At 68.3% G+C, this 51,991-nt stretch carries 63 protein-coding genes, 1 tRNA gene and 2 pseudogenes (2 of these 66 only partly in view); 34 read left to right on the forward strand and 32 right to left on the reverse strand.

What is annotated here, in order from left to right:
* The 3 genes in view from acsF to ACWJI7_RS00550 are tightly spaced (at most 31 nt apart) and all read left to right on the forward strand, a layout consistent with a single transcriptional unit that may run on beyond the window.
* On the forward strand, positions 1 to 1,011 hold the 3' portion of the coding sequence (gene acsF / locus ACWJI7_RS00540) for a magnesium-protoporphyrin IX monomethyl ester (oxidative) cyclase (RefSeq protein ID WP_479935107.1). Its footprint begins 45 nt before the window's first position; 1,011 of the gene's 1,056 nt are visible here — the last part of the coding sequence; the start codon falls outside the window, past its left edge; its stop codon occupies positions 1,009 to 1,011.
* Positions 1,008 to 1,703, forward strand: coding sequence for a hypothetical protein (locus ACWJI7_RS00545; protein ID WP_479934411.1), 696 nt, complete (start codon positions 1,008 to 1,010; stop codon positions 1,701 to 1,703). The genes acsF and ACWJI7_RS00545 overlap by 4 nt, the downstream gene beginning before the upstream one ends.
* A gap of 31 nt (positions 1,704 to 1,734) precedes the next feature.
* Positions 1,735 to 2,034, forward strand: a complete 300-nt coding sequence (locus ACWJI7_RS00550) for a SemiSWEET family sugar transporter (protein ID WP_479934413.1) — start codon at positions 1,735 to 1,737, stop codon at positions 2,032 to 2,034.
* Between the two features lie 30 nt (positions 2,035 to 2,064).
* Here ACWJI7_RS00550 and ACWJI7_RS00555 read toward each other — a convergent pair whose 3' ends face one another.
* Positions 2,065 to 3,624: a phytoene desaturase family protein gene (locus tag ACWJI7_RS00555; protein ID WP_479934415.1), complete on the reverse strand. Its 1,560-nt coding sequence runs from the start codon at positions 3,622 to 3,624 to the stop codon at positions 2,065 to 2,067.
* 127 nt (positions 3,625 to 3,751) lie between these two features.
* Between ACWJI7_RS00555 and ACWJI7_RS00560 the strand changes: the two genes are divergently transcribed.
* Together ACWJI7_RS00560 and ACWJI7_RS00565 are read left to right on the forward strand one after the other, a co-directional pair.
* Positions 3,752 to 4,024, forward strand: a complete 273-nt coding sequence (locus ACWJI7_RS00560) for a high light inducible protein (RefSeq protein WP_479934417.1) — start codon at positions 3,752 to 3,754, stop codon at positions 4,022 to 4,024.
* A gap of 148 nt (positions 4,025 to 4,172) precedes the next feature.
* Positions 4,173 to 4,553 carry a hypothetical protein gene (locus ACWJI7_RS00565; RefSeq protein WP_479934418.1) on the forward strand — a complete coding sequence of 127 codons (381 nt, stop codon included), beginning with the start codon at positions 4,173 to 4,175 and terminating at the stop codon, positions 4,551 to 4,553.
* A gap of 32 nt (positions 4,554 to 4,585) precedes the next feature.
* On the opposite strand, the gene ACWJI7_RS00570 is transcribed toward ACWJI7_RS00565, so the two are convergent.
* Positions 4,586 to 7,495, reverse strand: coding sequence for a hypothetical protein (locus ACWJI7_RS00570; protein ID WP_479934419.1), 2,910 nt, complete (start codon positions 7,493 to 7,495; stop codon positions 4,586 to 4,588).
* A 72-nt stretch (positions 7,496 to 7,567) separates the two neighbouring features.
* Between ACWJI7_RS00570 and ACWJI7_RS00575 the strand changes: the two genes are divergently transcribed.
* Genes ACWJI7_RS00575 through rdgB form a run of 5 tightly spaced genes read left to right on the forward strand, consistent with a single transcriptional unit; the run spans position 7,568 to position 11,122 of the window.
* Positions 7,568 to 9,190 (forward strand): NCS2 family permease, encoded by a 1,623-nt coding sequence (locus ACWJI7_RS00575; RefSeq protein ID WP_479934421.1) that lies wholly within the window; start codon positions 7,568 to 7,570, stop codon positions 9,188 to 9,190.
* Between the two features lie 55 nt (positions 9,191 to 9,245).
* On the forward strand, positions 9,246 to 9,377 hold the full coding sequence (locus tag ACWJI7_RS00580; RefSeq protein WP_479934423.1) for a hypothetical protein: 132 nt from the start codon (positions 9,246 to 9,248) through the stop codon (positions 9,375 to 9,377).
* Complete coding sequence (locus tag ACWJI7_RS00585) at positions 9,374 to 10,087, forward strand: SDR family NAD(P)-dependent oxidoreductase (protein ID WP_479934425.1); 714 nt, start codon at positions 9,374 to 9,376, stop codon at positions 10,085 to 10,087. The genes ACWJI7_RS00580 and ACWJI7_RS00585 overlap by 4 nt, the downstream gene beginning before the upstream one ends.
* 48 nt (positions 10,088 to 10,135) lie before the next feature.
* On the forward strand, positions 10,136 to 10,525 hold the full coding sequence (locus ACWJI7_RS00590; protein WP_479934426.1) for a hypothetical protein: 390 nt from the start codon (positions 10,136 to 10,138) through the stop codon (positions 10,523 to 10,525).
* Positions 10,526 to 10,531: 6 nt separating this feature from the next.
* Positions 10,532 to 11,122, forward strand: coding sequence for an RdgB/HAM1 family non-canonical purine NTP pyrophosphatase (gene rdgB, locus ACWJI7_RS00595; protein ID WP_479934428.1), 591 nt, complete (start codon positions 10,532 to 10,534; stop codon positions 11,120 to 11,122).
* Here rdgB and ACWJI7_RS00600 read toward each other — a convergent pair.
* Complete coding sequence (locus ACWJI7_RS00600) at positions 11,112 to 11,828, reverse strand: BMC domain-containing protein (RefSeq protein WP_479934429.1); 717 nt, start codon at positions 11,826 to 11,828, stop codon at positions 11,112 to 11,114. The genes rdgB and ACWJI7_RS00600 overlap by 11 nt on opposite strands.
* Before the next feature lie 214 nt (positions 11,829 to 12,042).
* Here ACWJI7_RS00600 and ACWJI7_RS00605 point away from each other — a divergent pair, with 214 nt between their 5' ends.
* The 3 genes from ACWJI7_RS00605 (at position 12,043) to ACWJI7_RS00615 (ending at position 13,540) form a co-directional block, all read left to right on the forward strand.
* On the forward strand, positions 12,043 to 12,345 hold the full coding sequence (locus ACWJI7_RS00605) for a hypothetical protein (RefSeq protein ID WP_479935109.1): 303 nt from the start codon (positions 12,043 to 12,045) through the stop codon (positions 12,343 to 12,345).
* Positions 12,346 to 12,408: 63 nt separating this feature from the next.
* On the forward strand, positions 12,409 to 12,849 hold the full coding sequence (locus ACWJI7_RS00610; RefSeq protein WP_479934430.1) for a hypothetical protein: 441 nt from the start codon (positions 12,409 to 12,411) through the stop codon (positions 12,847 to 12,849).
* 238 nt (positions 12,850 to 13,087) lie between these two features.
* Positions 13,088 to 13,540, forward strand: a complete 453-nt coding sequence (locus ACWJI7_RS00615) for a VOC family protein (protein WP_479934432.1) — start codon at positions 13,088 to 13,090, stop codon at positions 13,538 to 13,540.
* Here the strand turns inward: ACWJI7_RS00615 and ACWJI7_RS00620 are convergent.
* The 6 genes from ACWJI7_RS00620 to ACWJI7_RS00645 all read right to left on the reverse strand — a co-directional run bounded on the left by ACWJI7_RS00620 (position 13,534) and on the right by ACWJI7_RS00645 (position 19,132).
* On the reverse strand, positions 13,534 to 14,100 hold the full coding sequence (locus tag ACWJI7_RS00620; protein WP_479934434.1) for a DUF2808 domain-containing protein: 567 nt from the start codon (positions 14,098 to 14,100) through the stop codon (positions 13,534 to 13,536). The two genes, ACWJI7_RS00615 and ACWJI7_RS00620, sit on opposite strands and share 7 nt — an antisense overlap.
* Entirely contained in the window at positions 14,097 to 14,747 is a 651-nt protein-coding gene (locus ACWJI7_RS00625; RefSeq protein ID WP_479934435.1) for a DedA family protein, read from the reverse strand. The genes ACWJI7_RS00620 and ACWJI7_RS00625 overlap by 4 nt, the downstream gene beginning before the upstream one ends.
* A 5-nt stretch (positions 14,748 to 14,752) precedes the next feature.
* On the reverse strand, positions 14,753 to 16,003 hold the full coding sequence (locus tag ACWJI7_RS00630) for a glutathione S-transferase family protein (RefSeq protein ID WP_479934437.1): 1,251 nt from the start codon (positions 16,001 to 16,003) through the stop codon (positions 14,753 to 14,755).
* Between the two features lie 24 nt (positions 16,004 to 16,027).
* Positions 16,028 to 16,723, reverse strand: coding sequence for a phosphoribosyltransferase (locus tag ACWJI7_RS00635; RefSeq protein ID WP_479934439.1), 696 nt, complete (start codon positions 16,721 to 16,723; stop codon positions 16,028 to 16,030).
* A gap of 220 nt (positions 16,724 to 16,943) precedes the next feature.
* Positions 16,944 to 18,371 carry an oxygen-independent coproporphyrinogen III oxidase gene (gene hemN, locus ACWJI7_RS00640; RefSeq protein ID WP_479934440.1) on the reverse strand — a complete coding sequence of 476 codons (1,428 nt, stop codon included), beginning with the start codon at positions 18,369 to 18,371 and terminating at the stop codon, positions 16,944 to 16,946.
* 59 nt (positions 18,372 to 18,430) lie between these two features.
* Positions 18,431 to 19,132, reverse strand: coding sequence for a biliverdin-producing heme oxygenase (locus ACWJI7_RS00645; RefSeq protein ID WP_479934442.1), 702 nt, complete (start codon positions 19,130 to 19,132; stop codon positions 18,431 to 18,433).
* 109 nt (positions 19,133 to 19,241) lie between these two features.
* Here ACWJI7_RS00645 and ACWJI7_RS00650 point away from each other — a divergent pair, with 109 nt between their 5' ends.
* The 3 genes from ACWJI7_RS00650 (at position 19,242) to ACWJI7_RS00660 (ending at position 21,213) form a co-directional block, all read left to right on the forward strand.
* Positions 19,242 to 19,613, forward strand: a complete 372-nt coding sequence (locus ACWJI7_RS00650) for a hypothetical protein (protein WP_479934444.1) — start codon at positions 19,242 to 19,244, stop codon at positions 19,611 to 19,613.
* Between the two features lie 42 nt (positions 19,614 to 19,655).
* The gene (locus tag ACWJI7_RS00655) at positions 19,656 to 20,102 is read left to right on the forward strand and encodes a hypothetical protein (RefSeq protein WP_479934446.1); all 447 of its coding nucleotides are present in this window, start codon (positions 19,656 to 19,658) and stop codon (positions 20,100 to 20,102) included.
* A 379-nt stretch (positions 20,103 to 20,481) separates the two neighbouring features.
* Complete coding sequence (locus ACWJI7_RS00660; protein ID WP_479935111.1) at positions 20,482 to 21,213, forward strand: putative 2OG-Fe(II) oxygenase; 732 nt, start codon at positions 20,482 to 20,484, stop codon at positions 21,211 to 21,213.
* Positions 21,214 to 21,246: 33 nt separating this feature from the next.
* On the opposite strand, the gene ACWJI7_RS00665 is transcribed toward ACWJI7_RS00660, so the two are convergent.
* The gene (locus ACWJI7_RS00665) at positions 21,247 to 21,438 is read right to left on the reverse strand and encodes a Nif11-like leader peptide family natural product precursor (protein ID WP_479934448.1); all 192 of its coding nucleotides are present in this window, start codon (positions 21,436 to 21,438) and stop codon (positions 21,247 to 21,249) included.
* A 142-nt stretch (positions 21,439 to 21,580) separates the two neighbouring features.
* On the reverse strand, positions 21,581 to 21,808 hold the full coding sequence (locus ACWJI7_RS00670; RefSeq protein ID WP_479934450.1) for a hypothetical protein: 228 nt from the start codon (positions 21,806 to 21,808) through the stop codon (positions 21,581 to 21,583).
* Positions 21,809 to 22,440: 632 nt separating this feature from the next.
* Here ACWJI7_RS00670 and ACWJI7_RS00675 point away from each other — a divergent pair.
* Complete coding sequence (locus ACWJI7_RS00675) at positions 22,441 to 22,884, forward strand: hypothetical protein (RefSeq protein ID WP_479934451.1); 444 nt, start codon at positions 22,441 to 22,443, stop codon at positions 22,882 to 22,884.
* Between the two features lie 452 nt (positions 22,885 to 23,336).
* Here the strand turns inward: ACWJI7_RS00675 and ACWJI7_RS00680 are convergent, their stop codons facing one another.
* The 5 genes and pseudogenes from ACWJI7_RS00680 to ACWJI7_RS00700 all read right to left on the reverse strand — a co-directional run bounded on the left by ACWJI7_RS00680 (position 23,337) and on the right by ACWJI7_RS00700 (position 27,246).
* Entirely contained in the window at positions 23,337 to 23,528 is a 192-nt protein-coding gene (locus tag ACWJI7_RS00680) for an anthrone oxygenase family protein (protein WP_479934453.1), read from the reverse strand.
* A 470-nt stretch (positions 23,529 to 23,998) separates the two neighbouring features.
* Positions 23,999 to 24,454: a hypothetical protein gene (locus ACWJI7_RS00685; RefSeq protein WP_479934455.1), complete on the reverse strand. Its 456-nt coding sequence runs from the start codon at positions 24,452 to 24,454 to the stop codon at positions 23,999 to 24,001.
* Between the two features lie 923 nt (positions 24,455 to 25,377).
* Positions 25,378 to 25,595 (reverse strand): annotated as a pseudogene (locus ACWJI7_RS00690) (transposase); the annotation flags it as partial.
* A 185-nt stretch (positions 25,596 to 25,780) separates the two neighbouring features.
* Entirely contained in the window at positions 25,781 to 26,248 is a 468-nt protein-coding gene (locus ACWJI7_RS00695) for an anthrone oxygenase family protein (RefSeq protein WP_479934456.1), read from the reverse strand.
* A complete protein-coding gene (locus tag ACWJI7_RS00700) occupies positions 26,245 to 27,246 on the reverse strand; it encodes an NAD(P)H-binding protein (protein ID WP_479934458.1) in 1,002 nt (333 codons plus the stop codon). Before ACWJI7_RS00700 ends, ACWJI7_RS00695 begins: the two co-directional genes overlap by 4 nt.
* On the opposite strand from ACWJI7_RS00700, the gene ACWJI7_RS00705 reads away from it, so the two are divergent.
* On the forward strand, positions 27,245 to 28,189 hold the full coding sequence (locus ACWJI7_RS00705; RefSeq protein ID WP_479934459.1) for an AraC family transcriptional regulator: 945 nt from the start codon (positions 27,245 to 27,247) through the stop codon (positions 28,187 to 28,189). The genes ACWJI7_RS00700 and ACWJI7_RS00705 overlap by 2 nt on opposite strands.
* Before the next feature lie 113 nt (positions 28,190 to 28,302).
* Here ACWJI7_RS00705 and ACWJI7_RS00710 read toward each other — a convergent pair.
* Positions 28,303 to 28,431: pseudogene (locus tag ACWJI7_RS00710) on the reverse strand (IS3 family transposase); the annotation flags it as partial.
* Between the two features lie 276 nt (positions 28,432 to 28,707).
* Here ACWJI7_RS00710 and ACWJI7_RS00715 point away from each other — a divergent pair.
* Entirely contained in the window at positions 28,708 to 29,466 is a 759-nt protein-coding gene (locus ACWJI7_RS00715) for a DDE-type integrase/transposase/recombinase (RefSeq protein ID WP_479934461.1), read from the forward strand.
* Positions 29,467 to 29,555: 89 nt separating this feature from the next.
* Here the strand turns inward: ACWJI7_RS00715 and ACWJI7_RS00720 are convergent, their stop codons facing one another.
* The 3 genes from ACWJI7_RS00720 to ACWJI7_RS00730 form a co-directional block, all read right to left on the reverse strand.
* Positions 29,556 to 29,771, reverse strand: coding sequence for a hypothetical protein (locus tag ACWJI7_RS00720; RefSeq protein ID WP_479934462.1), 216 nt, complete (start codon positions 29,769 to 29,771; stop codon positions 29,556 to 29,558).
* 99 nt (positions 29,772 to 29,870) lie between these two features.
* Positions 29,871 to 31,766: an NAD-binding protein gene (locus ACWJI7_RS00725; protein ID WP_479934464.1), complete on the reverse strand. Its 1,896-nt coding sequence runs from the start codon at positions 31,764 to 31,766 to the stop codon at positions 29,871 to 29,873.
* 574 nt (positions 31,767 to 32,340) lie between these two features.
* The gene (locus ACWJI7_RS00730; RefSeq protein ID WP_479934466.1) at positions 32,341 to 34,875 is read right to left on the reverse strand and encodes a glycogen/starch/alpha-glucan phosphorylase; all 2,535 of its coding nucleotides are present in this window, start codon (positions 34,873 to 34,875) and stop codon (positions 32,341 to 32,343) included.
* Positions 34,876 to 35,311: 436 nt separating this feature from the next.
* Here ACWJI7_RS00730 and ACWJI7_RS00735 point away from each other — a divergent pair, with 436 nt between their 5' ends.
* Positions 35,312 to 35,476, forward strand: coding sequence for a hypothetical protein (locus tag ACWJI7_RS00735; RefSeq protein WP_479934468.1), 165 nt, complete (start codon positions 35,312 to 35,314; stop codon positions 35,474 to 35,476).
* Between the two features lie 184 nt (positions 35,477 to 35,660).
* Positions 35,661 to 36,041: a transposase gene (locus tag ACWJI7_RS00740; protein ID WP_479934469.1), complete on the forward strand. Its 381-nt coding sequence runs from the start codon at positions 35,661 to 35,663 to the stop codon at positions 36,039 to 36,041.
* A 248-nt stretch (positions 36,042 to 36,289) separates the two neighbouring features.
* Here the strand turns inward: ACWJI7_RS00740 and ACWJI7_RS00745 are convergent, their stop codons facing one another.
* Positions 36,290 to 37,279, reverse strand: a complete 990-nt coding sequence (locus ACWJI7_RS00745) for a site-specific integrase (RefSeq protein WP_479934471.1) — start codon at positions 37,277 to 37,279, stop codon at positions 36,290 to 36,292.
* A 558-nt stretch (positions 37,280 to 37,837) separates the two neighbouring features.
* Positions 37,838 to 37,921 (reverse strand) — tRNA-Leu (locus tag ACWJI7_RS00750).
* 42 nt (positions 37,922 to 37,963) lie between these two features.
* Here ACWJI7_RS00750 and ACWJI7_RS00755 point away from each other — a divergent pair.
* From ACWJI7_RS00755 to ACWJI7_RS00775, 5 genes are all read left to right on the forward strand, one after another.
* Positions 37,964 to 38,212, forward strand: coding sequence for an NAD(P)H-quinone oxidoreductase subunit L (locus tag ACWJI7_RS00755; RefSeq protein WP_479934473.1), 249 nt, complete (start codon positions 37,964 to 37,966; stop codon positions 38,210 to 38,212).
* A complete protein-coding gene (locus ACWJI7_RS00760; protein WP_479934475.1) occupies positions 38,209 to 38,544 on the forward strand; it encodes a DUF3007 family protein in 336 nt (111 codons plus the stop codon). Before ACWJI7_RS00755 ends, ACWJI7_RS00760 begins: the two co-directional genes overlap by 4 nt.
* 68 nt (positions 38,545 to 38,612) lie before the next feature.
* Positions 38,613 to 39,455: a tryptophan synthase subunit alpha gene (gene trpA / locus ACWJI7_RS00765; RefSeq protein WP_479934477.1), complete on the forward strand. Its 843-nt coding sequence runs from the start codon at positions 38,613 to 38,615 to the stop codon at positions 39,453 to 39,455.
* A gap of 5 nt (positions 39,456 to 39,460) precedes the next feature.
* The gene (locus ACWJI7_RS00770; protein WP_479934479.1) at positions 39,461 to 40,150 is read left to right on the forward strand and encodes a DUF938 domain-containing protein; all 690 of its coding nucleotides are present in this window, start codon (positions 39,461 to 39,463) and stop codon (positions 40,148 to 40,150) included.
* Positions 40,151 to 40,216: 66 nt separating this feature from the next.
* Complete coding sequence (locus ACWJI7_RS00775; RefSeq protein WP_479934481.1) at positions 40,217 to 40,486, forward strand: YciI family protein; 270 nt, start codon at positions 40,217 to 40,219, stop codon at positions 40,484 to 40,486.
* Here ACWJI7_RS00775 and ACWJI7_RS00780 read toward each other — a convergent pair.
* From ACWJI7_RS00780 to ACWJI7_RS00790, 3 genes are all read right to left on the reverse strand, one after another.
* Positions 40,483 to 40,869 carry a c-type cytochrome gene (locus ACWJI7_RS00780; RefSeq protein WP_479934483.1) on the reverse strand — a complete coding sequence of 129 codons (387 nt, stop codon included), beginning with the start codon at positions 40,867 to 40,869 and terminating at the stop codon, positions 40,483 to 40,485. The two genes, ACWJI7_RS00775 and ACWJI7_RS00780, sit on opposite strands and share 4 nt — an antisense overlap.
* 49 nt (positions 40,870 to 40,918) lie before the next feature.
* The gene (locus ACWJI7_RS00785) at positions 40,919 to 41,281 is read right to left on the reverse strand and encodes an AbrB family transcriptional regulator (protein ID WP_479934484.1); all 363 of its coding nucleotides are present in this window, start codon (positions 41,279 to 41,281) and stop codon (positions 40,919 to 40,921) included.
* 177 nt (positions 41,282 to 41,458) lie between these two features.
* Entirely contained in the window at positions 41,459 to 41,695 is a 237-nt protein-coding gene (locus ACWJI7_RS00790; RefSeq protein ID WP_479934486.1) for a DUF3136 domain-containing protein, read from the reverse strand.
* Between the two features lie 134 nt (positions 41,696 to 41,829).
* On the opposite strand from ACWJI7_RS00790, the gene ACWJI7_RS00795 reads away from it, so the two are divergent.
* Together ACWJI7_RS00795 and ACWJI7_RS00800 are read left to right on the forward strand one after the other, a co-directional pair.
* Positions 41,830 to 42,348, forward strand: coding sequence for a GNAT family protein (locus ACWJI7_RS00795; RefSeq protein ID WP_479934487.1), 519 nt, complete (start codon positions 41,830 to 41,832; stop codon positions 42,346 to 42,348).
* Between the two features lie 42 nt (positions 42,349 to 42,390).
* Positions 42,391 to 42,912 (forward strand): Nif11 domain/cupin domain-containing protein, encoded by a 522-nt coding sequence (locus tag ACWJI7_RS00800; RefSeq protein WP_479934489.1) that lies wholly within the window; start codon positions 42,391 to 42,393, stop codon positions 42,910 to 42,912.
* On the opposite strand, the gene ACWJI7_RS00805 is transcribed toward ACWJI7_RS00800, so the two are convergent.
* The 5 genes from ACWJI7_RS00805 to ACWJI7_RS00825 form a co-directional block, all read right to left on the reverse strand.
* Positions 42,860 to 43,351 (reverse strand): phosphate-starvation-inducible PsiE family protein, encoded by a 492-nt coding sequence (locus ACWJI7_RS00805; protein ID WP_479934491.1) that lies wholly within the window; start codon positions 43,349 to 43,351, stop codon positions 42,860 to 42,862. The genes ACWJI7_RS00800 and ACWJI7_RS00805 overlap by 53 nt on opposite strands.
* Positions 43,351 to 43,641, reverse strand: coding sequence for a hypothetical protein (locus ACWJI7_RS00810; RefSeq protein WP_479934493.1), 291 nt, complete (start codon positions 43,639 to 43,641; stop codon positions 43,351 to 43,353). The genes ACWJI7_RS00805 and ACWJI7_RS00810 overlap by 1 nt, the downstream gene beginning before the upstream one ends.
* An 85-nt stretch (positions 43,642 to 43,726) precedes the next feature.
* Positions 43,727 to 44,038 (reverse strand): hypothetical protein, encoded by a 312-nt coding sequence (locus ACWJI7_RS00815; RefSeq protein WP_479934495.1) that lies wholly within the window; start codon positions 44,036 to 44,038, stop codon positions 43,727 to 43,729.
* Positions 44,038 to 44,445, reverse strand: coding sequence for a DUF1232 domain-containing protein (locus ACWJI7_RS00820; protein ID WP_479934497.1), 408 nt, complete (start codon positions 44,443 to 44,445; stop codon positions 44,038 to 44,040). The genes ACWJI7_RS00815 and ACWJI7_RS00820 overlap by 1 nt, the downstream gene beginning before the upstream one ends.
* Before the next feature lie 119 nt (positions 44,446 to 44,564).
* A complete protein-coding gene (locus tag ACWJI7_RS00825; protein WP_479934499.1) occupies positions 44,565 to 45,488 on the reverse strand; it encodes a sigma-70 family RNA polymerase sigma factor in 924 nt (307 codons plus the stop codon).
* A gap of 197 nt (positions 45,489 to 45,685) precedes the next feature.
* Between ACWJI7_RS00825 and ACWJI7_RS00830 the strand changes: the two genes are divergently transcribed.
* Together ACWJI7_RS00830 and ACWJI7_RS00835 are read left to right on the forward strand one after the other, a co-directional pair.
* Positions 45,686 to 46,192 carry a DUF2214 family protein gene (locus ACWJI7_RS00830; protein ID WP_479934500.1) on the forward strand — a complete coding sequence of 169 codons (507 nt, stop codon included), beginning with the start codon at positions 45,686 to 45,688 and terminating at the stop codon, positions 46,190 to 46,192.
* A 24-nt stretch (positions 46,193 to 46,216) separates the two neighbouring features.
* A complete protein-coding gene (locus ACWJI7_RS00835) occupies positions 46,217 to 47,053 on the forward strand; it encodes a peptidase (RefSeq protein ID WP_479934502.1) in 837 nt (278 codons plus the stop codon).
* Here ACWJI7_RS00835 and hisIE read toward each other — a convergent pair.
* A complete protein-coding gene (hisIE, locus tag ACWJI7_RS00840) occupies positions 47,050 to 47,721 on the reverse strand; it encodes a bifunctional phosphoribosyl-AMP cyclohydrolase/phosphoribosyl-ATP diphosphatase HisIE (protein WP_479934504.1) in 672 nt (223 codons plus the stop codon). The two genes, ACWJI7_RS00835 and hisIE, sit on opposite strands and share 4 nt — an antisense overlap.
* Positions 47,722 to 47,762: 41 nt before the next feature.
* Between hisIE and ACWJI7_RS00845 the strand changes: the two genes are divergently transcribed.
* The 4 genes from ACWJI7_RS00845 to ACWJI7_RS00860 are packed head-to-tail and all read left to right on the forward strand — an operon-like array spanning position 47,763 to position 51,341.
* Entirely contained in the window at positions 47,763 to 48,272 is a 510-nt protein-coding gene (locus tag ACWJI7_RS00845; protein ID WP_479934505.1) for a 6-carboxytetrahydropterin synthase, read from the forward strand.
* A 2-nt stretch (positions 48,273 to 48,274) separates the two neighbouring features.
* Positions 48,275 to 49,258 (forward strand): permease, encoded by a 984-nt coding sequence (locus ACWJI7_RS00850; protein ID WP_479935113.1) that lies wholly within the window; start codon positions 48,275 to 48,277, stop codon positions 49,256 to 49,258.
* Between the two features lie 38 nt (positions 49,259 to 49,296).
* Positions 49,297 to 49,974 carry a TIGR03943 family putative permease subunit gene (locus ACWJI7_RS00855; protein ID WP_479934507.1) on the forward strand — a complete coding sequence of 226 codons (678 nt, stop codon included), beginning with the start codon at positions 49,297 to 49,299 and terminating at the stop codon, positions 49,972 to 49,974.
* Positions 49,971 to 51,341, forward strand: coding sequence for a hypothetical protein (locus ACWJI7_RS00860; RefSeq protein ID WP_479934509.1), 1,371 nt, complete (start codon positions 49,971 to 49,973; stop codon positions 51,339 to 51,341). Before ACWJI7_RS00855 ends, ACWJI7_RS00860 begins: the two co-directional genes overlap by 4 nt.
* A 17-nt stretch (positions 51,342 to 51,358) precedes the next feature.
* On the opposite strand, the gene ACWJI7_RS00865 is transcribed toward ACWJI7_RS00860, so the two are convergent.
* Positions 51,359 to 51,991 carry the 3' portion of a metal ABC transporter permease gene (locus ACWJI7_RS00865; protein WP_479934511.1) on the reverse strand. The gene runs 165 nt beyond the window's last position, so 633 of the gene's 798 nt are visible here — the last part of the coding sequence; the start codon falls outside the window, past its right edge; the stop codon is at positions 51,359 to 51,361.

Raw genomic sequence — 51,991 nt, forward strand, 5'->3', positions numbered from 1 at the left:
GCGCCCCCCACCGCGCCCCAGGGGCGTGAGGGCCTGCTGGAGCCGCGCTTCTACACCACCGAGATTGACAAGGCGGCCCGCACCGAGCTGATCCGAGAGGGTCCGCTGTTCGAGGCGCTGCTCGCCGAAATGGAGGCCGACCACAACCGGGAGCACTTCGACCGGAAGGTTCCCCTCGATCGCCTACGGAATCTGGACCCTGGGCAGAAGGCCGCCTATGAGAGCTACCTGGTGCGCTCCTGCGTGTCGGAGTTCTCGGGATTCCTGCTGTTCAAGGAGCTGTCCCGGCGGCTGCTCCAGGCCGGGCGACCCGACCTGGGACGACTGTTCCAGCTGATGGCCCGCGACGAAGCCCGCCATGCCGGGTTCCTGAACCGGGCGCTGGTGGCGGAGGGCATCACGATCGATCTGCCGAAGCTGAGCGCCAACCGGCCGATCACCTGGTTCCCGCTCAGCTGGGTGCTCTACAGCGTGTTCCTCTCGGAGAAGATCGGCTACTGGAGGTACATCCTGATCGACCGTCACCTCAAGGCCCACCCCGACCACCGCATCGCGCCGCTGTTCGATTTCTTCGAGCCCTGGTGCCAGGACGAGAACCGCCACGGCGACATCTTCAACCTGCTGATCCGCTGCTGGCCGGGCCTGCGCCGGGGGGTCCGCGGTCAGCTGCTGAGCCGGTTCTTCCTGTGGTCGGTGTTTCTCACCCACAGCCTCACGGTGTGCGAGCGGGGTGACTTCTACCGGATCCTGGGCATGGACCCCCGGCGCTTCGACCGGGAGGTGATGACCCAGACCAACCGCGCCGCCCGCCGGGCCTTTCCCTGGGTGTTCGACCTGGAGAACAGCCGCTACCTGGAGCTGCGCGACCAGCTGGTGCACCGCTTCCAGGAGCTGCAGGCCGGCCGCGCCGCCGGGGAGGGGCCCCTGCCGCAGCTGGGGCGGCGGCTGCGCTTCGGAGCCCTGCTGCTGCGCCAGGTAATGCAGCCGATGGTGCGGGTGGAGGCGGCATGAGCACCCTCCCCCTGGAGCGCCCCCGGGTCTTCATCGGCTACGACCACCGCGAACGGGTGGCCATCAACGTGCTGGCCGATTCGATTCAGGCCCACTCCAGTGTCCCGGTGCTGATCGGCCAGGTGCGGCTCGATCAGCTGCGGGGGGTGTACAGCCGGGCGCGCGATCCCAGGCAGAGCACCGACTTCTCCTTCAGCCGCTTCCTGGTGCCCTGGCTGGCCGACTATCGGGGCTGGGCCCTGTTCGTCGACGCCGACATGGTCTGTCTCGGCGACATCGCCGAACTCTGGGCCCAGCGCGAGGAGCGCTACGCGGTTCAGGTGGTCAAGCACGAGCACATCTGCGAGGCGGGGCTGAAGTTCCAGGGGATGCCGCAGACCCCCTACGGCCGCAAGAACTGGTCGTCGGTGATGCTGTTCAACTGCGCCCGCTGCAGGGCCCTCACCCCCGAACGGGTGAACACGGCCAGCGGCCTGGAGCTGCACCAGTTCCACTGGCTGCCCGATGGGGCGATCGGCGGATTGCCGGCAGCCTGGAACGTGCTGGTGGGCGTCCAGCCCCTGCCCCCGGAGCCGAAGATCCTCCACTACACCCTGGGCGGTCCCTGGTTCGACGACTGCCGTGCCATGGCCGAATCCGACCGCTGGCTGCAGGCCCGCGCGGCGATGAACCAGCCCCTGAGCCCGACATGATGCGGGGGCAGACCCTGCCCCGACCCGTCCCATGGCCCCGCTCCTGCCGGTGACGCTGCTGGGATACGCCGCGGCGAGCCTCACCACCTTGAGCTTCTTCCCCCAGGCCATCAAGACGGTGCGCAGCGGTGACACCCGTGGCATCTCGCTGGGTATGTACGCCCTGTTCACCGCCGGGGTCAGCCTCTGGGCGATCTACGGGCTGGCCATCGGCGACGGCCCCCTGGTGGCCGCCAATGGACTCACGCTGGTGCCGGCGCTGGTGGTGCTGGAGCGGAAGCTGCGGGCGCTGCGTCGCAGCGAGGGGGCCCGCCTCTGGCGCGGCTGGTGAGGGGGGACCTGCGGGCCCGGCGAACGGGCTTCAGACCTCCAGCAGGCCGATCGATTCGAGCAGCGCCCGCTGCCGGGCCGCCGGCACGAAGCTGTGGGCCGCCATGGCGCCGCTCACCGCCACGGGTGGCACGCCGATGCCCGGGAAGACCCCGGCACCGCAGAGCATCAGGTTCGGGATCGGGGTTGTCCCACCCGGGAACGGTCCCCGTTCGGCGCCCAGGGCGGGCCCGTAGCTGCCCCGCTGGACTCTGAGGTAACGCCGGTGGGTCTGCGGAGTGCCGTGCAGCTCCAGCACGACCCGATCGGCCAGGTTCGGCACGATCTGCCCCAGCACCTCGCGGAAGATGGCGCAGCGCTCCTGCCTGAGCCGCGCGTAGGCGGCGCTGCCGGGCTCCAGATCGCTCCAGAGCCCCCAGGGTTCATTGGCGGGGGTGTAACCGTGCAGCACCTGGTGGCCGGCGGGGGCCAGGGAGGGATCGAGCAGGGAAGGCATCGAGAGCACCACCATGTTGCGCTCGGCGCCGATGCCCCGCTCCCAGTCCCCGACCCAGACGTGGTGCATGGGGAGATCGAGGGGTCCGTCGTCCCGGAGCCCCATGTGGACATGGAGAAAGCTGGCGCAGGCGGGCGTGGCGGCGCGCTGGCGGCGCCAGCGGACCGGCAGGGCGTGCTCGGGCAGCAGGTCCAGGGTGTCCCAGGGACTGGCGTCACTCACCACACCGCGGCGGGCCGTGATCGTGCCGCCATCACCGAGACGCACGCCGATGGCCCGGCCGTCGGCGACCAGGATGCCGCTGACGGGTGCGCTGGTGCGGAGGGCTCCGCCCTGGCGCTCCAGGGCCCGCACCAGGGCCGCCACGACCGCCGGGCTGCCGCCGAGGGGGTACTCAAGGCAAGCGCCGGGCTCGAACCACTCGCCGAACAGGGTGGTCATCGCTGCGGCGCTGGTCTGATCCATGGGCAAGCCCGAGATCAGAAAACTGAGCATCTCCACCCAGCGGAGCAGGAAGGGATCCCGCAGATGACGTCGCGCCATCGGGCCGAAGGCGCCCCCGAGTGCCGCCAGCCGCGGGCCCTGGAGCATGAGCCGAGCGGAGGCGCGGGCTCCGAGCACCCCCGCCAGGCCCAGTCCAGGGCGCAGCGCCAGCAGGGGCAGGGAGGCCGTGGCCCGGCAGTAGGGCTGCAACCAGGTCATGAAGGCCGCCCATTCCGAGGCGGCAGCCTGGCCCCGCAGGCACCGCACCGTGTCCAGGAAGGGCTCGGGACCGACGCCGATGCGCAGCTGACCCTCGGGGAGCAGCAGCCCCCATTCCCGGTAGCTGGCCACCGGGACGGATTCACCCAGGGCGCGCAGCACCTGGGCGAGCGGGTTGGGGCTGGGCCAGCGGCCGAGGCCACTCCAGAGGGAGGGACCCGACTCGAAGCGAAAGCCCCGCCGCTCGAAGCCGTGGGCCGCGCCCCCGGGACGGTCGTGGGCCTCGAGCACCAGCACGTCGAGGCCGTGCAGGGCGGCCAGGGCGCCGCAGCACAGTCCGCCCAGGCCGCTGCCGATCACGACCAGGTCACAGGCGACGGCGGGCGGGGGCAACCGGGTCCAGGCGCAGCGGGGACTCCGATGATGCCCGACTCGCCGGGGGACAGCCCCACCCGGATCCGGGGGGCTTTTACATTCCGCAACAATGCGTTACAGTCTGTTCACACCCCGCGAGATCCCCATGGCCCAGGCCACCGCCACCGCTCCCGTCACCGCCGCTGAGCGCGCCGCCATCCGGGGCGCCACCGTCACCACCGAGGACGGGGGGCGTCTCAACGCCTTCGCCACCGAGCCCCGCATGGAAGTGGTGAGCCCCGAGAACGGCTGGGGATTCCATGAGCGCGCCGAGCGGCTCAACGGCCGCATGGCCATGCTCGGATTCATCGCCCTGCTCGCCACCGAAGTCGCCCTCGGCGGCGAGGCCTTCACCCGCGGCCTGCTCGGCATCGGTTGAGCAGGCCCACACCGCCCTCGGCATGATCGGAACACGCCCATCCCGTGTCTCCCCCATGCCAGGGTCCCCACCACCTCTGGCGACAGCCGAGCGATCCAGGCCCGCCCCGTTTCAGCCGCCCGTCTGGCTGCCATGCCTTCTACTGCTGGTGGGGCTGTTGATCGCCAGACCCAGCGCTGCCTGGTCGTCCCTTCCCCAGCACTACAGCTGCGGCGGAGACCCGCTGCTGGCCCGGGTGGAGACCCGTTTCGACCTGTTCGGTGAGCTGGATCCACTCCCGGCATCCGGCCCTCCGGACTCCCTGGTGGTGTTGCAGTGGCGCAATCTCACCCTGCAGCTGCCCCGCAGCCAGGACCCGGGGCCCGCCAGCTACACCAACGGCACCTGGACCTGGGATGGAACCGATTCCCGCCATCCCCGTCTCTCCCTGTTGCGCGAGGAGCGACAGGACTTTCCTTGTACCCGTACGGGCACTGCCAACCTCCGCGCGGTCAGGCGGGCCTGGGATCGGGCCCATCGCATGATCTGAGTCTCTTGCTCCTGGACGGGGCCGCGGAATGCCTACCCCTCAAACCGTCCGGGGAAACGGTTGTAGAGGGCGTTCATCCCCAGCATCAGCACCCCCACCCCCACAAAGATCGCCCCTTTCAGGCCCAGGTCGGCGCTGGCCAGGTCCACGCTGAGCAGCCGCAGCAGACAGAACGCCAGACCGGCCAGCGCCGCGTAGCGCAGCTGGTTCCTGCGCAGCACGGCGCTCAGGGCGAACACCAGGAACGCCTGCGCCGACCAGAGCAGGGTCAGCAGCGGCCCCTCGAAGCGCCACAGAATCGCCAGGGCCAGGGCCAGCAGGATTGGAACGTCCACCGCGGCCAGCCGCTGGCGGTTGACCCGGAGCCCCAGCTGGCCCAGGCCGGCCAGCCCCGCCGGAACGACCCCGTGGTCGACGGGAAGGGTGCTGCGGTGATGGACCAGCAGCACACCCAACTGCAGGAGCAACGCCGTCGCGGTGAGCGGATCCGACCAGGCCGAGCCGTCCTGGCGCCCGAGCCGGATGGCCTCGATGGCCCCGAGCACCTGCAGCAGGCCGACCCAGGAGAAGGGCAGGGCATAGAGAGGGACGCGGGCATCGAACAGCCGCACACCCCAGCGGCTGAGCAGACCGAGGGCCAGCAGCGGCCAGGCCACCGCCCCGGCCAGGGGGCTCAGCTCGGTGCGCACGATCACGACCACCACCAGCAGGATCAGCTCGACCAGATAGGGGTGACACCGCTGCCAGGTCATGCTCCCCAGCAGCCGGCCCCGGGCCCGCAGCCGCCACCAGCGCAGCAGCACCCCCAGGGAGAGCAGCTCCACCCCCAGCCGGGCCGGCAGCGGTGTGCTCCAGCCGGGGAGCAGCAGGTTGGCCGCCGGCAGGATCTGCAGGGGCCAGGCCAGGGCCAGCGCCGCCACCGCCAGCAGGGCCAGCCACAGCACGGCCCGGGAGCTGGCCGGTGGCAGCCGATCGGCGGCGGCGGGCAGCGGCAGCACCAGCAGCAGCCAGGCCACCGCCGGCAACAGCGGGGAGAGTGGGGCGAGCAGGAGCTGACCGCCCAGCAACAGATCCAGACCAGCCAGCAGGATCCCCAGCTGGCGCAGCCTGCCCTCGCCGCCGGCGGCCACCAGCGCCAGGGCCAGCCCCAGCAGCGGCAGCCAGCGCAGGGCCAGGGGGGCCGCCGCCCAGGGGGCGCCCAGCGCCAGGCTCAACCAGGACAGCCCATGCACGGCGAGGCTGGCGCCGGCCACTCCACGGGGCAGTCCAGGGGAACGCCAGCGCCGGCTCAGCAGCAGCAGCGCTCCCACCGCCGGCAGGGCCACCGCCTCCAGCCGCCCCAGGGCCAGGCCCTGCACCGAGGCACTCAGGCTGAGCCCGCCGGCCAGCCAGCCCAGGGCAGGCATCGGACGCACCCCTGGCGGTTCCGAGCCGTTCTCCCGATCGGCGCGGGTCACGGAGCTGGCCGCCGCCGCCGCGGCTCCCACCAGCAGGACGGCCGTGTTCTGGGAGACGCTCGGCGCGATTGCCGGGATCAGCCCCACCAGGATCAAGAGCAGGCCGGAGGCGACCACCAGCGCCTGACCCACCCGCCGCAGCAGCGGGTCGGCCTCCTCACCGGGCACGCGCAGCACCAGCAGGCAGAACAGGAACAGGGCCAGCAGCAGCAGCAGGCCATCGGCCAGCAGGGGCGCCAGGCTGAGCAGAACGCAGACCCCCAGCAGCTGGGCCAGCAGGGCATCGCAGCGCTGGAGCCAGCGGCAGCCACGCCTGGCGGCGGCCCCGGCCAGGTGCAGGGCGGCCAGGGCTCCCAGGGCGCAGCCCAGGGCCCGGGCGGTCGGCTCGTCGGGATAGGTCACCAGAGCCAGGGTCAATCCCGTCCAGCCGGTGAGATGGACGAGCAGGGACATCGGGGCGAAGCCCGGCCGCGGCGGTCGCCGCAGCTGCTCGAGCAGGGCGATGCCGCCGAACAGGGCCACGGCGGCCACCAGACCATCGGAGCGGAGCCCGACATTGCGGAAGGGGAGATCGGTGCGCACATACCAGAGCAGGTGCTGCAGCGCCGCGGCCAGGCTCACCGCCAGCAGCTGGAGATCCCAGCGGCGCAGGAGCCCCAGGGCCAGCCCCAGCAGGGCGATCAGGGTGGCCAGGCCCAGGGCCATGGCCGAGGGGGGCACGATCGCCAGCGGCAGCAGACAGATCACCACGTGGAAAGCCGCCAGCCCCTGGGCGCGAGCCCGCCAGGCCAGGGCGAGATTGACGCCGATGCCGAGCAGCAGCAGCCCCAGCGCCAGGGCTGGATCCTCCACCCAGCGCAGTCCGACGCCCGGCAGCCCGCTCGAGGCCGCGCCGGCGAGCAGGGCGATCGCGCCGGCGGCGCCACGGATCCACTGGCCCAACTCCTTCCAGCCCCGCTGCCGCTCCACCCAGACCGACAGGCCCGCCAGGGCGGTCGCCAGGGCCACTGCCAGCAGAAAGCGATGGAAGGGCCCGAAGCGGATGGCGGTGTGGATGAACAGGAACGTGAGACCGGCCACCACGGCGGCGGCGCCAAGCCGTCCGGTCCAGTTCTCGATGCCCCGCTCCAGTCCCCGCCAGGCCGAGGGGCCGGCCGCCGACGGACGCTGACGGTTCGGCTGCCGCGGGTCCGGGCTGGGCGGGACGGGACGCGCCGGCTCGGGGGGGGGCGGCACCACCGGGGTTCGGCTCTCGCCGACGGTCCCCTCCGGCTCCGGGCAGGCCAGTTGTTCCTCCAGCCGCCGCAGGCGCTGCTCGAGCCGGTTCAGTCGCTCCCTCTCCTCCGACAGCGCACCCCCCGGCGGCGGGGTCGGGCCGAGCCAGCGGTGCAGCACCGCCACGATTCCCACCAGGGCGAGAACCAGCACGGCCAGCGCCCCGGCGGCCAGGGCCAGGAGCACAACGAACAGGAGGACGACCTCCATCACGACACCGCGACGGTCAGAGGCCCCGAAGGGGAACCGGCATCATCGGGGAGGACACGGGAAAGAGACCGCATGGGCGACCGGGGACCCCGCTGGCTGGTGGCGGGTGACATCGACGGGCTGCTGGGCCTCGGCCTCGACAATCTGATCCAGATTCTCCTGATCCTCGGCCTCTGTCGGGGCGTGCTGGGGTATCCCGATCCGCTGATCTTCGGGGTGATCCTGCCTGCCACAGGCCTGAGCCTGGTGGTGGGGAACGGGGCCTATGCCTGGCAGGCCTACCGGCTGGCCCGCTCGGAGGGACGCAGCGACCGGACGGCGCTCCCCTACGGCATCAACACGGTGAGTCTGTTCGCCTATGTGTTCCTGGTGATGCTGCCGGTGAAGCTCACGGCCCTGGGCCAGGGGCTGGACGCCGCGTCCGCGGTGCGACTCTCCTGGCAGGCGGGGCTGGTGGCCTGCCTCGGATCCGGTCTGATCGAAACCGGCGGCGCCTTCTGTGGGGCGGCGGTGCGGCGCTGGGTGCCGCGGGCGGCCCTGCTGGCCACCCTCGCCGGCATCGCCCTGGGCTACATCGGCCTGGGGTTCCTGCTGCGCACCTACGCCGAACCGGTGGTCGGGTTGGCCGTGCTGGCCGTGATCCTGCTCACCTACTACGGCGGCGTGACCCTGCCCCTGCCCGGAGGGTTGGTGGCGGTGCTGCTGGGAATCGTGCTGGCCGCGGCCACCGGCCTGCTGCGCATCGATGCGGCCAGCTGGCAGGCGAACCTCGCCCAGGTGGGCTGGCACACCCCCGCGCCCCAGCTGGGCGCCCTCTGGCAGGCCCGCGGCCAGCTGCTGCCCTGGCTCGGCGTGATCGTGCCGATGGGGCTGTTCAACATCCTCGGCTCCCTGCAGAACCTGGAGAGCGCCGACGCAGCCGGGGACCGCTATCCGGTGCGCAGTTCGCTGCTGATCAACGGTATGGGCACGATCGTGGCGGCCGGCCTCGGCTCCTGCTTTCCCACCACGATCTACATCGGCCATCCGGGTTGGAAAGGGATGGGCGCCCGGATCGGCTACTCCTGGCTGAATGGCCTGCTGATGGGGCTGGGCTGCCTGCTGGGGGTGTTCGGGCTGGTGGGGCAGCTGGTGCCGATCGAGGCGGGAATGGCCATCGTGCTGTACATCGCCCTGGTGATCGCCGCCCAGAGCTTTCAGGCCAGCCCCGCCGCCCATGCCCCGGCCGTGGTGCTGGGCCTGCTGCCGGGGCTGGCGGGCTGGGGGGCGCTGCTGATCAAGGCCTCACTTCGGGCCGGAGGGGCCGGAAGTGCGGATCGGCCCTTCGGGGCCGACCTGCTGGAGCCGCTGCGGCAGGTGGACGTCTGGGCGGCAGGGGCCTTTGCCCTGGAGCAGGGCCAGATCGTGGCGGCCATGCTGCTGGCGGCCCTGCTGGTGTATGTGATCGAGCAGCGCTTCCTGGCGGCCGCCACCTGCGCAACCCTGGCGGCCGCCGCCTCCTGGTTCGGCCTGATCCACGCCTGGCGCTTCACGGCCACCGACACCGTCCTGCAGCTGGGCTGGGGCAGCGGCGGCCGCTGGGCCCTCGGCTACCTGGTGATGGCCCTGGTCTTCGCCGGCGCTGCGGCACTGCACCGGCGCAGCGGCCCGGGGGCCCGGGGGAGCGATCCTGGGAGGGGAGCACCTCCCGGGTGACGCGGGAGCCGGGGCGGCGCCGTCCTACAGCGGAGACAGATCTGGAGGCGAGCCCATGGTGCTCAGGCCCTGCAAGCAGGCCCGCCTGGTGAGTGCGCTCACGGTGGAGGGAGTCCGGGATCCCGTCATGACCACCGTTCAGGGACCTCTCCCCGGCGGGGAGACACGGCAGGATCCGCAGCGGTGACGGAGACGACGGCGCCACGCACCCTGTTGATCAGCGGCGCCAGCCGTGGGATCGGCCAGGCCATCGCCCGGCGCCTGCTGGCCGATGGGCACCGCCTCGCGCTGGGGGTCCGGAATCCCGGCGCCCTCGCCGGCACCGACCTGGCCGACTCCGGGCGGGTGCTCCTCCATCCCTACGAGGCCGAGGATCCCAGCTCCGCCTCCGCCTGGGTGGCCGCCTCCGTGGAGCGGTTCGGGGCGTTCGACGGCCTGATCCACTGTGCCGGGGTGTTCTCCCGCCTCGGAGTGCAGTTCTCCGACGCGGACGCCGCCGAGCCGGAGCGGCTCTGGCGGGTGAACCTGATGGGTCCCTGGTGGCTGAGCCGGGCCGCCTGGCCCCAGCTGAGCGCCAGCGGGCGGGGCCGGGTGGTGACCCTGGTGTCGATGAGCGGCAAGCGGGTGAAGGGCCACCTGGCCGGCTACGCCACCAGCAAGTTCGCCCTGATGGGACTGTGCGAGGCGATGCGCAACGAAGGCTGGGAGGACGGCATCCGCGTCACAGCGATCTGCCCCGGCTGGGTGAACACCGAGATGGCAGCGGCGGTGCGGACCCTGCCGAAGCAGGCCATGACCCAGCCGGAAGATCTGGCCGCCCACGTCAGTCTCCTGCTGCGGCTGCCGCCGAGCGCCGTGCCGTTCGAACTGGCGATCAACGCCCTGCTGGAGCACTGATCACTCGGGCGGGCTCTGCGCAAGGATGCCCCCACATCGCCAGATCCCATGGCTCGCCTGATCGTGGTGCTGAAACCCCGAAGCCCAGCGGCGGGCCATGAGCTGATCGGGAAACTGATGCCCGCCCTGCTGCAGCTGGGCACCGAGATCGACCACCAGGGGCCCGTCCATCTCAGCGCCCTGATGCGGGTGCCCCCCCAGGGCATGGCCGTGCAGCTGTTCGCCGACGTCCAGCCCCAGGCCGACGGACCGGAACTGGACGTGGTGCTGATGAGCAGCGAGGCGATGGCCCGGGGGGCGCCGCTCACCCTGCGGGCCCTTCATGCCCTGATCGCCCTGCTGCCCGACCACGCCGACGACCTGGAGCTGATCTTCCGCTCCGACCGGGATGGTCCCCTGCCCCGCCAGGTCCCTCCCGCCCCGTCCAGGGGCCGCTGAGGGCTGATGAGCGCCCCGGTGCTGGTGATCGCCAGCGGCAACGTCAACAAGATCCGCGAGATCGTCGCGATGCTCGACGCGGTGGATCTCCAGGTGATGGCCCAGCCCGAGGGCCTGGAAGTGGAGGAGACCGGCCAGACCTATGCCGAGAACGCGCGGCTGAAGGCGGAGACCGTGGCCCGCCTGACCGGCCGCTGGACCCTCGCCGACGATTCGGGCCTTGACGTCGACGCCCTGGGTGGCGCCCCGGGGATCTACTCGGCCCGCTACGCCCCCACCGACGCCGAGCGGATCGCCCGGCTGCTGCGGGAGCTGGAGGGGGTGGTGTACCGCAGCGCCGCCCTGATCAGCGTGCTGGCCCTGGCGGACCCCGCCGGCCGGATCGTCGCCGTGGCCGAGGGCATCTGCCGAGGAGAGATCCTCCACCAGCCCGTGGCCGCGGCCGGCTACGGCTACAACCGCCTCCTCTATGTGCGGGAGGCCGGCTGCAGCCTCGCCGAGATGACACCCCACCAGCTCCACCGGCTGAGCAGCCGGGCCAAGGCGGCCCGGCTGCTGGCCCCGGAGCTGCGGCGACGGCTGGGGATCAGCGGTTGACCAGCTCGACGGCGCGCATCGCGGCGGCGGCCGCCTCATCGATGTCCCCCTCGCGACCGGCGAGGGTGAGGCGCCCGTAGGCACCCACCGCCTTGACGTCGACCACGGTGATGTTGGAGGCCTTCTCGGCCTCGTTGGCGGCGATCAGCACGTAGCCGGCCGGCTCGGTCTCGAGGATGAACATGCTCATGCCGGCCTGGATCATCGAGCCGCGGCGGTTCTGCCGGTTGATCAGCACCGCATGGTCGGGGGTGATGGCCCGGATGATCTCATCCCAGGTGACCTCGCAGCGACCCCGCCGCTCCACGCTCGTTCCCATCGCCTCCACCACCGCCTCACCGGAGAGCAGCACGCTGCTCTGATCGCGGTGATAGAGCGCCAGGGAGCCGAAGGCCCGCTCCACCACCTTCTGGCCCAGCCGCACGGTGCTGGCCTTGAGGGCGATGTCGGTGAGGCGGTGCACCGCCATGCCCGGGGAGACCTCCAGCCAGAGGCAGGCGTCGCCGGGGATCGGCAGAAACCCCTGGGACACGGTGCCCATGTAGGCCGCCAGCTGGGGCTGCAGCGAATCGAGAAACACGTAGGCGCGCAGCTCGATGGTCTGGCGCTGCTGCAGCGGAGGAGCGTGGCTGCCAGTGAGGGGGAAGCGGCTGGAGCGGTCGGGATCGTTCGGGGATCGGGGTTCAATCCGTGACGAACGGGGCATCAAGCTGACCAGGGGGGACCGAACGTGCAACGGACTGCCGGGGCAGGTCCATTCCCCAGGAGACTGGGTTCTCAAGGAAGCAGGGGGATCCTACCGTTCGGTCTTCTCCCTCCTCGGAGCACCGCCGGGACCGGCGCGATCCCCACTCGGTGGGATGAGATACACCTGGGATGGGTGCAGCCGCTATCACGGGGTGACCATCGAGGGCGTTCCGATGCTCACACCCTCCACCCGCCTCCGTCTGCAGGACATCATCAAGAGGATCCGCCTGCAGCGAAGCGTCTCGTTGCAGGAGAGGATCTACGTGCAGAAGTTCGCCGATCGGGATCCCGGCGTGGCCAGCTGGCTGCGGCGTGCCCAGCGCAGCGCCAGCCTCGGGGTGGGAGCCGACGGGCTGGATCGCTTCCTGGCGGAACTGGACCTCGGGGAGACCGATCCGAGCCAGACCTTTCGTCCGGAGAGTGATGATCTGGGCGACTGGTTCGGCGGGGCGCCCCACTGGCTCAAGCGCAGCTGAGCTCCCTTGCGGGCCGCTCAGGAGCCGGTACCTTCGGCTCCAGACCCTTCTGAGGCAGCGGCCGTGGCGAGCACACCCACCAGATCGGCCGCCGCGGTGGCCCAGCCGTCCGACGGCACCTCCTTCTCCGAGTGGATCAGTGGAGCGATCGAGCAGGGGGTCAAGCCGGAACAGGCGCTGGCCGTCGTGGGGCTCGGATTGATGCGGGGCATGGGGAGTGGCGCCGTGGACCTGCCCCTGTTCGAAGGCGAGATGGAGGGGGAGGCGAACGTTCAGGTGCTCAAGAACCGGCTGGAGACGATCTCCCTGGCCATCGACACCGGAGCGCCGCTCTCCACCCAGGAGGTCACCCAGCTGCTGGGAGCCCGGCCCGGCACGGCGGTGGTACGCCGGGCCGGCGTCACGGCCCGGCGGCTGAGCCGCAACGTCTGGCAACTGAGCCGGTCCTCCGAGACCGAGCGAACCGCCGCCGGTTACAACGAGGGGTTCCGGCGCCGGCTCTGAGCCTGCCGTGTTGCGTTTGGTCACCTGCCGGCGGCGTCGGCCGCCCGGCACAGCTAGTTATGAAGGACCGACGCACCCTCCACCCCGTCGGCCCCAGAGCGTGCCCGCCCCCACCATGGGTGTGGTTTCGCTCCGGAAAAGCCCCCGTGCGTCCGACGGGGGCTTTTCTGTGGGTCACCGTCGGCCCCGGCCGGCAGCCAGCTGGGGCCATCCAACGATCTGAACCGCCGCCGGAGCGATGACGCCTGCGCCGCCCCGCTTCCATCTCGCCTTCCCCGTGCACGACCTGGAGAGCACCGAGCGCTGGTATGTGGACGGGCTGGGCTGCCGGCGCGGCCGCCGCAGCCCCGAAGCACTCGTGCTTGAGCTGGGCGGCCACCAGTTGGTGGCCCACCTGGAGAGAAGCGCCGCGAAGCCTCAGCCGGGCATCTATCCCCGTCACTTCGGCCTGGTGTTCAGCACCGAAGGCGAACTGGAGGGCCTGGAGCGGCGGGCCCGAGCGCGCGATCTGCGCTTCGGACTGGCTCCCCGCACCCGCTTCAAGGGAACGGCGCTGGAGCACCGCAGCCTGTTCCTGATCGATCCTTCCGGCAACTGGCTGGAGTTCAAGCACTACCGCCACCCGGAGGCGATCACCGGCCTGGGCGACCTGCCGCACGTGGGGGACCCGGCTCCACCCTCCCGTCAGTAGTCGAGGCTGTTGTAGATCGGCATGCGGGCGAATCCGACCGCCTGCGGCACCGGGTCGGCTCCGGCTGGCTCCGCCGTCACGGCGAACTGGTAAAGGTCGGCTGCCGCCGGGTTGCGGTAGGGGCGCAGCGCCACGGTCACCGTCTGGCCGGGGCCGGGCGGGGTGGAGAAACGGATGCGGAACTGACGGCGCTCGTCATCGAAATCCGCTTCGATGGGCAGGGCTGGGCCCTCCCGGCGGGGCTGGCCCAGAAAGGCCCGGGTGCGGGAGACATCGAAGGAGAACTGCCAGTCAACCCCGGCGGTCTGACGGATCTCCAGGGCCCCCAGTCCGGCGCCGGCGCTCTCAGGCATCTCGATGGTGAAGTAGTACTCCCCCCCGCTCTGGAACACCGTGGAGTAGTAGTTCCGGAAGGTGATCCGCCAGGGCGCCTTCTCGAAGTAGGTGCGTCCCCTCAGTTCAAGGGCGCCGGCGGGGGCCTGGACCGGCAGGATCAGGCCAGGCATGGCCAGAGCGAGCAGGGCAGCGGCCTTCAGCAGCCGGTGTCGAGGGCCTGTCATGGCAACTCCGATGGGGGTTGGTGGATCAGTCGACTCTCCCAGCGGGAGAGCAGCCACGGCACAAGCACGACGGCCATCGCCAGCAGCAGGGCAGCCAGGCCGAAGCCGGCCACTCCGTCGAGGAGCCGCTCCAGGGGGATCCAGCGCCCTCCTAGCCAGGCCAGGCTCACCATGGCGGAGGCCCAGAGCACGGCCCCGAGCAGATTGGCCACGAGAAACCGCCGATAGGGCATCCCCACCGCACCGGCGATCGGGCCGGCCAGCACCCGCAGCAGCGCCACGAAGCGGCCCAGCAGCACCACCCGTTCCCCATGGCGCAGGAACCGCTCCCGCAGATGCTCCATCGACTCGCCCGGCTGGCGCAGAAGGGTCCCGACCCGCAGCACCAGGTCCCAGCCGAGGCGACGGCCGAGCAGATAGCCGAGGTTGTCCCCCAGCACCGCACCGGCCACGGCCGCCCCGATCACGCCGGGGAGCCGCAGCTCGCCGCTGCCGGCGGCGTAGCCCCCCAGCAGGGTGAGGGTCTCCCCCGGCAGGGGCAGGCCGGCGTTTTCGAGGAGCATCCCCGCGAAGACGACCAAATATCCCCACTGGCGCAGCAGCTCCTGGAGCTGGTCGATGCCGAAGGAGTCCAGGTGGGCAGGCATGGCGCTCAGGACACCGGTTGAACCGTCGGCTCGTGGGCCAGGAACGGGCGAGGATCCTGGTCGCGGCGGTGCCGCACGGGCAGCGGGGGCCCGGAGGCCGGGTCGCCGGCCGCAGTGCGCTCCAGGGCCTGGCGGAGCCGCCGGGCGGCATGGAGCGACATGTCGCGAGGGACGCTGATACGGTCGCGCAGATAGCGCAGGCCGGTCCCCGAGCCAGGAGGCGCGGAAACGGCCACACCCGTGGCCAGCAGGGTGAGGGCGGCGCGGAGGGCGCGATCGAAGCGCTCGCCCCGGTCGGGATTGACGGTCATGATGGCCCGGCGGTGGCGCAGCACCCGGGCGAGCGCCTCGAGGGCCGCCCCCTCCGGTTCCGGGGCGGAGCTTTCGGGATCCGGGCTGGCCACGGGCCAGGGCCCCTGATCGACCCGCCGGCCCCAGGCCTGCTGCTCGGTGGACCCGCTGGCGTAACACCCGCCCATCTGGGGGGGAAGGTCGTGGGCGTGGGTGTGGAAGTCGCTCTGGGTGCCCCGATAGGTGGAACGCGTCTCCATGGCCTGGAACCAGCGATCGATCGCCCCATGGCGCTCCCGCAGGGCATAGCCCTTGTAGTAGTAGAGGCTGGCGTTCATCCGCTCGATATAGGGGGTGAACACCAGATCGGCGCTGCTGAAGTCGGCCAGCAGATAGGGCCCCGGAGTCAGCTCCAGGGCATCGGCGACCAGCGCCGCCACCCGATCGAACTGCCCGGCGGCGCGCTCCTCGTCATGGGGCGAGAGGGACGGGGTGCAGAGCCACTGGCACCAGGCCCGGAAGAGCACCCGCTCCAGCTGACGGAGCGGCAGGACGGCCGGATCGCCCAAGCCGGCCCCCACGGGTCCAAAGGCCCCCTCCAGCGCCAGCAGGATGTCGTCGCTCTCGGTGATCAGCCGGCCGTCGAGCGCTAGGGCGGGCAGCATGCCGGAGGGCACCAGGCGCCGGAACCAGGCCTCCTTCTCGCCGTAGCAGACCATTGTGACCTTGCGGATCCGGTAGGGAATCCGCCGCTCCTCCAGCCAGAGCCACACCTTCTGGCAATAGGGGCACCAGGCGTGGTGGTCACGGAAGAGGGTGACCCGCACGGCGGTGTCCGGCTGCCCGAACAGGCGCAGGAGGGCCTGGGCGTTGGTGGGCCCGTTGACCCGGTCGGACTCCGGTGGAGCGAGAGCCTCTAGCTCCGCCCAGCCCAGCGGCTCGGAGATGACGGACGGCGGCGGCATCGCGGCAGGAAGTCGACGGTCAGGCTAGGGACACCGCCCGTCGGGCGGTCCTGGGGGTTCCGCGCCTTCGGAACCGCTCCGATGGGCGGCGAGCAGGGCCAGCACCTGCCCATCGTCCACCTGCTCGAACTGCGCGTACCACTCACCCACCGAGCGGAGACGCCGCACCCGGTGCAGCACCACGAGCTCGTCCACCAGGGGGAGCAGCTCCGGGATCAGACCGGCATCGCAGACCGGCACCGCCAGGATCAGCCGGGAGGGCTGCTGCTGGCGCAGCGACTGCAACGCCGCCCGCACCGTGCAGCCCGTCGCGATCCCGTCATCCACCACGATCAGCTCCCGGCCCCGCAGCTCGACCGGATCGGGATCTCCGTAGAGCCGCTGCCGCCTGCCCAGCTCCCGCTCCTGCTCGATCACGAGCTGCCGTCTGCGGGTGGCGACGGCCGGTCCGGCCGGAGGGGGCTGGTCCCACAGACGCACGCCCCCCGGAGCGACCGCCCCGAGCGCCAGCTCCGGCCGGCTGGGCTCAGCCAGCTTGCGCACGGCCCAGGTGCGCAGGGGCAGGCGCAGGCTGCGGGCCACCTCGGCGCCGACACTCACGCCGCCGCGGGGCAGGGCGACCACGGTGGTGGTCTCACCCCGGTCTTGCCAGGGGCGCAGCGCCAGGGCGAGCCTCTGGCCGGCCTGGGCGCGGCTGGCGAAGCGGCGGTCGGACCGCATGGCATCCCCCCCGATCGGCTCGATCCCCAGTCTGGCCACGAACCCCGAAGGTGACCCTGGTCACCCCCAATCCCACGGGAAACAGGCGAGACTCAACGGGCACCGGCGAGCAAGGGACCGGCTGGTCCCCCGCAGCACGGGAACGGTGCGACAAAACGCCCCGGTCCGCCGGGGCCTTTTCCCAGGGCAAGGGCGCACGCCTGGCGCCCCGGGCAGCCGCTCAGATCGGAGCCGATCCCGAGGGCCGGGCGGTCTGAACGGGGTCGAACACAGCGGCGATCGTGCGGATCAGCCAGCGGCCTTCACCGGTCACCCGGAGCCGCCCGGTGGGGCCCTCCTCGCTCAGCTCCACCAGGCCATCGGCGGCCATCTCCCGAAGCCTGAGCCATTCGCCGGCGAAGCGACGCCGATCCACGCTCACCGCGAAGCGGCACATCACCGCCTGGATGATCGCCCGCCGCTCCAGCAACTCCGGATCCCGCACCACCAGGCCCCGCTCCACCGGAAGTTCGCCCCGCTCCAGGCTGCGGATGTACTCCCGCAGCGTGCGGCGGTTCTGGCTGAACAGGGTGGGGAACTGGCTGATCGCGGTCATGCCGATACCCAGCAGGTCCAGCTCACCGCCGGTGGTGTAGCCCTGGAAGTTGCGGTGCAGCCGGCCCTGGCGGGCCGCCACCGCCAGGCTGTCGCCCCGCAGGGCGTAGTGATCCATGCCGATCGGGTCGTAGCCCAGGGAACCCAGGGCCTGACGGGCATGGCGCAGCATCCGCAGGCGATCCCGCCGGCCGGGAAGATCGGCGGCAGCGATCCGGCGCTGCATCGGCAGCTGGGCGGGCAGGTAGGCGAAGCTGAACAGCGAAATCCGCTCTGGCCGTAGCTCCCCCACCAGGGCGATGGTGGCAGCGAAGCGCTCGGGGGTCTGCAGCGGCAGGCCGCAGATCAGATCGACGTTGACGCTCGCGAAGGCCGCCTCGTGCATCCAGCCCATGACCCGGCGCAGCTGCTCCACCGGCACGATCCGGTTCACGGCCGCCTGCACCCGGGGATCGGCGTCCTGAAGGCCGAAGCTGATGCGGTTGAAGCCGAGCCGGCGCAGGTCCAGCACCTGATCGCGATCGAGGAACTCGGGGTTCAGCTCGATCGAGGCCTCCAGATCGGGGGCCAGGTCGTGATGGGCTTCGATCAGGTGCCAGAGCTCGGCCCGCTCCGCCGGGCTGAGGTAGTTGGGGGTGCCGCCGCCCCAGTGGATCTGACGAAGACGCCGGCGTCTCCTGGAGGCCTGGCCGATCAGCTCCAGCTCCCGGCCGAGCGCCCGCAGATAGGGCCCCACCACAGCCGATCCCGCCTGGGTGGTGATCCGGTTGCAGCCGCAGTACCAGCAGGCATGGCGGCAGAAGGGCAGGTGCACATAAAGCGACCGATCGCCGCGGCCGGGCCTGGCGAGCTGGGCGGCCAGATCGGCGGCACCCACCCCGGTGTGGAAGGCGGCCGCCGTGGGGTAGCTGGTGTAGCGGGGCACCGGCTGGTCGTAGCGGAGCAGGAGCTCCTCCTGGACGTCTTCGGACCCAGCGCCGGGAGACGGCTCCGGCGGAGACGGCTCCGGCGGAGACGGGGCCGGAACGGAACGGGACGGGGCGGCATGGGGCATGGGCCGGGAGCGACGAACGGGGCGGTGGGGGCAGGAGGGAAGGGGGCGGCGGCAGGAGTTCAGAGCACCGCAGCTGGCCGCGGCGGCAGATCCCCCAGCTCCGCCAGCAGGCGCTGGGTATGGTGGAAGGCGATCTCGGCCTCCTCCAGCAGCTCGGCCTCCTCACCGTCACTGAGCTCGAGCTGCTCGATCCCCTCATGGAGGGCCTGCTTGAGGGCCCCGATGGGCCGCTCGAACCGCCAAAAGCGCAGGGCCGGCAGGCCATGGGCCGCCAGGAGAGCCTGGGCTGCGCCGCCCAGCTGCTGGCCACCGGAGAGATCGCCGCCATAGCGCACGTACACATGGGCCAGGAAACGGTGCGGCTCCCGCTGGGCCAGGCCCTGCAGGTGGTCGAACCAGACCCGGGCGGCCGGGGAGGGCGGGGTGGCCTCGATGGCGTTCAGCGTCAGCAGGTCGTGGCGCAGGGCCGCGCCGCGGGCGAGATCCGCCCAGGGGAGCGCACGGGCTCCGAGGGCACCGGCCAGCTCCGGACCGCGTTGCTCGAGGAGGGCATAGGCGGCCGGCAGGGCCCGGATCAGGGCGGCCAGCTGGCGGCAGCTGGCCTGGCCCTGCAGCAGGGCCCGGGAGAAGACCATGCCTTCGGCCCGGTGATGGGCGGCGCCGATGCGGGCATGGAGCCGGCGCAGGCGGGGGCCGAGAACGGGGCGGGCCTCGGCGGCACCAGCGTGAACCGAAATGGGCTCGGGGAGCGTGGGGACCATCGGCGGGGAACAGCTCAGGGCCGGGGGTGGAGAAGGGCGCAGGGCCAGCGGCCCCGTCACTGAGGTCAACGGTATAACGTTACTGTTCTGTCGCTTTGATCCACTCCGAATGTCTTCGCAATCCACGCCACCCCTCTCCGTGCTGTGGGCACCGGCCGGCCAGCTCAGCGGCGACGGCCAGCTGCGTGAACTGATCCAGGAACGCCGCAACCGCCCGGACGGTGGGGCCGCTCCCCGTCCGGGACTCTGGTACCTGCCCCCGGCCCTGGTGGAGGAACTCGGACTGCTCGCGGAGCCCTTCCCCACCGCCCAGCCCCGCGAAGCAGTGCTGGGCGAGGATCCCGCCGTGATCACCTGGCTCGGGCTCCGCTTCGGAGGCAACACCGACACCAGCGGCCTGTCGCCAGCCGTGCTCCAGGAACGAGCCGCCGCGCTGCCGCCACCCCCGCCGCCCCCGCCGGTGGGGCCGGCTGAAGGCTGACGAGCAGGCCACGTAAGTTGGGGCCACCTGTGCCGCCCCGCGATGCCACGGTTCCCCTTCCCCCGGCTGCCGGCCCTCAACACTGCCGCCACCGCACTGATCGCAGCGGTGCTCGCCGTGGCCGCAAGCGCCGGCGCAGCCCTGGCCGCTCCGGCGGCCTCCCTGTTGTCGGCCCTCAAACTGCCGATCCCCGCCTCGGCCCGTCTGTTCTCCGCCAATGCCCTGGGGCAGACCAGCCTGAACGGTCAGTTGGGCGCCACCCCCGAGGGCCTGCTCGCCAAGCTGCAGACCTCCGTCAGTGCCCAGGGCTACAGCGAACGCACCCTCAACACGGTGTCGGGCCCCTGGGGGTTCAACCTGGTCTTCGACCCCCCGGCCGGAACGACGGTGGACGGCACACCGGCCGGCAAGAGTGCGGCCCTGGTGCTGCAGGCCACGGCCGTGGGCCCGGGCCGTCTCAACCTGAACGTGCGGTTCGAGGCCCTCTGATCGCAGCTCCAGTCGCATCCGCTCACAGAGCGCATCCGCGCATTCACAGCTCAGACACCCCCTGACGGCACGCTTCCCCAGGTTGCTGAGCGGGCTGTGCCGGAGCGTCTCCCATCGATCGCCCCACCCCGGCGGGCGGAGAGGATCCCGCCCCGTGCTGCGGCCAGCCCCCCCTGGTGGCTGGTGGCAGGCGGTGTGATGACCCTGAACCTGGTGGGGGTCGGCTGGTTGAGCGGCCTCCGCTCCATCCCGCTCCACCGGCCCCTGACCCTCCAGGAGCGGACGGTGGAACCGGGCAGCGAGCGGCCGAAAGCGGGGGCAGGCGGGTTCGGTAGCGTGGCCGGCCGGAGCAGCCAGGGTTTTGCAGCACGCCGCCTCGATGGAGATGCTCAGCCTGTTTCCGCGCTATGTGCTCAAAGGGCATCTGGCCGACGGACTGCTGCTTGAGCTGCTCGAGGTGGCCAGCCAGGTGCTCGCCGATCCGGGCGCCTCGCCCGATGCATCGATCAAGCTGGCCGGGCAGTTGAGCGAGCAGCGCGAACTGGGCCCCCACCATCCGGCGGTGCAGACGCTGGCCCAGACCGTGATCCTGCCGGGCTGTGAGCGCTGGATCCGGGAGGTGATCGATCAGCAGCCCCCCCAGGGCCGTGGCCCCTGGACCCCGGGCCGCTATGGCCTGCAACTGGTGGACGTCTGGCTGAACTGTCAGCAGGCGGGCGACTACAACCCGGTACACACCCATGGGGGCAGCTTCTCGGGCGTGATCTTCCTGCGGGTGCCCCCCCAACTGCGGGCCGACAGCTTCGATGGTCAGCTCTGCTTCCACGGTCCGGAGGAGTGGCACATCCAGAGCTTCCACACCGGCATGGTCCACTACGTGCATCCGCTGCCCGGCGACTTCTACGTCTTTCCCGCCTGGCAACCCCATTCGGTGCCGCCCTTCCGGGGCGAGGGAGCCCGCTGGTCGCTGGCCTTCAACGTGGTGGCGGTACCGGGGCAGCCCGGACCTCCCGCCGGACCTGGGACCCTGTCGGCCCGTCCCCGGGCCTCGTCCCCGACCCAGAACATCTCCCTCTCCAGCAGCCGGCCCAAGCCCGGCGGATTTTCCTGAACCCCGTCAACCACCAACCCGGCCCCGGCGGGCTCAGCCCCGCCAGGTGGGCAGGCCACCCGAGAGGACCCGGCCTCGGTTGAGCCAGAGCGTCCGCTCGCTCACCTTGACACCATGGCGTGCCGCCAGCGCGGCGGCATCCCGCACGCTGTGGGTTGCCGCCAACTCGGAGCGGAACAGCGGATCCTGCTCCGCCAGGTCACGGATGCGCTGCAGGGCATCCATCCCGTGTCGCATCATCGTCATCTGACCACCTCCCGTTCCTGGTTTCAACGTAGGAAGCAGCCCTTCCAGCCGGCTGAGCACTTCTTCCGCCGCAACAGGGCCCCGGGGGGAACACCGTGCGGACCGCTCCGATCCGGACGGGCTAGTTGGATGGGTTGAGCAACAGGTTGCGGGCGGCGTTGATCCGCTGCATGGTGTCGTGGGCGCCACCCCGGTCTGGGTGATGCTCCGCAGCGGCACGCTTCCAGGCTTTCGACACCTCACCGGGGCTGATCCGACCGGAGAGGGGCAGGTGGAGGCGCTGCCTGGCCACGATCGCCTCCCGGTCGGGATGCTTGCCCAGGGGTCCCCAGTCCTGCCTGCTGAGCACGGAGCTCCGCTTCCGGCCCTGCCGGCTCCGGGGAGCCGCCCCAGGGAGGCGGGAGCCGAATCCCCTCCGTGCGCTGTCGTGTCGCTCCCTGGCCCCTGGGGGAGTGGGCGGATCTGGCTGGACGAGCACCGTGGGCAGTGTCCGCCCATGCACGGTCAGAGGCATCAACGACTCGATTCGAACCTCCAGCTTCCCGCATCGACCGAACCGACCGTCCTGATGGGGCTGAAGCCACCGAACAACGGCATGGTCCGTGGGTTCCTTCCGACCACCGTCGTCGCTTCCCTGGCCGCAGCGGCCTGGGCTCGGCCCACTGGAGGTCAGGCGTCGGCGACGGTGACAGTCCCGCCTGGCCACGACGGCACGGTGTCCTTCAACCTGCTGCCCCCCGCAGATCCGCAGAGGCGATCCGGATCCGACCAGCAGGACACGGGCAACTCAGCGCTGGTGACGGGGCCGGGCCAGGACATGGCCAGGGGACAGGCCTGCTGGATGAGGCGGTCGCGGTCTCAGGGCGGGCGCCTTGCCGGTGGGGCGCAGCACGCACCCGCACCCAGGAGCCCGGGGATGCCGGCAGGGATCGACGTGGAGGGTGAGCCGTCTTAACCTGATCTTATCCTGGAGCAGGCCACGTGCTGGAAACCCTCCTCGCCGCCGCTGCGGCAGCCGGTGTCACCGTGGGAGTTGTGGACGAGCGCTGCTCCGGGCACGCCACCCTGCTGGGGGGATGGGATCCCCAGGCGGAACAGGTGTTCCTCTGTCGCGACAACATCCGCGCGGAGGGGCGCTCCGAAGAGGAGATTCTTCGCCATGAACTCATCCACGTGATCCAGGACCGGGTCGGCCAACCCCTGCTCCCGGAGCCGCTGCTCACGCTTCTCTCCAGGGACACCCTGCCCTCCGGAGAGGCCTTGCTCGTGATCACCACCAGCGAGGACAGAGACCGTGAATTCGAATGCCGCGTCCTGACCCGGCTTCTCTCCTCTGAAGCCGTTGCCCACTGGTTGATGGAAGCGTCGGGAGTGTCGGCCGCTCTCGGCCATGCGCCGCTGGCGCAGCAGGGCTGGCCGGATTGAGCGCGGCTGAGCTGCTCGCCGTGCCTGGGCGGAGTCCTGGCTGATGTCCTGGCTGATGTCCTGGCTGATTGGCACGACCTCTCCAGGCCGCTCGCTGCAGCCCGAGGAGCTCGCACCTCAACCTCCACCGGGGTTGACGATCACGCAGCCAGCCTGTAACACCCATCAGCCAAGCTGAAAGACCAAAACGATCAACAGCGCTGATGTCAGAATGGAACAGACGGTTCTCAAGATGTTCCATCGAACCCAGCGAAGCTCAAAGCCGACTCTGGCATCCGACAAAGCAATCTCTGTCATTGCATCGAGATTCTGCCATTGCAACTGAGCAGTTAAAGGAGGATGAATGGCCACCGTTGGCCGCTGGAGACCAATCTAATCGAGTTCTGCAGCACTGCCAAGAAGAGAACGGCTGGCACCATCCAACTGAACAAAGCCGACCAGGGCCGTGGCGATCAAGCCCAGAACCCCGATCCAAGCCAAACCACAAGAAACACCGGCTGATTGCCCTGAATCACATGATCAATCGCTTGAAACGCCTGCAGGAAGTCGTGGTCGCTCAGAGTCTTCATCCCTGGCATCACAACGATGGCAAAAGCCAGCAGGAATCCTGAAACCAGAGAACAGAGCGGTGTCGTCAGAATCAATAAACAAGGAAGGAGGGGTGGTCTTCCTGGAGGCAGCCAGAGGCGCTGCCAGGACAGAGGCAATGAGCAGATCTCCTGCTGCAGGGTCGGGGCTCGACCAGGAGCAGGATTCCTCCGGCACCGTCCGGGAGACGAGGGTTCATCATCAGACCGGGCGGACACCCCCCTCCCCAGGCCTGTGGCGGCAGCCCGTTGGCAAACTCCCCATGGGACCAGCGGGAACGCTGTCAGATGTCCCTCCTCAGGGGCTGGTTTCGCTGCCACCCCGTGCAGCCCAACTGCCCCGGATCGAACGGTGGGGCGCGCAGCGGCGGCGACCTGATCTCCCGTGAAGCTCCCTGGAGGGGGCCCCTGGCCGGTCTGCGAACCCACGGTGAAGCGGCCCCGTGGCGACGGACTCGCTGGTCCACGGCCACTCGATGGAGCGCATCGGAATCGCGCCGTGGCGTCAGGCTTCACCGGCACGGGCCTCATTCGACTGGGCAGTTGGAGGCTCGGAGTTGAAGGGGCTTGGCTGGACCCACGAAGCCGGGAGGGTGATCCCACGGTTCCCGCCCAAACTCCGCCAGGCAGTTCTCTCCGGGCGGTCCGAAGGTCACGGTTTTCTGCTGGAAGTCAATCGTGCGGAGGGTATTCATCACCTTTGGGTGTTGATGGATGAAATCAACGATGGAATGGAAGTCTTGGTTCGCCTGGACCCATGGCGCAAGAGCGGCCGAGGCGGAAGCGGAACAGGTGAGGAACACTCCGCACAGGCATGCTGTGAAGATCTTCATGGAAGGTCCGCCGAAAATGATGTCTGCGCTGCCAAACGTACTCCGTCGATCACGTTCGTAGAGCAGGTCCGTATCGCGGCCTCTCACGAAGGAACAGGCGCGGTGCCTGGCGCCGGATTCAATCATCCCGGATGAGTTGTTTTCAACCATGATTGGGGTCAACCTGAACCTGTTTCATCCCATCGACCCGCCTGATCTCCACCGGCCTCCTCCCATCACGCCGCCATCTCTGGACACTTCAGCATGAATCGTCGTTCAGGTTCTGCCCGACTTCAAGGACGATGAGCAGCACCGCCTGCGCGAGCCTGGCGGGAAAGGCCCCAGGGGCCCTGGTGGCACAGAGGCCTTCAGCGGCAAGAATCCACTGCTGTTCAAGCAACGAAACCGTTCGGCCTGGGGACAGGGACAGGCCGCTTGGGGTGGCGAAGGCCGTTGGACTCCGAGAATCGTGGGACCCATCCGCTCCAATGAAAAGGGCGCCCCGTGTCGAGCGCCCTTGGGCCGGTTGCCGGGTTGTGGACCTGCACCGCCCGGGTCGAGGCCTCTGATTCAGTTTTAGATCCTTTGGCCTGCCCAGTCAGTACGGCAAACCGACCACAGCCTCAGGGCGCCGCCCCGACGGAACTCGCCCCTGGTCGTGGCTGTCAACCCGTGGTCGGTCACCCCGATCGCCAATGGGCAGCTGGGCAGAGCGCTGCAAGCCACTGGCTTCTGTCAACGGAGTTGGATCCTGGCGTCTGGCTGCCCCGGGACGTGGTGTGCCCGCAGGCAAAATTCGTCGGCAATGAAGAGGCGGGAGCAGCCTGTGGGGACGCTGGTGGAAGAGGAGGCTCGATCAGCGGTTGGCTTTCAATAGGGGAGAACCAGATGGAGTGGCCAAGCATCTGAATCGGCAAGAAGCTTAAGGAAACTCTGGGCAACGCCTTCAGGCAAGCACCCGCAGCGGCAGAATGCCTGACATGAACATGGCTGCAGGGTTCATGGGTAAAATCACTCGATGACTCCATGGTTCTGGCCTGATCTGCCCTGTTTTCCGCCCTGACTTGTGCCCAATGGGCAGACTGATCCTCAGTTTAACTGGTCACCAGTAGTTCAAGACGGGCCAGGAACAGATTTGTGAGCTCAGCCAGTACATTGACCTTGCAGTGGTTCTTGGCCATGCCCCGCAGCCGCGTCTTCTGAAACCGAACTGCTGCATGATCACCCGAAACGGGGGCTCAACCTTGGCACGGATGGGGGCCTTGGCTACCTCCACCAATTCCAGCAACCGTCCTTCCGGCCCCATCGGGACTTACACCACTCGGCGGGACGACCCCCGCTCATCCAGCCCCAGGCCAGGCACCATGCGAGACATGGGCCAGCAGCGAGCTCCCGATCTCCCAATCCTCCAAGTCTGCGGCGTTGCCCCGTCCGCTCGGCAGAGCCCTGGCAGCAGCGGCTCACCAGGCGAGCAAGACGGTCAGTCCGTGAAAAGTCTCAGCGGGTCAGGGAGAACGCGATGAGCGCCGCCGAGGCCAGCGGCGCCAGCGAGCGAATGTGGTTCATGGGGATCCACTCACGCTGGTAGACCTCCCAGTAGTCCGCCCCTTCGGCGCTTTCGGGATCTACACGGTCCAGGCGATTGTTACGCGGCACGTGGTACGTGATCGTGATGACAACGACGCTGGCGATGTAGATCCCTCCGGCACTCAGGCGCAGGCTGGAGCCGGGTTGATCGAGGTGCATCCCGGCGAGCAGCATCATCCCAAGGCAGGCAGCGCCGGTGCCGAACAGCAGCAGCATGAACAGCGGCGAGGGAGCCGCCCTGTTAATCGACTGCATCGCGGCAATCCCTTGGGCCGGCGGCAGCCGTTTCAGCCCTGCCATGGTGAAGTTCGAGAAGGTGAAGAGCGCACCGCCTGCGGCGGCGGTGCCTACCGCGCAGATGATGATCAGCACGGTCATGGGGCCAACGTCTCGAGGTGCCAGGCGCCTGCCGCGGCCGTGTCCTTGGCGTAATCGGCGAAGTCGCGGGCTGGGCGTCCCAGCGCCCGCAAGACGCCATCCGCAGTGTGGGAGCTGCGGCCATCGAGCACCTCGCTGAGCAGCCCGGCGAGGTGGGTGGCATCCGCTGCCGGCATCCCGTGGGCTCCCAGCTCGGCGCCGAACTGCTCGGCGCTCAGCGGCACGTAGCGCACCTCGCGGCCGATGGCGGTGCCCAGCTCCTTCGCGGCTTCGGCGATGGTGAGCAGGCGAGGGCCCGTCAGTTCGTAGAGCTCGCCGATGTGGCGGTCGTCGCTGAGCGCCGCGACGACGACGTCGGCGATGTCGTCGGCGTCGACGAACGGTTCGGCGGTGTCACCGGCTGGCATCCCGAGAACGCCATGGCGCACGGAGTCGGCGAAGTTCTCGTCGAAGTTCTGGTTGAAGAAGGCGCAGCGGACGACCGTCCAATCGGCCCCCGAGTTCTGCAGGTAGCGCTCGGCCCGCTGGGCACCCGCCTCGCCGCGGCCCGAGAGCAGGACGAGGCGCCGCACGCCGCGCGCGACGGCAAGGCGCGCAAACGCGTCGACCGTCTCGGCCGCCCCGGGCAGCGCCAGGTCGGGAAAGTAGGTGATGTAGGCGGCGGCGACGCCGTCGAGGGCTGGGGCCCAGGTGCTGTCGTCCTGCCAGTCGAAGCGCGGCTGCGTGGAGCGGGAGACGGGCCGGACCCGCCGTCCCTGGGCGATGAGGCGGTCCGTGACGCGACGGCCGGTCTTGCCGCTCGCTCCGATCACCAGGGTCGTTCCGTTGCGATTCGTGTTCTGCATGAGGTGGATGGGGTGGTCGTGGGTCTCACCCCCAGCCCGGCCTGCCGAGCCTGTTGAGGGCGCCCCTGAATCCTCTGCGGGGAGCGCCGCCTGGGCCATCGCCGAGATGCTCAGTTCCATATCCGAGCGTCCAGCCAATACCGTGCCGGCCATGGATCCATTCGCAGGTCTGCTCGACGGTCCGCGCGCGCGGGGCGCCTTCTCTCTCCGCACTGTGATGACGCCGCCGTGGTCGCTGCGGATCCTCGCCGAGTCCCCCATCACGGTGCTGGCGATCGTGCGCGGACACGCTTGGGTCGTCCCCGACGACGGCCAGCCGGTGCGCCTTGTCGCCGGTGATGTCGCCGTGACCCGCGCACCGGCTCACTACAACGTCGCGGACGATCCGGCGACGGTGCCCGAGATTGTGATCCACCCCGGCCAGCGCTGCTGCAACCGCGACGGCGAGTCGATCGAGGCTGAGCTGATGCACGGCGCCCGGACCTGGGGCAACGACCCGAACGGTTCGACGCTGATGCTCGTCGGCGCCTACGAGTCGACCAGCGACATCAGCGACCGACTGCTGCGCGCCCTGCCGCCGGTTCTGTCGCTGTCGAACGACACGTGGAATTCGCCGCTCATCGCCCTGCTGTGCGACGAGATGGCCAAGGAGGGTCCTGGCCAGGCCGCCGTGCTGGACCGTCTGATCGACCTCCTGCTGATCGCGATCCTGCGCGCCTGGTTCACCCGACCCGATGCCGACAGCCCGACCTGGTATCGGGCGCAGAGCGACCCGGTGGTGAGTCGTGCGCTGCAGGCGATGCACGACGACCCGGCATGCCCCTGGACGCTCGCGAAGCTCTCGCGGGAGGTCGGGGCCTCGCGCGCCGCGCTCTCACGGCGGTTCCAGGACGTTGTCGGGGAGTCGCCGATGAAGTTCCTGACCAGCTGGCGACTCGCGCTCGCCGCCGACATGCTCTGCGACCCGGAGGCCACAGTCGGCACGGTTGCCAACGCCTTGGGCTACAGCACCCCTTTCGCGCTGAGCACAGCCTTCAAGCGCGTCCGCGGAATCAGTCCGCAGGAGCACAGGGTGCGTTCGATAGCGCCCTCTTGAGGCATGGCCGGGATAGGAACCTGCCCTCGCTGATGGCCCCCCAGCACGAAGTGAGGTTGCGTGACGTCTCTCAGGTTGTGTAGGTGGGGTTCCCCCGATTTCATGGACACCGATCAGGGGTTCGCAGGGGTGAGTGTACGGATAGCGATGAACTGCTGCTCGTAGTCGATCGGACCGAGGTAACCGATCGACGAGTGTTGCCTTTCGCGGTTGTAATAGCCCACAATCCAGAAGACCAGATCTCGCTGCAGTTGCTGAGGACTGATGGGCACCCGACGATTGTCAGAGTGACGGGGCCCCGAAAACCGGTCCAGGGTGAATGAGAGTCCTCAGCCGGCCAGACAAGGAGGCCAGACGGCTGACCCAGCTGGAGAAGGAGAACGCCCGGCTCAAGAAGCTGCTGGCGAAGGCAGAACTGGAATAGGCGATGCTGTAGCCCTTGGCTTCTGCAAAGCAGTAGGGTCTTGAGGTGGGAAACTTCTGAGCCCGGAACGCCGGTGCGCTGCGACAGGGCCGTCATGGTCCTGCAGGAGCGTTTCCTGGCATCAGAACGCCTGGCCTGCCGGGTGGTGGGCCAACACCGCAGCACCCAGCGCCACAGCGGCAAGGTCGTCTCCATCGAGGAGGCCAAGCTCAGGGATCGTCTGCGGGAGATCGCCGCTGAGTACATCCGCTGGGGTCGCCGAGTGGCCTATCGCCTGCTGTGGCGGGAGGAAGGCCTGCAGCGGCCCAGTCCCAGGAAGCGCAAGCGGGCGCGGCCCGCGGACGGCTCGGTCCGGCGCCACCAGGGCGAGCATCCCCACCAGGTGTGGGGCATGGACTTCCAGTTCGATGCCACCGCTGATGGCCGCAGGCTCAAGTTTCTGAACGTGATCGATGAGCACAGCGGCTTCTGCCTGGCCATCCGGGTGGACAGGCGCTGCAAGGCCAAGGATGTGGTGGCGGTGCTGGAGGAGCTCACCAGTCTCCAGCCCGCACCTGCATTCATCCGGTCCGATAACGGGCCTGAGTTCATCGCTCAAGCTCTACGGGGCTGGTGCAAGAGCAGCGGTACCACCATGGCTACATCGAGCCTGGATCACCCTGGCAGAACGGTATATACGAGTCGTTCAACAGCCGGTTCAGGGATGAGTTCCTCATCACAGTGCTGTTCGCCATGGTGGCCGAGGCGCAGGGGCCTGGCCAATCGTTGGCTATGGGAGCCTAACACTGTCAGGCCCCTTGCTGACTTCCAGGGGGATGCGCCCCTGGAAGTCAGCTCACCAGCTGCAGCATGACCACCCACTCTCATTCGGCCTGGACTAATGAAGGGGGTCACGTCAGGGTAGTCGATGCATAGGAGCATGAACCTCATGGAACTTGACAGCTAGGCGGCCTGGGCACCCAACCTGCTGGCCCCCTGGACCCTCCGGCTGGTTCGCTGCACCGGTGGTTGGGCCTCCAGCAACCGCCGTTCACTGCTTGAATCCAGCACGACGTGCACTCGGCGCTGAAGAGCATCCTGATAGGGGGCGAGCTCCAGTCCCTCCGGCACCACCCGGAAGCGACGGATTGCACCGTCTCTGAGTAGAAATAACGGCATGGCCATCATCCGCTGGTCTCCTCAGGAAGCCACCACTCAGCCGTGTTGTCCAGACCGGGGATGACGTCCATCCCACCCATAGAGGTATTCGAGGTGACGTTAAGATTCGATCAGCTCGCAGCCGATGCTGAAGCGGCCCAGCTCTTCGCGGAGTTGCTCGGCCACGTCCCGATCCAGTAACGGCGAAAGGTGCGTGCCGCCGTCGAGCAGGTGGACCACGTCGCCGATCGCGCAACCCATGCGGCGGGCCAGCAGTTGATGCAGCTCGAAGAGCGATTCAGGGGAGACGTGAACGGGGCCCCGGATACGCAACCGGCTATCGGGCGCACTGGCAATCCCTCCTTCGATCCGTCGCAGCCCCGCCATCGTGGCCAGGACAAGCAGTTGGTCGCCGGCATCAAGCATCAGCTGGTTGGGGGGAAGCGAAAGGTGGGTGTGGGAGCGGTGGCGTCGCAGTGACACCACGGTGACGCCGTAGCCGTTCTCCAGTCGCGCAATACTGTTTCCACAGAGGGTGTCCCCGCTGACCAACTGATACCTCACCAGGAGCAGGTTGTTGGAGCCGATTCGGAGCACCCCCTCCACCCGCTCACCGAAGGCTGTGGCAACCACGGAATCGGCCACCAGATCAACAGTAGAGATCACGGTTAGGCCACCGAGCATCTCGCCCAGTGGTTCGGCAGCACCAAAATCATGGGCGAGGATCACCAAGCGGGTGTCCGGCCAGTGCCTCTGAACGGCGAGAGCGCCGTGCAGATTCATAAGCAAATCACTCGACAGAAAGGCAGCGGCCAGTAGCTCATGCCGCACGAGGTCGTTGACGGCTTCCAACAGGACGCGATAAGTGGGAGTACGAGGGTCCGCCAGGGGATCCCCTTCTGCCTGCACCCGCACTACGGGGATTGTTTCGGCGCGCAGCTCACCCCCCACTCGTCGGGCTAGCGCAGCGCCGTCCACGAGCAGAACCGGCTGGGCGTGGCGTCCTAGAACTCTGGAAACGGGAACTCCCAGCCGTTCCCGTAAAAGACGCTCCAGGATCACTGCCACCAGCGCCGAGGTGAGCAGCGTGCCGATCAGGGAATACAACAGCGTGCCCCCGATCAGCCAGCCATTCATCGCCTGCAGACCCTGTTTGCCCTCCAGAACCACGTTCACTGGGTCCACGTACTCTCCCTTCAACAGAGACAGGGTGACGAATGTCCCCTGCTTCCACCCCCCGGAGCGGGAAAAGAGCCCCAAACCCACTAGCAGAAGGCCTAACAACAGTGCGATGACACCAAGCAGCCGGGGGGGGCGCGCCAACCACCAGCGCATGAGTGGCGCGACGGAGATCAGCCGCTTCAACCGTCTCAGGAGGCTCGGTGAGATCCGTCTCGACAATGGCCCAGAGCCTTCGCTGGATTCACGGGCGGAGCCGGTGAGGCAAGAGGCGGGGGTCAGCAGGACTTCGGGCCCGCCCGTTGCGTTGGGGCTCAGGTGAATCCGTCGCTGGAGGTGGTGGTCGCTCCATGGAGCCTTGATGATCGCGTAGCGTTGACCATCCGCCAAAAAGCAGGCATCGAAAGGACCAGGATGCACTGCGGCATTGATGGCACTGGCCGTGAGCAGCACGGGATCAACCACCGCGATCCCCGGCAGTCGATCCTCCAGCAGGGCGGCCAGGTCAGCTGACTGGCTGGAGGAGCGAACCACAACCTGAGCCTCTGGGTTGAGCAGGCGTACCTGCAGAGCCGCTTCTAGATTCACCGTCGCATCAGGCGTGAGCAGCATCACGGCCCGGGCTTGATGGGCCCCCGCGCGCCTTAGAGCCTGGGCCTCACGCATGTCTCCCAGCACCATCTCCTCGCTCAGCCGCTCAGCCAGCCGCTGATCCCGCCAGTGTGGAACCCGCACATCCAGGCAGCGCAAGGGCACACCGAAGCTGAACAGGCGATCCAGACAGGCCTGACCGAGGGAGCCCAGACCGCAGACGAGCACAGGAGCAGCTCCGACCATCCTCGATAGCTCCAAAACATTTCTCGTGCAGGGACTCGTAGAAACCGCGGCGGCTGCCTGAGTCCATCAGGCGGTGGGCATGGGTCGATCAGGCATGCCAATGCAGATTAATGCTGGCGTTGAGGGCTCCGTGGAGGCAGGGAAATTCTCTTGCCAGTCCGGCATCGAGCTGATGGGCGAGTGACTCGGCGAGCACCTGGAGATCGCGCTGGTCCCCCAGGCCGGAGTCAATAAAAGATCTGAGCTGTTCCAGGTCATTATCATGATAGAAGGCATGTGTACCTCAGCTTGGACAGGACATTGAGTGGTGCCTATGGGAAATTGCCAATGAGTTGCGAATGAGTTAACTCGAGCCCGAGGGTGTCAATAAACACCTACGTATGTCTTCAGTGCGGAGGTCGTAGCCTAACGAATGAGCAGGACAGGCTCTACCATCCCAAGGCCGGACATCTCCTGCAGGGCTTCTTTCACATGACGCCCCTCTCGGCCGGAAGCCCAACTGAGCCAAAAGGACTCACTGAATAACAATGGGGAAGGCGGCAGTCCGCTTGAGAAAAGATCAGCACACTCTGAATCAATCTCCGTCTGACATCACTACATGCAGGGGGTTAACCCTCCAGATGCGCTCGGCGTACTCTGTAACTGAGCGGTCTGACGAGAAGAAGCCACTGAGTGCCGAATTGATCAGAGATTTGTGGTTCCACTTTGGTCGTTGGGACCAAGTTTTGCTAACGGTATCCTGGGTGCCGAGATAGTCGCTGAAATCGGCCAAAACTAGGTAGGGGTCGTGACCGAGAATATTGTCGACCAGAGGCCTGAAGAGATCACAGTCTCCGTTGCTGAAGTGGCCTTTCCCGATCAGCGAGAAGGCCTCCTTCACCAAAGGCATCGTTTCCAACAGCTCCCAAGGACGATAGTGCTCACGCAGCTGGGCAATTTGCTCGGTTGTCTTGCCAAACAGGAAGAAGTTGTCGGCTCCCACCTGCTCACGGATTTCGACATTAGCGCCATCTAGAGTCCCAATCGTGAGGGCGCCGTTCATCGTGAACTTCATGTTTCCTGTGCCGGAAGCCTCCAGACCGGCTGTGGAGATCTGCTCGGACAGGTCAGCCGCTGGATAAACTCTTTCACCCAATTTCACATTGTAGTCGGCGAGGAAGACCACATTCAATAAGCCACGAACATCGGGGTCGTTGTTGACCACTTCTGCAATGCCATTGATGAAGCGGATGATCAGCTTGGCCATCGTATAGCCAGGAGCTGCTTTGCCACCAAAGATGACGGTCCTCGGCACCATTCCGTCCGTCATTCCGTGCTTGATGCGTAGGTACTGAGCAATCACCTGCAGAGCATTAAGATGCTGGCGCTTGTATTCATGGATCCGCTTGACCTGGATATCGAACAGGGTCGTGGGATCCACTAGCACACTGGATTGCTGATCCACGATTACTGCCAGCCGGCGTTTGCAGCTGAGCTTGCAGGCCGCCCAGCGCTCCAGGAAGGAAGGATCGTTTTCATAGCTGACCAACTCCCGCAAGGAATCGGGCCGTCCTGGCCAGTCAGCACCAATCGTCTCGCTCAGCAGATCGTTCAATGGCGGGTTCGCCAAAGCCAACCAGCGACGGGGGGTCACCCCATTGGTGACATTGGCGAATTTCCCCGGCCAGAGCCGGGCGAAATCGGGGAACAAGCTGGTCTTGACCAGTTTGCTGTGCAGTGCCGCCACCCCGTTGACGTGGTGGCAGCCAACGGTGGCCAGATTGGCCATACGCACGGTCTTGCTCCCCTCCTCGTCGATGATTGAGATGCGGCGAAGGATCTCATTGTCGCCCGGACAGTGAAGCCTCACCTGCTGCAGGAATCGGCCATTGATCTCATAGATGAGTTGTAGGTGGCGCGGGAGCAACGACCGGAATAACTCCAGATCCCACTTCTCCAGGGCCTCGGGTAAGAGAGTGTGATTGGTATAGCTCAGCGAACGGGTGGCAATATCCCAAGCCGAGTCCCATGCCAGACGATGTTGATCGACCAGCAGGCGCATCAATTCGGCGACGGCGATCGCGGGGTGGGTGTCGTTCAGCTGAACTGCCCAGTGGTCGTGGAAGTCCTGCACCGGAATGCCCCGTTGGGTCAGGCTGCGGAGCATGTCCTGCAATGAGCAACTGACGAAGAAATACTGCTGCTTGAGCCGCAGCCGGCGCCCCGCATCAGTGCCGTCATTTGGATACAACACCTTGGAGAGAGTCTCCGAGGCCACCTTCTCTTCCACGGCTCGGCAATAGTCCCCTGAGTTGAACGCCTGAAAGTCGAAGGACACAGCAGCTTCGGCTTGCCAGAGACGCAGCCGATCGCAGGTATTGACTCGATAACCCAAGATGGGAACATCATGCGGAATCCCGGTCACTGTCTCGTCAGGGAACCATTGCACTTGGTGATGGCCGTTGTCGTCCTGGTGCTGCTCAATATGGCCACCAAAGCCCACCTGGCAGAACTTCTCGGGCTGGACAAGTTCCCAGGGCCATCCACCTTTGAGCCACTTGTCGGTGATTTCCACCTGCCAACCGTCTTGGATGATTTGATCGAAGATCCCAAACTCATAGCGAATGCCGTAGCCAGTAGCCGGAATCTCTAGTGTGGCAAGGGATTCCATGTAGCAGGCAGCAAGGCGACCCAGACCTCCATTCCCCAAGCCAGGTTCCTCTTCTTCTACCAGGATCTCCTCGAAGTTCTGGATGCCGAAACGTTGCAAGGCCTGGGCAGCTTCCTGCTGAATACCGAGCATTAGCAAATTGTTTTCAAGCTGTGGGCCAATCAGGAACTCAGCCGAGAGATAGGCTACAGCCTTGGGTTGCTGCACCTGAAGGGTATCCTTATAGGCCAGATGGCGAGTTATCAATCGGTCCCTCACCGCATAGCTGAGAGCCATGTAGAGGTCATGCCGATTCGCGTCCTTGGCGCGGCGTCCCAATGTGAAGAACAAGTGCTCCGTGATGCCATCGAACAGATCGTTTGAGGTCAGGCCAGTGCGCTGAGGATCTCTGTAGCTGGATGGGTCAGGCAGGCCCAGAGGCTCGAAACGTCGTGGTTGGGGCAAGGTGCTGCCAGTCATGGATTTCTGGAGGGCATGTTCCCTTCAACCTGACCACCAGCTGGACTGCTGAGGTTAAGGGACAGACAACATCTGCTGAATGGAAGCATCACTTAACACACTACCCTTTTGCTTCTTCCCAATGAAAGACCAAGTCAGCATCTCTCGAATAGTTATGATTACTTCTGAATCCATTCTGCAGTCAACAGCAGACTGGATCTGCTGTTCGCGCACCAGTCATTGAGATGCACGTCACCGGTTGGCGGCGCCACCTGTTGTTCGCCTGCGAGATCTACCTCGCGATCCTGAGCGAAGTGGCAGAGCCAATCTGAGTGCATGGTGGAGTGTCGTCTGTGCAGAAGGGACTGGCTCAGGTCTGCGCTTCATCTCCGTTCCGGCTTTGGCGGTATGGGGGAGCACCGGCGTCCGCTGCGGCCGTCGCCAGATTGGTGACGGTGTGCTTGTTCTGATCACCGTCACTCATCAAGCTCGCCACCAGTTCACTCCCGCGGAAGTGGATGTCCTCACCGAGGCGGCCCTGCGCCTGGCGGAACTCGTTGCGGACATGGAGACGCTGGAGGGCGAGGAGTCCGTACGGCTCGATCGGATCGCTCCGCCCTAGGGGCCGGCCGCCCGAAACCTGCTCGACTACCTGGCCCTGCGCCGGGTGCGTCGGGGTCGGACTGGCCCAGCTGGCTGACCAGCTTTTTCCCGCCGCTCCTCTCTGAGGTGGTCTGGCTTTTCTGGACAGGCCCCATCGTTAACCTCTGAGACGGGGCACCGCCCCTGACCAGGGGCTCCCATCGATGAGCAAGCGACGCACCCACAGTCCCGAGTTCAAGGCCAGGGTCGCCATGGAGGCGATCAGTGGCCGCAAGACGATCCAGGAGATCGCCGCTGATCACGCGATCCACCCGATCCAGGTGAGCCAGTGGAAGAAGCAGATGCATGATGGCGCAAGCGAGCTGTACAACTTCTCGACGACGTTGGTCGACCGCCTGAAATCGACGGCAATGGCATGCAGAGCAATAGCAAGGCTGCTGCTGCTGCTGCTGAGGTCCTGGCTGACCAGCGCAAAAATCTTCGTTTTCAAGGCCCTGCAGATGGACACAGCGGCGGGCTCGCTCGGACGCCCAGGAACAACGCCATTGACTGGAAGAGACGTCTCGAAATCGTCTGAAGCCTGAAAAAAGATCTGGCCGGTCGCTTCAACCTGATGGCCCGTATGTGCCAGATCAGGCTTGGGCGTGGAGTGATCAATTGGGTCGATTTAGCTTAACATTTAAACAAGCTGAAATGGGACTAGCGCCACTGATTTATGCGCCAGCACCATGAATACATCCAAATTCACGCCGATAACTGGATCACGCGTGCAGCACGCATGCAACTATCTCCAAAACCCTCAGACTCGCACTCGGAAACCACTCTTTGCTTGCTAGATAGGTCCCATGTTCGTTACCCCCATGACCCACTCGACCACCCCACCGCCTGCGGACATCCAGCAGCAGCTCTGCGCCATCAACGACGTGCTGCGCCGGATCCAGGCCCAGTTGGAATTTAAGCCCAGCAAACCCTCAGTCCCTGGCTGCCCCTCACGGATGCTGCCAAGGCCCTCCACTTCAAGAGGAGCAGGGCGCTGCGGGCCGCCATCGTCCGCGGCCGCATCCCGCCTCAGTTCGTCAGAGCGACCCTGGGAGAGACCGGCAAGCGACGCACCCTTTACGTGGACGTGAAGGGCTTTGCCTCTCATCGACACCACCAGTGACGCCATCGAGGCGGAATCGAACCAGCACTGATACAGGGTGGTGTGCACCGTCAGCGAGTGCCCCAGGCTCTTGGCGGCCAGTGATGGGCTGATCTGCGGGTGATGAATCGCCCTCACCGCCCAGGCATGGCGCAGGTCGTAGGCGCGAAACGGAGCATCGAAGCGACGCAGAGCCACACCCAGCTGAGCACCGACGGTGCGGTGATCCCGATCAAGGTTGATGCGAGGCAGGCGCTTGTTCAGCAGCGACCAGCGCTCGACCCAGGCTTTGGGCAGCGGCAGCCCCTGCCGAGCACCCGTTTTCCCTCCACCGACCGCCACCAGACCGTTGGCCTGAACCTCCGCCATCAGCAGCGCCTCGTGGGGCCGGGTCCCGTAGGTCGCACAGACACCCGCCACCCACTGCCAGTCCAAAGGCAACCCATCGATCACCTCGACGATCACCGCATCACTGGGCAGATCCCTCGGTGCCGCGTCCTTCTGAGGGCTGTAGCCCTTGCCCAGGTCCTTGAGCTGCTGAACAGCCTGGGGTTCGAGATCCAATGCCCTGGCTACCGCCACTGCAGCGATCGAGGCGCGGCGCCTGCTGCGTGAACCGAGTTCCTTGCTCTCCACCAGTGCTTTCAACACCCGTAGATCAACGGCCGGAAGATCCAGCAACGGCTTGAGGGGGGCTGCGTAGTCGGTGATCCATGTCACAGCCTCACTGCCTCCTCGTTTGCGCTGCTTGCGCCACCAGATCTCAGTGCGGCGAAGAGCCTCAGTGCCACTAACCCCTGGACACGATTCCCCTCCTGCCTGACTGTTTCCCCCAAGCCACTGCTCGTGCGGGAAAGGCTGTAACCCCATCCGATGCAGCTGTAGGTCCCGTCCCAGCTTCTCGGCCAGCTTTCTGGCCTGATCGATTCCAGCTGGGTAAGGCAGGGGCGTCGAAATGCGCTGACGTTTCCAACTGCCGTCAGCGCAGGGGAGCGTGCCCCTCAGCCGCAGTCTCTGACCAGAAGGCACGACCTCAAGAGAGACCGGACAGCCCAGATCCCTCAGAGCCCAGTTGATGCGTCCGAGATAGGGGTCTTTGAAAGGCACGGGACCGTGACCGAAACCGTGACCACTCTGGTCGCAAATGGGCTTTTTCGTGACCAGATCGTGACCAGTGGGCCAAAAGACCCACAATCACTGGATCCAGCTGATGGACTGTGCTGCAATGGATCTGGTCGATGGGGGCAGGGGGACTTGAACCCCCACAACGTCGCCGTCTGCGGATTTTAAGTCCGCTGCGTCTACCGATTCCGCCATGCCCCCAGCCGGTTGATCCTAGATTCAGGATTCGTCGCCTTCAGAGCCGTGCCGCTGTCTGGGTTGCTGCACTCCCTCAGCCCGGAGACCCTGCTGGTCCTGGGTGCCTACCTGGCCCTGGCGGGCACCTATCTGGTGGTGGTGCCGCTGGCGCTCTACGGGTGGATGCATCGCCGCTGGACCGTGATGGGAAAAATCGAGCGCACGGCGGTCTACGGCCTGGTCTTTTTGTTCTTCCCGGGCCTGATTCTGTTCGCGCCCTTCCTCAACCTGCGCATGGCCGGCCAGGGCGAATGACACGGGGCCAGTCGCTGCTGCTGGGGCTCGGGATCTTCGCGGCCGGGGGGATCGCCTACGGGATCTTCCGGGCGGCGGGCCTGGAAGGGTTCTCGCCCGGCATCGCGGCCGAAGCCGTGCTGATTCTTGCGGTGCTCGGCTGGACGGGCAGCTACCTCGCCCGGGTGATCACCGGTCGGATGACCTTCATGGAACAGCGCCGGCGCTACCGCTCCGCCTTCGACGCCCTCACCGCCGAGCAGCTCCAGAAGGAATTCGACGCGCTCAGTCCGGCCGAGCAGGAGCAACTGCTTCGGGAGGTGGGGCAGCTCAAGGACGACGTCACGATGTGAGCCCGGCGCTGATGAGCCCGGCGCCGGTTGGCCCCTAGGCTCAGCCCACACCCCCGTCCACCGGCCCGATGAGCGCCGTACCCGCCAGCCTCAGCACCAGCTGGATCGCCCGCCGCTTCGATGCCCTGCGGCAACGCCGGCGCTGCGCCGTGATGCCCTTCCTGATGGCGGGGGATCCCGATCTCACCACCACCCGGGCCACCCTGCTGGCCCTGGAAACGGCCGGCGCCGACCTGATCGAACTAGGCATTCCTTACAGCGACCCCCTGGCCGATGGCCCGGTGATCCAGGCGGCGGCCGGACGCGCCCTGGCCGCGGGCACCACGCCCTCCCGGGTGCTGGACCTGCTGGAGGGCCTCCAGGGCGAGCTGAACACCCCCGTGGTGCTGTTCACCTACGCCAATCCACTGCTCAACCGCGGCCTGGAGGCGTTCTGCCGCGACGCGGCTGCCGCCGGGGCCGCCGGTCTGGTGGTGCCGGATCTGCCCCTGGAGGAGGCGGAACGCCTCGCCCCGATCGCCGCCGACCGGGGTCTGGATCTGGTGCTGCTGGTGGCACCTACCACGCCACCCGAGCGGATGGCGCGCATCGTGGCGGCCAGCCGGGGCTTCACCTATCTGGTCAGCGTCACCGGGGTGACCGGGGCACGCCGCGAACTGGAATCACGGGTGGGAGCACTGGTGCGGCAGATCAAGGCGCTCGGACCGACGCCCGTGGCGGTGGGGTTCGGCATCTCCGGAGCCGGGCAGGCCTGCCAGGTGCGCGACTGGGGCGCCGACGGGGCGATTGTCGGCAGCGCCCTGGTCGCCCTGATGGCGACTGCAGTCAGCGAGGGGAGGCCGGTGGCGGCCGCGGCCGGCGCCTTCATCACCGAGCTGCGCCAGGCCCTCGACGACACCGCCTTGCCCTGACTCCCATGCCCCACTCCATCGACGCTCTGCCGTTCTCCGAGGCCTGCGAGCGCAACCGTGGCCCGATCCTGGAGGTTCTGCGCCACAGCCTGCCGGCCGGCTCCGGTGGGCAGCGCCCCCGTCTGCTCGAGATCGGATCCGGCACCGGGCAACATGCCGTGCACGCCGGGCGGGAACTGGCGGTGGTCTGGCAGGCGAGCGATCGGTCGGAACACCTGGACGGCCTGCGCAGGCGCCTGGAGCTGGAGGGCAACCGGGCGGGAGACCCGGGGCTGCTGCTCCCCCCCCTCGAGCTGGACGTGACCCGGAACGCCTGGCCCGCCGGTCCGTTCGAGGCGGTCTTCAGCGCCAACACGACCCACATCATGCCCTGGTCGGCCGTGCCCGCCCTGCTGGCTGGCAGTGCCCGGGTCCTGATGGCCGGGGGAATCTTCTGCCTCTACGGCCCCTTCCGCTATGGCGAGGCCCACACCAGCCCCAGCAACCTCGCTTTCGACGCCCACCTGCGCAGCCTGGATCCGGCCATGGGGATCCGCGATGCCCGGGAGCTGGTGGGGCTGGCGACGGCCGAGGGGCTGCACCCGATCGACGATCGCGCCCTGCCGGCCCATAACCGCCTCCTGATCTTCCGCCGTGGGGATCGCCCCGACGCCCCGGAGCCGGCCGGGGGAAGCCCCAGGCTGGGACTTCGCTGAAGCTCCCCTTGAGCCCGGGAGCGACCGAGCCCCAGAGTGGATCCACACCCTGCGCAGACTCTGGCCATGGCGACCTTCGTGCTCTGGGGCACCTACTGCGAGGACGCGCTCGAGAAGCGTGGCCCCTTCCGCCAGGACCATCTGGAGGGACTGCAACGCCAGAAGGCGGAGGGCGTGCTGCTCACCCTCGGCCCCACCACCTGCACCACCCATGTCTTCGGCCTCTACGAGGCCGACAGCCAGGCGGAGGTGGAGGCCCTGGTGCACGGTGATGTGTACTGGCGGGAAGGGATCTGGACTGCGGTGGCGATCTATCCCTGGATCCGCGCCCTCTAGGCGCCTGGTGTCCAGTCCCGCAGGGCCTGCTGCCAGACCCAGGCGGCCACCATCTCAGGTCCCCCGTCGCCGAGCCGGTCGCCATAGGCACCCATGCGACCGAGCCCGTTGGCGGCGATCGCCGCAATCGCCTCCGGGCCAGTGATGCCGTTCCGTTCCAGCGCTGCCAGCTTCAGGGTCTTGCCGCGGCGGACGATGTTGCCCCCGTTGCGGTGGCATCCGACGCAATGGGCCTCAAACAGGGACGCACCGGAACGGGTCATCGCCGCCCCCCAGGCGGGCCGTGGCCACCAGGCCAGCAGCACCAGCGCCAGAAGCACCAGAACCCCCAGAACTCCTCGCCAGGCTCGTGGCGCCGCGCTGGAGGGGGCAATCGGGGTCACATCGGCCACGGGCTGATCGGCTGCAGGCCCCCAGTGTGGCCGGGCCGGCTCAGTCGTCGCCCTCGTCACTGCCGGCTGGGATCAGACGAATCTGCTTGCGGCCCAGCTTGATCTCGAATTCATCGCCGGGTTTGAGATCGAGCAGGGCCGTGTAGGCCTTACCGATCAGCAGATTGCCATTGCCCTGAACAGTGGCGACATAGCTGAGCTTGCGCCCTCCCTTTCCGACCTTGCCGCTGACGCCGAGATCGACGCCCTTGGCTTCCAGCAGGGCTTCGTAGAACGCGGTGAAGTTCAGCCGCTCCGCCCCATCCTTCTTGGTGGAGACGTAGCCACAGGCCCGCACGATCTCGGACTTGCCCACATCCCCGAGTTCCTTGACCTTGGCCAGCAGTTCAGTTCCTGTGAGCATCGATGTGTTCGCCTGGAATGGTGGATTACATCCTGAAGTTACATGATCAGAGCTAACCTCGCCAAGCGATGCAACCCCCCTGGCGTGATCAGGGCCCACACAACCGGGAACGCTCAACCCGGGTCCATCAATCCATGGCCCTCAGTGGGGCCCGCACCATACCGATGAAGGGGCCATTCAGTGGCCGGCCGCTTCGGCGGAACGCCTCGCCCTGAGGTAACGCTCATAGAGATCCAGCGGGGAGCGGTAACGCTGGGGCAGGGAAGTGTGAAGCCGCTCGAGGTTGTGCCAGCAATGGGTGCGCTGGATCCGCTCCAGACTCCGACCATCGGCCACCAGACGGCGTAACGCCTGGCAGTAGGCGGAGAAACCGGCCTCCAGTTCACCGATCGTGAGGGGCCCTGAATCGGCCATCGTCATCTGCTGCTCCACGCCTTGGGCCCGGTACTGACCGTATAAAGGAACGGATCAGCCACGCAGGTCCCGGCGAGCCCTGACGCGGATCCTGTTTCATTTCTTCGCAGCGCGATGGCGCCTCCCCCGTGATCATGCCCCGCCTTCGTCGTCTCCGCTCCGGCGATCACCCCGAACTGCTGGAGGTCTACAGCGACGCGGTCCGAAGCCAGGCAACCGAGCTCTACAGCCATGAGCAGGTGGAAGCCTGGGCGGGCCTGGCCGCCGGGCGGGCCCGCTTCCTCGAGGAGCTCGAGCGGGGGGAGGGGCTGGCCAGCTGCGGCCCCGATGGCATCGGCATTGAGGCCTTCGGCCTGCTGGAGCCGGCCGATCGGATCTCCCTGCTGTATTGCCGCGGCCGCTCCTGCCGGCAGGGGCGGGCCACGGCCCTGCTCCGGGCCCTGGAGTCCAGCGCCCGGGCGGCTGGCATCCTCCGGCTGCGCACCGAAGCCAGCTTCCTCTCCAGGCCGCTGTTCGAGCGGGAAGGCTGGCAGGTGGAGTGGATCGAGGATCTGACCCTGGCCGGAGTGCCCTTCCGGCGCTTCCGCATGGCCAAGCCGCTCAGCGGCGGGGACCATGGGGCTGTCCACGCTTCACTGACCACCTCCCCCTGACCACGCCCCCTGACTGACACAACCCCCGGCGGCACCGACCCGATGGCCGAGGAGCACCTGCAACGGTTTCTGGAGAAGGTCCGCCAGCTCAACGCCTTCGTGGCCCTGAGCGAGCGCGATCCGGAGCTGCTCCGCTCCCTGCGCAGCTGCGCCAGCCATCCGGCCGTGGTGGCCCTGGCGCGGCGGAACGGATTCGAGATCGGCAGGCGCTGGGGAGAGCCCGAGCCCCCCACAGGCGGCGGTCCGGCCAACCTGCTGGAAAGCCCCTGCCCGCAGGAGGGGGAGGAGCGGGTGGAGGTTCTGCTCGAGCGGCAGGGGTGGCGGCTGGAGCGCATCCACTCCTGCGCCTACGGAGCCCCGGCTGACCGCTGGGACGACCAGAGCCAGGCGGAATGGGTGCTGCTGTTGCGCGGCAGTGCCCGCCTGCTCTTCGCCGATGAACCGGAGCCCCGAGACCTGTCGCCGGGCGACTGGCTGTTGATCGAGCCCCACCGGCGGCACCGGGTGGTGGCTACCGATCCGGCTCCCGGAACGCTCTGGCTCGCCCTGTTCTGGGCCCCCTGAGGCTGAAGGTGGCCTGCCGCACCATCCAGTAGCCCGCCGCGAGGCTCACCACCGTGACCCCGAGGCCCAGGAGCAGCATCGGCTTGTTCTCGGCCCCCGGGGGCAGCACGATCACCTTCCGGGCCACGGCGGTGAGCGCCGTGAGCAGCACAAGCTCAATCTGGACCACATGGTGCCGCAGGTAGGCGGTGATGTTCTGCAGCACCTCCAGGGCGATCAGCACGGTGAGCACATCGCCCAGGATGTGGATCAGATCGTTGCCCAGCCAACCGGTGGAGGGGTTGAAGAATTCCGACAACACCGAGACGACCAGCTGCAGGGTCGCCGCCACCAGCACCACGCAGAGCAGGAGCGAGAGCACCTTGGCCAGGAGTCGCTCAAACCGATCGACCAGCTCAAGGAACACTCCGTCGTCGAACAGGCCCAGCAGCCTTCGCATCAGTTATCGAAGGGAGTGACGCTGGGCTTGGCGGGCGTGTCGCTCGGGGAGTTCTCGATGACGGTGTCGCAGGTGATGGAACCGTCGGGGCCGGGGCGGCAGTTGGTCGTCTTGATGCGGGTGGCCGGACCGACGTTGCTGCCAGGACCCAGGAGGTAACTCTCACTTTCGGCCCGCAGCGGGGAACCGGCCAGACCCAGGCCGGCCAGGGCGACCCAGAGCCCGAGCCAGGCCCGGAGGACCGTTCTCCCGGTCCGAGGCCCCGAGGAGGGGGGAAGATCGGGCGCCATGAACGCGATTGCGGCTGCAGCCACTCTGCCTGCCTGGGCCCACCGGCTGCAGTCGCGCCCGCTGCCGGGTCCGGCGGGGATGCCCCTAGAGCTCTCCATCCCGGCGAATCGCCTCCAGCAGCAGATCCAGCTGGCCCAGGCCATCGGACGCTTCGCCGCATTCCGGTGCGGGCTGATCCTCGTGCCAGTGCTGCTCGATTCCGCAGAGGCGCTCGGCCAGCCCCACCAGACCCCGCTCGTCATGGATGTGCTGGAGTGCCTCCAGCAGCACGGGCATGCGGATCGATTCCGCCCGCAGGGCCCGTCTCAGATCGGCCTGGGTCCGGCCCTGGTGGCGGAGCCAGTCCTTGACAAAGCTCTGCAGATCCTCCAGTTCGACTGAGGTGAGAAGCGCCATCAACGGCCGGGAGGAAACCAGCGATCCAGTTTGCGCCGGGCCCGGGCGCGGACATCGGGGGTGAGGTGACGGCCGGTGAGACCGAGCAGGGCCGTGAGAGCCACCAGGTCGTCGCTGAATCCCGCCGCTGGGATGAAATCGGGAATCAGATCCAGGGGCAGCAGCAGGTAGGTGAGCGCCGCCAGCATGGTGAGCCGGACCTGGGGGGGAGTGGAGGCATCGAGCAGCAGCTCCAGGCACTCCAGGGCAGGGAGGGCGATGGCCCGGCCGGCGCGCCGCAGCAGACGCCGCAGCACCCCTTCATCCACCACCGTGCTCTCCAGCACTTCCGCATCCACGGTGGATCCGTTGCCACCGGAGGGCTCACCGGATGCGCTGGTGCTGAAACTGGCGTCAGTCGGGGCCATGGCTCTTCCGGGAGCGACGGGATGAACCATCTTCGTCAGAGCGAGCTGGGATCGGCAAGGACGGGTTGCTGGCCAGGGGGGGCGGAGATCCCTCCCTTCCGCCGGCATCCCCCACCCCCTCAGCAGGCTTCCACCAGCCCGCTCTGCACACCGGCCTTGCGCAGCTTGCGCAGGGCCCGCTGCACCACCTGACGGCAGTACTCCCTGCTGCAGCCCAGCTGGCGCGCCACCTCCGCCAGGGTGCGCCACTCCCGGCTGCCGTCCAGGCCGAAGCGCAACATCACCACCGTCCGCTCCCGGGGCGTGAGCTGGGCACCATCGAGCAGCCTCCAGACGGAATCCCGCCGCTCCGCCAGTTCGGCGCGCTCCAGGGGGGGCAGTTCGTTGCTGGGCAGCACATCGATCAGCTCGGAGGGATCCGCCTTGGATCTGACAACTCCCTGGAGGCTGACAGTGACACTGCGCACCTCGCAGGCGAGGAGGTCCTCCACCTCCGCCAGGGGAATCCCCAGTCCGGCAGCGAGCTCCGGAGCGGAGGCGGGCGCCCCATTGAGCTGAAGGAGCCTGGCCCTGGTGGCGCGCAAACGGGTCAGTTTCTCGTTCACATTCACCGGGATGCGAATGGTGCGGCTCTGGGTGGAGAGCGCCCGGTTGAGTCCCTGACGAATCCACCAGTAGGCGTAGGTGCTGAAGCGGTGACCGCGGGTGGGGTCGTATTTCTCCACGGCGCGGACCAGACCGATCGTGCCCTCCTGGATCAGATCGAGCAGATCCAGTCCCTTGCCCTGGTAGCGCTTGGCCAGATTCACCACCAGCCGCAGATTCGCCGTGATCATCTGATCCTTGGCCCGTTCGCCGAGGCGGATGACGCGCCGCTCGACATCGCTGTAAGCACAGGCCTCACCCTCCCCCCCGGCGAAGCTGCACCGGTCGTTCAGGGCGATCATCGCCTGCACCTTGCGGCCCAGGGTGAGTTCCTGGGAGGGCGTCAGCAGTTGGTGGCGGCCGATCTCCCCCAGAAAAGTGCTCAGTGAACTCACCATGGCCCCGAACAGCAGCTGGTTACAAGCTACGGCGCTTTTTCGAACCCTTATCAACCCTAAGAAAGGCTTCCAACTTCCGTGTTACTTCGTTATTCAGAATCGCCACGATCGTCTGTCGGCAACAGATCAACCCGCATTTCTACTCATCGGTCACCGCCGCCGCTCGCTACGGTCGTGCTCCGCCGATCGCCGCAGTGATGCCCCACCTGGCCAGCCTCCCCATCGCTTTCGTCTTCCCGACTGGGGTAGTGCCTTCCGCTGTGGTGGCCTACGTGCATTACCTGAGCTTCATGCTCTGCTTCGGTGCCCTGGTGCTGGAGCGGCGGCTGGTGAAGGCCCATCCCGAACGGCAGGAGGCCACCTTGATGGTGATCACCGACATCGTGTACGGCATCGCCGCCCTCCTGCTGCTGCTGAGCGGGATCCTGCGGGTGCTCCACTACGGCCAGGGCAGCGATTTCTACACCCTCAACCCCCTGTTCTGGTGGAAGGTGGGGCTCTACCTCTCGGTGGGGGCCCTGTCGCTCTACCCCACGATCACCTACATCCTCTGGGCCATCCCCCTGCGCAAGGGAGAGCTGCCCCAGGTGAGTGAGGGCCTGGCCGGCCGGCTGCGCTGGATCCTCAACATCGAGCTGGTGGGATTCGCCTCGATTCCCCTGCTGGCCACCCTGATGGCCCGCGGGGTGGGGCTGCCCGGCTGAGCCTGAGCAGTGCGCTCGCCCCCCATGACACTCCCCTGGCCGAAACGGCTGCACCGCGCCGGGGCCCTGCTGGGCGCCCTGCTTACCGCCGGCGCGGCCCTGCCCACCCCCCTGCGGGCTGCGTCGCCCCGGGATCGTTGTCCCGCAGCCGAGCGCAGCCGGTCCTGGAGCGCCAGCGATGGCGCACAAGACGTGCCTCCCCCGGCACCGGCACCGGCACCGGCCGGCGGGGACTACCGCCACCAGCTTCAGACGACCCCCGCGGGCTGGCCCCTGCTGCGGCACTGGTGTGTCTGGGTGGAGCCGGGCCGCCTGAGCGGTCCGGCGGCCCGCTGGGAAGAGCGCTGGCTGGACGCCGTGACGGCCGCCCTGCTCACCTGGAACCGGGACCTGTCCCTGGAGCGGGTCCTTGATCCGGAGCGGGCCCAGGTGCTGCTCTTCCGACGCCGCCCGCCCCTGCTGGAGGCCTCGGGACAACGCCGAGCCAGCCATGGACGGGCCCTGCTGACCCTCCGGGAGGTGGAGCGGCAGAGCCAGTGGCGGCTGGAGCCCCGGGTGGAGGTGCTGCTGAGCCCGGACCAGCGCCGGGAGGCCCTGCAGGCCACCGCCCTCCACGAACTGGGCCATGCCTTCGGTCTCTGGGGCCACAGCGACGATCCAGCCGACGCCCTGGCCGCCGTGCCAGGCGCCTTCCCGGTGCTGGAGCTGAGCGAACGGGACCGGGCCACTTTGCGCTGGCTATACGCCCAGCCCACCCGCTTCGGGCTCCGGGACTGCGGAGCACTCCCCTGCGGGGATGAGTCCGACCGGCTGGATGGGCCGGCCCATGAAGCGAAGCCACCCCGCGTCGGCCGGCCCTAGGCGCGCCGGGGGGCGCCACGCCGCTCCGCCAGCACCTCCTGCACCCGTCGCCAGTCGACCCCGTGGTGGGCCAGGGCCACCTGCAGGTGGTAGAGGAGATCGGCCGCTTCAGCGGCGATGGCCTCGGCATCGTCGTCCTTGCAGGCCATCACGAACTCGGCACTCTCCTCGCCGATCTTCTTGAGGATGCGGTTGTCCCCGCCCTCCAGCAGCCGATTGGTGTAGCTGCCGGGTTCGGGGACCTCGCGGCGTGCCCGGATCAGCCGGCCCAGCTCGGTGCAGACATCGGCCGGTGGCGGCAGGACCCCGGGCTCGGTAGCCACGGCGGCGGTGCCGAAGAAGCAACTGCGGGCTCCGGTGTGACAGGCCACCTCACCGGCCTGCTCGATCGTGAGCAGCAGCACATCGGCATCGCAGTCGTAACGCAGGCCGCGCAGCCGCTGCACATGGCCGCTGGTGGCCCCCTTGTGCCAGAGCTCGCGCCGGGAGCGGCTCCAGTAATGCACCTCCCCACTGGCGAGGGTGCGCGTGATCGCCTCCTCGTTCATCCAGGCCACCATCAGCACGGCGCCATCGAGCCAGTCCTGGGCGATGGCCGGAATCAGGCCGGCCTGATCGAAGCGCAGCCGCCCGATGAGCGCGTCCGGACGCTGGAATGATGCCTGCATGGGCTGGCGCTGAGCGGCAGCTGCGATCCTGGCCCATCCCGATGACCTCCCCCCCCACGACCCCCCACACCTGCTCGAAACAGTTCGGCGGCTATCCCTGCTGTCACCGGCAGTGGCGGCATCCGGGCCATTGCCGTTTCGTGCATGGCTACAGCCGCAGCTTCACCTGCTGGTTCCAGGCCCTGCGGCTCGACGACAACGGGTTCGTGGTGGATTTTTCCAGCCTGCGGTCCCTGGAGGGGCAGCTGGCCGCCCAGTTCGATCACACTTTCCTGGTCAATGCCGATGACCCCCTGCTCGAGCACTGGCAGGATCTCCACGCCCGGGGCGCCCTGGACCTCCGGGTGATGGGCAACGTGGGCATGGAGAGCAGCGCCGAGCTGGTCTGGGGCTGGGCCAACACGCTGCTGCGGGAGCGGGAGCGGGGACGGGCCTGCTGCTGGAAGGTGGAAGCGCGCGAAAACGAGCGCAATGCCGCCTGCTATGCGGCCACTCCGGCCTGGTTCACGGCCGGGACCCAGGCCTCGGCTCCTCCGCCCCGATTGCCTTGAGCCTGGACCGTTGGGCCACCGCCTGGGCCCTGTTCCAGGCCCTGCTGGTGGAGGCGATGCCCTTCCTACTGATCGGCGTGCTGATCTCCGCCGCCGCCCGCTGGCTGAGCCCGGGCGGCCGCTGGGTGAGGGCCCTGCCGGCCCACCCCCTGCTGGGTCCGCTCACCGGCGCCGCCATGGGGTTCGCCCTGCCGGCCTGCGAATGCGGCAACGTGCCGGTGGCCCGGCGCCTGCTGGCCGCCGGGGCCCCCCTGGCCACCGCCCTGGGCTTCCTGTTCGCCGCGCCGGTGCTGAACCCGATCGTGCTGGCCAGCACCTGGGCCGCCTTCCCCGACCAGCCGTGGCTGCTGGCGGCCCGTCCCCTCGGTGCCCTGCTGATCTCCCTGGTCCTGGCCACCCTGCTGCGCCACCTGCCGGAAGGGGAGCTGCTCACGGCCGCGCTGCTGGAAGAGCGCCGGCTGAGCCAGCCCCTCAGCCAGGTGTCTCTGCTGGAGCGACGGGGCGGTCTGATCGGCGCCGGCCCGGGGACGCCCCTGGCAGCCGGCCCGGCCTTGGCCCCACCCCCGGCGGCCCCAGCTCGCGCCCCGCTGGGGGAGGTGCTGGGCCATGCCAGCGGGGAGTTCATCGACCTGGCCCTGCTGCTGGTGATGGGCTGCGCGATTGCGGCCCTGGTCCAGACGGTGATGCCCCGCAGCTGGCTGCTGGCCGTGGGGGGCGCCCCCACTCTCTCGATCCTCAGCCTGATGCTGCTCAGCCTGGTGGTCTCGGTCTGCTCAAGCGTGGATGCGTTCCTGGCGCTCGGCTTCGCCGCCCAGGTCACACCGGGGGCCGTGCTGGCCTTTCTACTGCTCGGACCGGTGATCGACCTGAAGCTGATCGGGCTGTTCGGGATCCTGCTCAGGCCCCGGGCGATCCTGATCACCGCAGCGGCAGCGGGATTGCTGGTGCTGCTGATCGGCCAGTGGGTGAACCTGTGGCTGCTCTGAGCCAGGCATGCTGGGTGCGGTCGGTCCTGTCCTCCGCGATGGTGCGCGCGCTCGCTCTGGCGCTCTGGGGTCTCGTGCTGCTGCAGAGCGGCATCAGCGGACGGCTCGATCTGCTGCTGCGGGCGGTGTTCCATCCCCTCGTCTGGGCGAGTGGAGGCGTGCTGCTGCTGCTGGCGGCGCTGGACCTGCGCGCCGCCAGGGGCCGCTCCCCGGGGCGCCTCCTCCCCAGCCGGGGCGAGCGGCGGACCCTGGCCCTCAGCTGCGCCCTGGCCGTGCTGGTGCTGGTGCTGCCGCCACGGCCGTCGTTCTCCGATCTGGCCGCCAACCGGGATCCGAACCTGCTGGAGGAACCGGGCCTGACCTTCGTGGTACCACCCGGCCAGCGGAGTCTCACCGACTGGGTCCGGCTGCTACGCAGCGAACCCGACCCCAGCCTCCATGCCGGTGACCCCGTGCGGATCAGCGGGTTCGTGCTGCCGGTGCCGGGCGATCGGCCCCAGCTCGCCCGGCTGCTGGTGCGCTGCTGCCTGGTGGATGCGATCCCGATCGGCCTGCCGGTTCGCTGGCCGGCCTCCGGGCCCACCCCCAGCGCCGATCGCTGGCTGGCCATCGAGGGGGTGATGGGCACCGAAACGGTGGACGGCCGGACCCGGAGCGTGGTGAACGCCCGGCGGGTCCAGCCGATTCCCAGACCCCGGCGCCCCCTGGAACCATGAGGGCAGCCAGGCCGGTGCGGAAGGACCCCTGGCGGATTCTGGGTCCGGTGCTGCTGGTCGGCCTCGCCCTGGCCGTGCTGCAGCACCTGGTTCTGGTGCGGCGGCCGCCCCGCCTGCTGGAGCTTGAGCAGGCGGCGGCCAGTTCGGGTCCGGCCGCCCTGAAGCTGCGCTTCAGCCGGCCGATGGACCGGCTCAGCGTGGAGGATGGCTCCGGTCTGGGCCCGCCACTCGCCTTCCGCATCCAGGGGGAGTCCAATCCCCTGCTGCTGCTGCCGGAGGCGGGCCAGAGGATCACCGGTCCCCTGGCCCTGCGGCTGGCCGGACAGGACCGGCGGGGCCTGGCCCTGCCCCAGGGCCTCTGGCACTGGGATCCCCGTCCTCATCTGGTGGCGGTGGTGCCGGTCGCGACCGGTGAGCAGCTCCAGCTGCGCCAGCCGGACGGCCGCTGGCTGCCGCTCTCGCCGGTGTGGACGGCGATCCCCGAGATCGAGCCCCTTGGAGACGGCTCCGGGGTGGCTCTGGTGAGCCGGGATGCCGACGGCATGCACCACGTATGGCGGGTGGAGCTGAACCGACGCCACCTGGGCCGGAGCGCCCAGGCTCTGGGCCAGGTGCGGCGGGAGCGTCTGGAGCGGTTCGCGGTTCCACCGCTGGTCTTCGCCCATCTGAGCACCAACCGCTCCGGGGATCTGCTGGTCCAGGGGGGCAGCCGATCGCCCCAGGCCGACACGCTGGTGATCTGGAGGCGCGATGGCAGCCGCCGCCAGCTGGATCTGGAGGCGAGCGGGCCCGTCTCCCTGCTGCCCCAAGGGGGGGCGGCGATCGTGCCCGAACGGGATGGACTCTCGCTGCGCTCGCTTCCGCCCCGGGAGCCCCTGCGCCAGATCCTCCCGGGCAGCCGCGATCTGAGCAGTTTCTGTCCGGTGGCCGGCCGCGCCCTGCTGCTGCGTCACTGGCCCGACTTCCGTCGCTCCCTCGAGCTGGTGGAACCCGGCCAGGCCCCCCGGGCCCTCTGGATCGGCGAGGAGGGCCTGGTGGCCAGCGCCTGTTCCCGGGGCGGCGAGCGGATCTGGGCCCTGCTGATCGATGGGATCGGCCAGCCCAGGCTCACCCTGCTCACCCTCGACCGCCGCGGACAGGTGCTGCAGCGGCGCCCGCTGGAGGGCTGGGAGCTGGAACCGGGAACCGGACTCCACTACGACCCCACCGGTGACCGGCTCCTGCTGGCGCTCCGGCCCCTGCCACCCTCGGGCTCTGGAACCACCGTCCGCCCCGAAGCCCGACCCGCCCTGATTGACGCCGAGAGCCTGGAGCTCACCCTGCTGGAGCGACCGGTGCGGCAGGTCAGGTGGCTGAAGGCCGGCTGACGCGGCGACGGGCGGGATCAGGCCCTGCGGAGTAGCGCCCTCAGGGGCAGAAGCAGCAGGCTGAGCACGCCGATCAGGGGACCGGGGGGAAGATTGACTGCCGGCTGGATCGCCAGCAGGAACCCCGCCCCCGCCAGGGTCATGCCGATCGCGGCGGCGCGGCAGAGGGCCTGACGCAGGCTGCTGGCGCCGGAGAGCGCCAGCAGGGCCGGGGCTCCCATCAGGGCGATCACGAGCACGACGCCCACCGCCGCCATGGCGCTGACGACGGTGAAGGCGGTGACTAGCGTGACCAGCAGCCGCAGGGCCCGCACCGGCAGGCCGGCACTGGCGGCCCCGAGGGTGTCCACCCCCAGAAAGACGAGTTGGCGGTAGCGCAGCGCCAGCAGGCCCAGCAAGGCCGCCAGGGCGAACAGGGTGCGCCCCAGATCGACGGGGGAGGCCGCCAGCAGATCCCCGAACAGCACGGCCTCCAGATCCACCCGGATGCCCAGCAGGGGAATCAGCAGCACCCCGAGCCCCAGGAAGCCGGCCAGAACCGTGTTGAGAACGGCATCATCCCCGTCGTGTTGGCCACCCTCCCCACCGCTGAGCCGTTCCGCCAGCAGGGCGCCGGCCAAACCGCTGATCACTCCGCCCAGGCCCGGATC

It is taken from the genome of Cryptocyanus atlanticus LEGE 06306 (assembly GCF_056633155.1).

Bases quoted from the DNA above. Each gene is read 5' to 3' on its own strand.
- ACWJI7_RS00720 (WP_479934462.1), bottom strand. From the start codon at position 29,771: ATGCCGTTATTTCTACTCAGAGACGGTGCAATCCGTCGCTTCCGGGTG.
- ACWJI7_RS00830 (WP_479934500.1), top strand. From the start codon at position 45,686: ATGCCCCACCTGGCCAGCCTCCCCATCGCTTTCGTCTTCCCGACTGGG.
- ACWJI7_RS00740 (WP_479934469.1), top strand. From the start codon at position 35,661: ATGAGCAAGCGACGCACCCACAGTCCCGAGTTCAAGGCCAGGGTCGCC.
- ACWJI7_RS00715 (WP_479934461.1), top strand. From the start codon at position 28,708: ATGGTCCTGCAGGAGCGTTTCCTGGCATCAGAACGCCTGGCCTGCCGG.
- ACWJI7_RS00645 (WP_479934442.1), bottom strand. From the start codon at position 19,132: ATGGTCCCCACGCTCCCCGAGCCCATTTCGGTTCACGCTGGTGCCGCC.
- ACWJI7_RS00705 (WP_479934459.1), top strand. From the start codon at position 27,245: ATGGATCCATTCGCAGGTCTGCTCGACGGTCCGCGCGCGCGGGGCGCC.
- ACWJI7_RS00730 (WP_479934466.1), bottom strand. From the start codon at position 34,875: ATGACTGGCAGCACCTTGCCCCAACCACGACGTTTCGAGCCTCTGGGC.
- ACWJI7_RS00815 (WP_479934495.1), bottom strand. From the start codon at position 44,038: ATGGCGCTTCTCACCTCAGTCGAACTGGAGGATCTGCAGAGCTTTGTC.
- ACWJI7_RS00625 (WP_479934435.1), bottom strand. From the start codon at position 14,747: ATGCCTGCCCACCTGGACTCCTTCGGCATCGACCAGCTCCAGGAGCTG.
- ACWJI7_RS00665 (WP_479934448.1), bottom strand. From the start codon at position 21,438: ATGGATGCCCTGCAGCGCATCCGTGACCTGGCGGAGCAGGATCCGCTG.
- ACWJI7_RS00580 (WP_479934423.1), top strand. From the start codon at position 9,246: ATGGTGCTCAGGCCCTGCAAGCAGGCCCGCCTGGTGAGTGCGCTCACG.
- ACWJI7_RS00725 (WP_479934464.1), bottom strand. From the start codon at position 31,766: ATGGTCGGAGCTGCTCCTGTGCTCGTCTGCGGTCTGGGCTCCCTCGGT.
- ACWJI7_RS00785 (WP_479934484.1), bottom strand. From the start codon at position 41,281: ATGCTCACAGGAACTGAACTGCTGGCCAAGGTCAAGGAACTCGGGGAT.
- ACWJI7_RS00560 (WP_479934417.1), top strand. From the start codon at position 3,752: ATGGCCCAGGCCACCGCCACCGCTCCCGTCACCGCCGCTGAGCGCGCC.
- ACWJI7_RS00700 (WP_479934458.1), bottom strand. From the start codon at position 27,246: ATGGCCGGCACGGTATTGGCTGGACGCTCGGATATGGAACTGAGCATC.
- ACWJI7_RS00600 (WP_479934429.1), bottom strand. From the start codon at position 11,828: ATGCCCCGTTCGTCACGGATTGAACCCCGATCCCCGAACGATCCCGAC.
- ACWJI7_RS00855 (WP_479934507.1), top strand. From the start codon at position 49,297: ATGGTGCGCGCGCTCGCTCTGGCGCTCTGGGGTCTCGTGCTGCTGCAG.
- hisIE (WP_479934504.1), bottom strand. From the start codon at position 47,721: ATGCAGGCATCATTCCAGCGTCCGGACGCGCTCATCGGGCGGCTGCGC.
- ACWJI7_RS00790 (WP_479934486.1), bottom strand. From the start codon at position 41,695: ATGGCCGATTCAGGGCCCCTCACGATCGGTGAACTGGAGGCCGGTTTC.
- ACWJI7_RS00590 (WP_479934426.1), top strand. From the start codon at position 10,136: ATGGCTCGCCTGATCGTGGTGCTGAAACCCCGAAGCCCAGCGGCGGGC.
- ACWJI7_RS00775 (WP_479934481.1), top strand. From the start codon at position 40,217: ATGGCGACCTTCGTGCTCTGGGGCACCTACTGCGAGGACGCGCTCGAG.
- ACWJI7_RS00805 (WP_479934491.1), bottom strand. From the start codon at position 43,351: ATGCGAAGGCTGCTGGGCCTGTTCGACGACGGAGTGTTCCTTGAGCTG.
- ACWJI7_RS00655 (WP_479934446.1), top strand. From the start codon at position 19,656: ATGCCACGGTTCCCCTTCCCCCGGCTGCCGGCCCTCAACACTGCCGCC.
- ACWJI7_RS00620 (WP_479934434.1), bottom strand. From the start codon at position 14,100: ATGACAGGCCCTCGACACCGGCTGCTGAAGGCCGCTGCCCTGCTCGCT.
- ACWJI7_RS00630 (WP_479934437.1), bottom strand. From the start codon at position 16,003: ATGCCGCCGCCGTCCGTCATCTCCGAGCCGCTGGGCTGGGCGGAGCTA.
- ACWJI7_RS00860 (WP_479934509.1), top strand. From the start codon at position 49,971: ATGAGGGCAGCCAGGCCGGTGCGGAAGGACCCCTGGCGGATTCTGGGT.
- ACWJI7_RS00635 (WP_479934439.1), bottom strand. From the start codon at position 16,723: ATGCGGTCCGACCGCCGCTTCGCCAGCCGCGCCCAGGCCGGCCAGAGG.
- ACWJI7_RS00575 (WP_479934421.1), top strand. From the start codon at position 7,568: ATGGGCGACCGGGGACCCCGCTGGCTGGTGGCGGGTGACATCGACGGG.
- ACWJI7_RS00800 (WP_479934489.1), top strand. From the start codon at position 42,391: ATGGCCGAGGAGCACCTGCAACGGTTTCTGGAGAAGGTCCGCCAGCTC.
- ACWJI7_RS00685 (WP_479934455.1), bottom strand. From the start codon at position 24,454: ATGGTTGAAAACAACTCATCCGGGATGATTGAATCCGGCGCCAGGCAC.
- ACWJI7_RS00820 (WP_479934497.1), bottom strand. From the start codon at position 44,445: ATGGCCCCGACTGACGCCAGTTTCAGCACCAGCGCATCCGGTGAGCCC.
- ACWJI7_RS00570 (WP_479934419.1), bottom strand. From the start codon at position 7,495: ATGGAGGTCGTCCTCCTGTTCGTTGTGCTCCTGGCCCTGGCCGCCGGG.
- ACWJI7_RS00835 (WP_479934502.1), top strand. From the start codon at position 46,217: ATGACACTCCCCTGGCCGAAACGGCTGCACCGCGCCGGGGCCCTGCTG.
- ACWJI7_RS00770 (WP_479934479.1), top strand. From the start codon at position 39,461: ATGCCCCACTCCATCGACGCTCTGCCGTTCTCCGAGGCCTGCGAGCGC.
- ACWJI7_RS00760 (WP_479934475.1), top strand. From the start codon at position 38,209: ATGACACGGGGCCAGTCGCTGCTGCTGGGGCTCGGGATCTTCGCGGCC.
- ACWJI7_RS00550 (WP_479934413.1), top strand. From the start codon at position 1,735: ATGGCCCCGCTCCTGCCGGTGACGCTGCTGGGATACGCCGCGGCGAGC.
- ACWJI7_RS00545 (WP_479934411.1), top strand. From the start codon at position 1,008: ATGAGCACCCTCCCCCTGGAGCGCCCCCGGGTCTTCATCGGCTACGAC.
- ACWJI7_RS00695 (WP_479934456.1), bottom strand. From the start codon at position 26,248: ATGACCGTGCTGATCATCATCTGCGCGGTAGGCACCGCCGCCGCAGGC.
- ACWJI7_RS00825 (WP_479934499.1), bottom strand. From the start codon at position 45,488: ATGGTGAGTTCACTGAGCACTTTTCTGGGGGAGATCGGCCGCCACCAA.
- ACWJI7_RS00660 (WP_479935111.1), top strand. From the start codon at position 20,482: ATGGAGATGCTCAGCCTGTTTCCGCGCTATGTGCTCAAAGGGCATCTG.
- rdgB (WP_479934428.1), top strand. From the start codon at position 10,532: ATGAGCGCCCCGGTGCTGGTGATCGCCAGCGGCAACGTCAACAAGATC.
- ACWJI7_RS00795 (WP_479934487.1), top strand. From the start codon at position 41,830: ATGCCCCGCCTTCGTCGTCTCCGCTCCGGCGATCACCCCGAACTGCTG.
- ACWJI7_RS00605 (WP_479935109.1), top strand. From the start codon at position 12,043: ATGCTCACACCCTCCACCCGCCTCCGTCTGCAGGACATCATCAAGAGG.
- ACWJI7_RS00810 (WP_479934493.1), bottom strand. From the start codon at position 43,641: ATGGCGCCCGATCTTCCCCCCTCCTCGGGGCCTCGGACCGGGAGAACG.
- hemN (WP_479934440.1), bottom strand. From the start codon at position 18,371: ATGCCCCATGCCGCCCCGTCCCGTTCCGTTCCGGCCCCGTCTCCGCCG.
- trpA (WP_479934477.1), top strand. From the start codon at position 38,613: ATGAGCGCCGTACCCGCCAGCCTCAGCACCAGCTGGATCGCCCGCCGC.
- ACWJI7_RS00845 (WP_479934505.1), top strand. From the start codon at position 47,763: ATGACCTCCCCCCCCACGACCCCCCACACCTGCTCGAAACAGTTCGGC.
- ACWJI7_RS00615 (WP_479934432.1), top strand. From the start codon at position 13,088: ATGACGCCTGCGCCGCCCCGCTTCCATCTCGCCTTCCCCGTGCACGAC.
- ACWJI7_RS00650 (WP_479934444.1), top strand. From the start codon at position 19,242: ATGTCTTCGCAATCCACGCCACCCCTCTCCGTGCTGTGGGCACCGGCC.